The following is a 56,136-nucleotide window of genomic DNA, read 5'->3' on the forward strand; positions in this document are numbered from 1 at the left end:
TTGGATTTGAACTCCGTATGCGAGTTACTGATATCGACTAGTTTTGGTTGTAATTTACAGAGGCACATTATTTTTCTAGTGGCATTTAACGCCCGCAACAGGGGCGACCAATGCTGTGCACATTTTGTGCGAAACTGGGAGCGCAGCGACCCGCACAAAATGTGCATAGCGTTGGGCGTCCCGCGGAGGCCCGTAGGGCCGGAGCAAACTGCTTGCGTTTGTTAAGCGCTGCTCTCGCTCTAGAGTTTTTAAAATCCCCTAACTAGAGCGCCTAATTTTAACCGGGGGCTGAATTCCACTACGATAAAACAATTTAAATTCTTTTCCAAAACTAATTTCTTTCCACTTTATTTTTGTTTTGTTTATCGGAATTTCGAGCTTGAGAGAATGTACTAATTCGCCGCCTTTGCTATAGGAAAGATCAACGCTACAGATTGTGCCATGATATGAACTGGCTACTGCGAACTCACCTCCTCTAGTAGAGGGAAATACATTGAAATTTCCTGATTCTAGAACCTGAAATCCGCATTGACATATTATGTCTTCGCCTTCATATATCACGAAATTTGTGACGATTACCGATTCTTCATTCATGATGCTTAACATTTTAATAATGAGCGTGTGCATATATAGACACAGAGATTGGAGAATGATGTCTAGATATGCACACCCGTGTCTATATATAACCTAAATCTCCACGCTCCAGTCAATATCGGTACATAGTTCAACAAGGCCTTCTTCAATCCGGTGAGCAAGTCCGAGTTTTATCGCCTCGTCGCGGCGTGTAATCCAGGCTTGTATCTGTCGACTCCATTTGCCACCGGCATGTTTGATTGCGCGCCGCTGTTCGGTTTCTTCATAGCTAATTTTGAGCGCTACCGCTTCCGCTTGACGGACTGCGTTGGGGTAGTTTGAACTGACTCCCTCGGCAGACCGCGGTCTGGCATCAACAATGACCTCCACGGTCGTGTACACCGTAGTGCCGCAATCTGATGCACGGTAACGTACAGTGCACAAGCGCTCGCCATATCGTTCAAGAAATCTTTTGGCTCCGCGCTCGCTGGGACGCATTGTTTTTATTACTTTCATCACTCATTCCCTGAAATCATCGGCGAATTCCCTTTCGCCGTTCAAATTTTGTTACAGACCGAGCTTACTCCAGATTTCATCCACCCGCTGGGTTACCTGCGAATCTTTGACGATGGGTCTTCCCCACTCTCGGGTTGTTTCTCCTTCCCATTTGTTGGTGGCATCAAACCCGATTTTCGAGCCGAGTCCGGAAACCGGGGAAGCGAAGTCGAGATAGTCGATGGGTGTGTTTTCCACCATGACGGTATCGCGTGCAGGGTCCATACGCGTGGTCATTGCCCATATTACGTCCTTCCAGTCTCTGGCATTGACGTCGTCATCGGTGACGATGACAAACTTTGTGTACATAAATTGCCGTAGGAAAGACCACACGCCCATCATTACCCGCTTGGCGTGACCAGGATACTGTTTTTTCATGGTGACGACGGCCAGGCGGTAGGAGCAGCCTTCTGGGGGAAGATAGAAATCGACGATTTCGGGGAATTGTTTGCGCAGTATGGGAACAAAAACTTCGTTTAATGCCTCGCCCAGAACGGCGGGCTCGTCCGGTGGGCGACCGGTGTAGGTGCTGTGGTAAATAGGGTCTTTACGATGGGTGATTTTTTCCACCGTGAATACCGGGAAGCGGTCGACCTCGTTGTAGTAGCCGGTGTGATCACCATACGGACCTTCATCCGCCATGTCTTCCGGATAGATGAAGCCCTCCAGTACAAATTCGGCGCTTGCGGGCACATGCAAGTTGCTGAGCTTCGCTTCGGCGACTTCGGTTTTACTTCCGCGCAGGAGCCCGGCAAACGCGTATTCAGAGAGGGTATCCGGCACCGGCGTAACGGCACCGAGGATAGTGGCCGGATCGGCCCCAAGCGCCACGGCTATAGGAAAGGGTTCTCCTGGAAATTTTTGCTGCCAGTCACGGAAGTCCAGTGCGCCGCCGCGGTGCGAGAGCCAGCGCATAATCAAACGGTTTTTGCCGATCAGCTGCATTCGGTAGATACCGAGATTCTGGCGCTTCTTCTCGGGGCCACGGGTAATAACCAGAGGCCAGGTGACGAGCGGTGCGGCATCGCCGGGCCAGCAGGTCTGGATCGGCAGTCGGGTGAGATCTATGTCGTCGCAGTCCAGCTCTATCTCCTGGCACTCCGCCCTATTCACCACCTTCGGGCTCATATTCATGACCTGTTTGAAAACAGGCAGCTTTTCCCAGGCGTCCTTTAATCCTGCCGGTGGCTGGGGCTCCTTTAGAAAGGCGAGCAGCTCACCGACTTCTCTGAGCTCACTGACCGTGTCCCGCCCCATGCCGAGCGCAACACGCTCCGGGGTACCGAATAGATTGGCAAGTACCGGGGTGTCGTAGCCGGTGGGATTTTCAAATAGCAGCGCGGGGCCGCCAGCGCGCAATACACGGTCGGCGATTTCCGTCATCTCCAGATATGGGCTGACTGGATACTTGATGCGTTTCAGCAAGCCACGCTTCTCCAACAAATGGATAAAGTCGCGCAGGTCTTTGTATTTCATGTGTTACCGGTCGACGAGAAAATTTAGCGACCAAGTGTAAAACAGTCCGGATCAAATGGGGAAAATTGGAAGGCGGGAGCAAACAAACAGGAACGGCGCGCCGTACCGGGGAGGTATGGCGAAAGACGAAAAGGAGGAGTTAAACAACCCGCAGCACTCGCTGCGGGTTGTCGAGCATCTAAGTAGAAACTTAGAAGCGAGGACGACGTGGGCGGTCGCCGCCACGGTCTTCGCGCGGCTTGGCTTCGTTAACACGGATGTTACGGCCAGACAGCGGCTTGTCATTCATTTCTTCGATAGCCTTACGCGCTTCGTCGTCGTTAGGCATTTCTACGAAACCAAAACCTTTAGAACGGCCAGTTTCCCGGTCAGTGATTACAGTAGCCCGGGAGATTTCACCGAACGCACCGAAAGCTTGGTGCAGATCGTCAGAGGTTACGCCGTAGGCCAGATTTCCGATATAGATATTCACAAAAAAGTCTCACTAGAGGTAAGTGGGCTGTCGAGCATTCACAATTGGATAACCAGCTCCACCACGTTATCCACTTGAGATTGGTCTGGAATCAGCCGACTTCCCAGCCGCCTGTGACCAATTCGGTTGGCGTAAACATTGGTTATTTACGCCGCAATGCTGGCCTTTATATGCCTAACGCCCTGCTATTTCAACAGGAATCGGCGTAATTTCCCGCCTCATTCGTCGCATTGCAACATTTATCCAAACAATAGAAAAAAGGCCGACGCAAACCGTCAGCCCTTGTTCGTTGAAAAGTTATTTCCGTTTCATGGAAAGGAAGAACTCGTCGTTGGTTTTGAAGTCCTTCAATTTATCAATCAGGAATTCAGTGCCAGCAAGATCTTCCATATCGTGTAGCAACTTGCGCAGAATCCACACGCGCTGCAGCTCGCCTTCCGGCATTAGCAGTTCTTCACGGCGAGTACCGGAGCGGCGGACGTTGATGGCCGGATAGACGCGCTTCTCGGCAATCTTGCGATCCAACTGCAACTCCATGTTACCGGTACCTTTGAACTCCTCGAAGATAACTTCGTCCATTTTGGAACCGGTATCCACCAGAGCGGTGGCGATGATGGACAGACTGCCGCCTTCCTCGATGTTCCGTGCGGCACCAAAGAAGCGCTTCGGGCGCTCCAGCGCGTGCGCATCCACACCACCGGTCAATACCTTGCCGGAGCTCGGTACGGTGGTGTTGTAGGCCCGCGCCAGACGGGTGATGGAGTCCAGCAGGATCACTACGTCTTTCTTGTGCTCCACAAGGCGTTTGGCCTTCTCGATCACCATTTCCGCGACCTGTACGTGGCGGGCCGGCGGCTCGTCGAAGGTGGACGCGACCACTTCACCGCGCACGGAGCGCTGCATCTCGGTAACTTCTTCCGGGCGCTCGTCGATCAGCAGAACGATCAGGTGGCACTCCGGGTTGTTGCGGGTGATGGCCTGGGCCATGTTCTGCAACATGATGGTTTTACCGGCTTTAGGCGGCGCCACGATCAGGCCGCGCTGGCCTTTGCCGATAGGTGCGATCAGGTCGATGATGCGGCCGATAAGGTCTTCGGAGGAGCCATTTCCGCACTCGAGGGTGAGGCGTTCATTGGGAAACAGCGGCGTGAGGTTTTCGAACAGTATCTTGTTGCGGGCGTTTTCCGGCTTGTCGAAATTGATATCGCTGACTTTCAGCAGGGCAAAATAGCGCTCGCCTTCTTTGGGGGGGCGGATCTTGCCGGAAATGGAGTCGCCGGTGCGGAGGTTGAAGCGGCGAATCTGGCTGGGGGAAACATAGATATCATCGGGGCCGGCTAGGTAGGAGGAATCGGCTGACCGCAGGAAACCAAACCCATCCTGAAGAATTTCCAATACGCCTTCGCCGTATATGTCTTCGCCGCTTTTGGCGTGGCGCTTGAGGATATTGAAAATGATGTCCTGTTTGCGCGAACGGGCGAGGTTTTCCAACCCCATGCCTTTGGCAATTTCAATCAGTTCTTCAATGGGTTTTGTTTTTAATTCAGAAAGGTTCATACCAATTGCTTTATTAAGGTTTCTGCTATCCGTTGGCGCGGACGCGCCGGATGTTTCTGCGGGGGGAGTTGAAAGTTCGATGTTGATATTGCCCGTAAAGATCTGTCGACGGACTGGCTGACCGCACGCAATTCATCACTCTTCGGAAAACGGATTACCGCTCACCAGTGGCACGCTTGATTTGGCAAAGGCGCCAGGTAGGGGTCGTTCAACTTGAGGAGTTTGCGCCGGAGAGGCTGGATCGACAGCGGGGTTGGCGACTTGGCTCAGATCTGGACTGAACAGTTAACTTGATTACTAGGCAGTATAACGGCAGTTCCGCATCCTGCAAGGCCTATTTCACACGCCGGCAGCCTCTGTTATCGGGAACTTCCGCGCTGGAAACCCTCGCCAACGTCCTGGGGCGCACCAGGCGCCTCAGGACAGGGACTCGGACCCGGGGAATCAGATCTGGCTGTCGATGAACTCGGTCAGCTGTGCACGGGACAGAGCGCCGACCTTGGTGCCTTCCACATTGCCGCCCTTGAACAGCAGCAGGGTGGGAATACCGCGCACGTTGTACTTGGCCGCAGCTTCCTTGTTGGCATCCACGTCCACTTTGACAACTTTCAGTTTGTCGCCGTAGTGACCGGCCAGGTCTTCCAGAACCGGCGCAATCATCTTGCAGGGGCCGCACCACTGCGCCCAGAAGTCTACCAGTACAGGGCCTTCGGCCTTGAGTACTTCGGCTTCAAATTCTGCATCGGTAACGTTGACGATATTCGCGCTCATAGTGGTTTCCTGTGGTTCTGGTTCTTTGGGCCCAGCGGCTGCGCCGGCAGACATGATAAGTAGGGTCCGCGGGTCCCGCAAGGCAAATGCTTCCGCCATGATTGGCGTTTGAGCGTATATGCGGGCGCCTGGCCGCTTTTCAAGTACCGTTCAACAGCGCGCTCACTTCGCCCGCAGGAAGCGTTGCAGTATTTCGTCGATGTAGTCGTAACCAAAGGGGGTGGTAACGATGTCCGGGCCAATGGGGGCAACCAGCTCCATGGCCTGTAGCGACGCCCACTCCCGCGCCAATGCCGCCAGCGGCACGCCGGTATACGCCGGAAAGGTGTCGGCCGGGACCCCCGCCGTCAGTCTCAGGGAGTTCATCAGGAACTCCAGTGGCCGCTCTGCAGGAGCCACCTCGCTGACTTTCGGGGTGGGAAATTCGAGCCCGCCCTCTCCCATACCACAGCCCAGAGCCAGGTAGTCCCGCGGGGCGCGGGTACGCTGGGTTCGGATGATACGACCGCTTTCGGTCAGGGTGAACTTGCCGTGGGCGCCAGCACCGATGCCGATATAGTCGGCAAAAGACCAGTAATTCAGATTGTGCCGCGAGGCGAGGCCGGCACGGCTATAGGCGGAGACCTCGTAGCGGCTGTAACCCTGCTCGGCCAGATATGCGCGGCCCGCCTGCTGGATGGCCGCAATTTGCTCCGAGCCGGGCGTTACCGGCGGTGCGGAGTAAAAAGCGGTGTTGGGCTCAATGGTCAGCTGATACCAGGAAAGGTGTTCAACACCCAGCTCCACCGCGCGCTGCAGGTCCCGCAGTGCATCGGTCTCCGACTGTCCCGGCAAGCCGTGCATCAGGTCGATGTTGATATTGTGGAAACCGGCGCTGCGCGCCTGGGTGGCGGCCGTCACCGCCTCGGATCCACTGTGGATACGCCCCAGATTGCGCAGCTGCAGCGGGTCGAAACTCTGCACGCCGATAGAAAGGCGATTGACACCGGCGCTGCGATAGCCGGCAAACTTGGCCTGCTCAAAGGTGCCCGGATTGGCCTCCAGGGTAATTTCGATGCCCTCGTGAAAGCCCACCAGGGATTCCGCCAGATCCAGAATCCGTCCGATCGCGGCCGGCGAAAACAGGCTCGGCGTACCGCCGCCAAAAAAGATCGAGCCCAGTTTCCGCCCCTGCACCCAGGGCAGTTGGCTGCGTAAATCCCGCTCCAGCTGATCCACATAGTCCACTTCCGGCAACTGCCCCCCGTCGGGCTCCGTTCCCGTAGTATGGTGCGTCGCTATATGTTCGCCCGCGGCAAATTCGTGAGAATTGAAATCACAATACGGGCATTTGCGGACACACCAGGGGATATGCACGTAGAGACTGAGCGGCGGCAGCCGCAGCGGGAGCAAATCGTTGATCTCGGGCATAGGTCAGAACAACATCTTGCCGGCGTCGCCCACCGCCGGCTTTTCCGGCAACACCATCTCCTCGTGCCACAGTTGTTCGAATTTCCTTACTGCCTGGGCGCGGTGGCTGAGGCGGTTCTTCACCTCTCGCGGCAGCTGAGCAGAAGTCAACTTTTCCGAGGGAACATAGAACAGCGGGTCGTAACCGAAGCCCTGATCACCCGCGGGACTCTCCAGAATCATCCCTTGCCAGCGCGCGGTACACACCAGCGGCACCGGGTCTTCCGGGGTGCGCACAAAAGCCAGTGCACAATGAAAACTGGCGGTGCGACGATCCGCTGGCACATTTTCCAGAGCGTCCAAAAGTTTGCGATTGTTGTCGTCGTCGCTGGCGTCGGCACCGGCATAGCGCGCGGAGAATATTCCCGGAGCACCGTCGAGCGCATCAACCGCGAGTCCGGAATCATCCGCCAGCGCCGGCAAACCACTGGCGCGACTGGCGTGGCGTGCCTTGATCAACGCGTTCTCAATAAAACTGAGGCCGGTCTCGACCGCCTCCTCAGCAACGAACGCTGACTGCGGCAATACCGCAATCTGCCAGCCTGCAAACAGCTGGGAAAACTCTCTCAGTTTGCCCGCGTTGCCGCTGGCGAGAACGATCTTGTCCATGGGTGATTGACTACCGAAATGTGCCGACCGCGAGCATATGTGCCGCGGCAATACCGCCTACCGCAGCTCAGTTCTTGTGCAGTTGGCGGCGGAAGGTGAGCTCCTGGGTGCTGCCGTCCGGCAGTACCAGGTCAATATTGAATGTGAGAGTCTCTTCGTGTTCAAAACGGAAGGGCGCCAGGTAATACACGGCATCCTGATCGCGAATCTCCTGAAAATCCAGCGATCGGGACTGCTGGATGAGATTGGTGGCATTGCCAGAGACGCCAGCGCTCATGCCCTTCAAATCGCCCTTCTTGCTCACAGAAATATTGACGAATGCACGGTCCCGGGCGCGCACCAGATTGTACTGGCGGGCGATATCAGGGGAAATAAAATCGCTGTTGAACACCGAGTAGGTGACCCGGTAATCACCGAAGTCCTGGAAGTTTTCGATAATTTTGGCGCCCTGCGCCGCCGCTGCGGCCGCCCACAACAGCAGGGCTATGGAAATAAAAGCAGCAAACAGACGTTTCACAGCGTCCTCCTGAATATTTTCATATGTTGTCGTCGCCTCGCCGCCAGAGCGCTCTCAGTAAAAGCCTGCGATGACGCGCTTTACAACCTTCTTGTGGACAATATTAGCGAGTCAGATGGTAAATCGCCGTTTCACCGAACAGATTCGGTAAAAAATCTTTCAACATCGCGGAAACCGGCGACTCAGAAACCACCTGCCGGTGCAGTATCCGCCAGTGGTGGTCACGACAAAGTACTTCGAAATCCTTGAAAGTACAAAAGTGAATATTAGGTGTGTCGTACCATTCGTAAGGCAATAAGTCGGAGACCGGCATGCGCCCGGAAAACGCCAGATGCCAGCGCGCTCTCCACTGTCCGAAGTTGGGAAAAGTGATAATGCATTCCCGCCCTACCCGCAGCATTTCTTCCACCACCAGGTGGGGAAACCGCAGCGTCTGCAACGCCTGGGTCATGACAACGGTGTCGAAACTCTGGTCTGAAAAGTTGGCAAGCCCCTTGTCCAGGTTCTGTTCTACCACGCTCACGCCGCGCTCGACACACTTCTGGATCTGTTCCGGGTCGATCTCGAGGCCATAAGCGCTGACCCCTTTCTGCTGCGCGAGCCGCACCAACAGCTCGCCGTCACCACAACCGAGATCCAGCACCCGGGACTTGGGCGCAACCCAGTCGGCAATAATGTCGAGATCCTTGCGCGTCATACCGACACCTCCGCGCGAACTTCGCCGGCGACATTATTCATATATGCAGCAAATACCTTCTCATAGCGCTCATTGGGCAACAGAAAGGCGTCGTGCCCCATGGGCGACTCCACTTCCGCGTAGGTGACGGGAACATTGGCGTGCATTAGCGCATCGGCAATTTCCCGCGAGCGCTCCGGTGCAAAACGCCAGTCGGACGTGAACGACACCAACAGGAACTTGCAGCACGCGTGGGAAAATGCCTTTACCGGATCGTCATCGTACTCGCGCGCCAGGTCAAAATAATCCAGGGCGCGGGTCATCAGAATGTAAGTGTTCGGATCAAAACTGCCGGAAAAGGAATCACCCTGATAGCGCAAATAACTCTGCACCTGGAATTCCACCAGTTCCTCAACGCCCTGCTGGAAAGTGCCGGAGCGCAGTTCGCGCCCGAACTTCTTACCGAGGCCGTCGTCGGAAAGATAAGTGATATGCCCGATCATACGCGCCACCGCCAGGCCGTGGCGTGGCAGCGTGTTCGCCTCCAGATAACGCCCGTCGCAGAAGTCGGGATCGGACGTGATCGCCTGGCGGGCGGTCTCGTTGAACGCGATATTCTGCGCGGAGAGTTTCATCGCCGAGGCAATGACCACGCAGTGACGCAGCCGCTGTGGATACTCCAGCGACCAGCGCATCGCCTGCATACCGCCGAGACTGCCGCCCACCACCGCCGCCCACTGTTCAATACCCAAAAGATCCGCGAGCTGCGCCTGACTGTGCACCCAATCCCGTGCGCGCAGCGGCGGGAAGTCCGGGCCCCACGGTTTACCGCTGGCTGGATTGATGGACGCAGGGCCGGTGGAGCCGTGACAGCCGCCGAGATTGTTCAGCGCCACTACATAAAACTTGTCGGTGTCGATGGGCTTGCCTGGGCCGATATAGTGATCCCACCAGCCTGGACGCTTGTCGCTTTCACTGTGGTAACCCGCAGCATGGTGGTGGCCGGAAAGCGCATGACAGATCAGCACACCATTGCTTTTATCGGCATTCAGGGTGCCATAGGTTTCATACACCAGCGTGTATTCATCCAGAACGCGGCCGCAGGCCAGCTTGAACGGCCCGGGAAAGGTGTGACGTTTAGGCTCGACCAGACCGACCGACCCGGCGCTGAGACGATGGTGTTGGGATTTGGCTGTTTCCGATGGCACAGGAAGCTTCCGCAATACTGAGAGGAGCGCAGTGTACGGGAAAACACCCAGCGAATTAACCCCGTATCACACTGGCGGAGCCCAGTAAATTCGGGCAGTTTGCGGCGCCAACTCTGGGCCCGCCCCCTTCACCCGCAAAGAAAAAAAGCCGTACTATCTCCTCGACCACGGAAGGTTGGAGCACGAGGGTTCACGATGTTGTTTTACCAGGAGTTCGATACCCCGGTCGGCCAGGTAATCGTCGCTGCTGACCAATCGTCACTAGCCGCACTGCGTTTCGCGTCTGCCATAGATCAGAACAGAATCGAGCCCAGCTGGCAGCAACACGGGACACCGCTGCTGCTGCGCTGCCACGAACAGCTGCAACAGTACTTTCGCTGCGAGCGCCGCGAAATTGACCTGCCGTGCCGGCATGTTGGCACCGAGTTTCAGAAAATGGTGTGGCGCAAATTGCGGGATATCCCATTCGGCCAAACCTGGACGTACGGTCAACTGGCACACAGCCTCGGCCGGCCGGAGAGCGTTCGCGCAGTGGGGCAGGCCATCCGCGCCAACCCCCTGCCAATCATTCTGCCCTGTCATCGCGTAATCGGCAGCGACAACAGTATCAAGGGACATCCCGGCGGCGCCGCCGTGAAGGAAAGCCTGTTGAATTTTGAGGTCTTCGGATTTGGTTGAGCAAACCAGTCAGCCATACATCGCCGCGACCGATGCCCTCAGATCACTGCGGACGGTTGCGCCCCATGCGCTCGTGGGCCTGGGCGAACTGATCCGAGGCGAGAGCAGACATCGTTGACAGCTCCAGCCCCATACAATACGCGGCAATACACTCAGCGAACCGCATGACCTTGCCCGCTCCCGCACAGCCAAACATTTGCAGACATTCATTCTGCTGCGGCACCCCGGTCCCCCCACCAACCGTACCTACCACCAGACACGGAAGCGTGATACTCGCATATATACTCGAATCCGCCTGTAATTCAAGGTGAAAAATTCCCACAGAAGACTCATGCACACAGGCAATATCCTGGCCGGTAGCGATAAACACACCGGCAATAGAGTTAGCAATATTGATACAGCAACCCACACTCCCTGCAGCCGCTTCCGAAGACGAAAGCAAGCGAAAGTACTTGTCCAACGCCGCGGGCTCAACTTTCAACTCGTCACGTAAAACCTGTGCCGGCAATACGCACTCCGCGGTCACTCGGATGCCCCGCCCCCGTGACAAAGTTAAACCCGTGACGCGCTTGTCACCGGAATGCCCGGTCTCAATGGCAAAGCTCTTCAGCGGCATTAGAGTGCTCTGTGCGAGTTGTGCTCGAATGTATTGGCACGCCGACCAGGTGCACGCCGTCACCATGTTCTGGCCACTGGCATCGCCGCAGGTGTATTCAAACGTCAGATGCACAGTACGCCCGAGCACTGAGGGTTCCAGTGCAACCAGCTCCGCATGACGGGACGCTCTCAGCGCCTGTTCTCGAATTTCTGCGGTATGTTCCTCGACCCAGCGTACGCATCTTTGTGCAGCGGCCCACCTCCACCAGAGGTACTTTTGTTTTTTGCTGCAAAAACTGCAAGCACTCCTGTCGCGCCTGCTCCGAATACCTTCCCTTTGCAGGAACGCGTGACGCTTCATAATCAACGTCAGCAACCTTTACGTCGGCAGTAACTTCCACTGTTTAATCCTCCCTATTTGAACATTTGCGTAAGGCGACCGTCGCTCGGCGGAGCTCGACCAATCTGTTCAATAGCGGGAAATTTGTCACCCGATTTTCGATCGTTCGTCCGATATACCTAAGTAGTAAGCACTATGGAAATGAGATTTGCGTCCGATTTGGACCGGTAAATACAACATGCCGCTTTACCGGTAAATTACCTGCAACACGAAAAATTGGAGCGGTGGGGATGTCGAGCTTCAGCAACGATGCTGTTGCAGAGAATCTGGATAAAGTCATTCGCCGGGAATTTTCTTTGCCGACAAAAGACAGGCGGATTGCAACCAGGCCTTTTTTGGATTTTGCACCATCCTGCCGCAGCGCTGTTACCGCAGTCCAGAGCGCGCTGTCACAGAGGGCGGATAGCGGAGACGTGGAAACACGCATCCGGTTTCGCGAGTATGAGCTGTTGGACAGGATATCCCGGCTACTGGGCTACAGCAGAATCGATACTTCCGGCGTATTTGATCTCAGCCACGACCTGACCCAGTGGTACGGATTCCTGCTCGCCCACGGCAGTCATGAAATGGTCAGCCACCAAGGCCGCGACTCTCGCCTCATCATCTCCGGCAGATACTGCAGCTCTGTCGAGGCTTACCTTACGATGAGCTTGCTTTCCCGGCAAAGCCTTACGCGAATTCCCACCCGTACTGATGGAGAAACTGACGTCGACAGGGTGATGAACTACCTTGAGAGCTGCTTTCGCCGGGGGATTGCAATCGGCGGCATTTTGCTCAGCACAGGGCAGCTTTATACCGGCGCATCCGATCCGGTAGCGGCGATATTAGAGGAGACCGACCGCTTGCGGCAGCAGTATGGCGTGCTCAACCGACCGCATATACGTCTGGATATTCCGCTGCACTGGCCTCTATTGCTGTTCCGGAATTACGACTTTCGCCGCAATCCCCTGGTGCTACCAGAACGCGCTTCGACCGCTATCGAATCCATTCGCGGCGCACTGGCTGCCTGCGCGCAGAGCGACAGCTGCTCCATCAATCTCGGTCGCTGGGGATATTCCCCTCTGCCGCTTTCCCTGCTGATCGTCAAGAATTACAAGCAACTGCGCCTTCTGGTGCCCGACACGGTTACAACCCGACTGGAATCCAAGCCCGATTCCGGTTTTCCGCAGCGCGTTTCATCCCCGGCCAGCGCCACCAAGCTGTATAGCCTGGAGGGATTGGTCGCGTCTTTTACGGAGCTGGGAGAACACGGTCTGCAACACCTTGCCGCCGGGAGCATCGACCGCGCCTGTTACCTGAAAACCCGCTTGCAGGAATATGGCGACAACCATGTTCTGTTTCCGGGCGCCACCAGCCCGCTGGTAAGCTTCCGGCGCTATCCGACAAAGATGGGAAATGAAGCAGCGCATCATTTCAGGGAGGAAGTGCGAGCGCTACACAGTGGCAACAGTGCGCTGCTGCGGGCAAATACCATATGGCACTTCCAGCAGTTTTCGCGACGCAAGGAGAGGGGTTTGCGAACGGCGTGGCTGACGGCTGCCCACCTGATCGACGAGCGGGCGGAGAGGATGGAGCCGCTGGCGGCGGAAACAGCGGCCATGATGGACCCGCATATAACGCACGCGCACATCGACGCCTTTATCGAAACATTGCACAGGGAGACAGCATCCGGTGAACCGGTGCTGAACCAGAGCAAAGTTGCCGAAGCCGACAGCGAGTACAGTTAACTGTTGGCGGGGATCTTCATCGGCGTGACATTGGTGGCGCGCGGCGCCGGCGCAATTGGCTGCGGCGCGGCCTGAGTCTGCTTGAGCAGATCTTCCAGTGCACCGAGCGCGCTGTGGTTGCGCAACAACTCCTCCTCCAGCGCGCGCAGATCTGTGCGCTTGCTCTGGGTTTTCTGCTTCAACTCCGTCAGCTTGATTAGATGGCGGTTCAGCAGATGTTTTTGGTACTGCACATGCTGCTTCAGCGGCTCCAGCACCTGCTCCAGCCAACCGTCCACCGCGGAAATCATCTGGCTGTATACCCGCCCCACTTCATTGGCCAGTGTCGCTATAAAGCGCTCTGTGAGGCGGTTGCGACGGGCCAGCAACAGTTGCGGCGAGCGGCGCAGCTGGGCAGCCTGGCGATGCAGACCGCGCAGGGCAGCGCGGAAGCCGGCAACATCGAAATGATGTTCCGCGGGATTGATATTGCTCAGGCTGGAGCGCTCATAGATCGCGTCCACCAGCCGGTTGGCCTGATCCACCTCGCGCTCCAGGTTGGCCAACTGGTGCTCCACCCCACCCATGAACCCGTCAATCGCCCGCGCCAGTCCCAGCGGGGACCAGCGCTCGTTCAGCGCATGACGGGTCTCATCAATCAGTTGCTGCAGCTGCTGGCTGGACACCGGCGCCAGCAGCGAGGCGCGCTGGCGGGAGAGCATGCGCTGGCTGGATTTCAGCGTCAGCAGTTCCTGGTGACAGTACTTGTGCTGCTCCTTGGCCGTCTGATGCAATTGCTTCAGCTCCTCGACCTGATCCGGGCTGGTACCGGCGTGACGCTTCAGGTGCTCAAGGGTGGCGCGGCCACTATTCAGCCGGCGCTTCAGCAGGTCGCGGGTATCCGCCATCAGCATCAGTGCCTGGTGCAGCGAGCGGTGGTTGGCGACTTTCTGGCGGTGATCCAGCAGCCGTTGCACCAACAGCTGTTCAAAGTCCCCGAAGCGACTCTGCTGCAGCAGTATCGGATCGTGCTCGGCGCGTGCCAGCAGCGCTTTCTTGGCGGAAACGCCAACCACACTCTCCTGCGGCAGATCCAGCAGCTTGCTCACTTCCGCGCGCATCTTGCGCAGCATCTGCTCACAATCTTCGTCCGGGTCATCCCACAGAACGTCGATCTTGTTCAGCAACGCCATCACTGCGGTGCCGCGGTGCTCCTTGAGCGGCACCAGATGGGTTTCCCACATGTTCAGGTCGGTGCCGCTGACACCGGCATCGGCGGAGAGCAGGAAGGCCACCGCCTGGGCACCAGGCAGCGTAGACAGGGTCAGTTCGGGCTCGTTGCCCAGTGCATTCAATCCCGGGGTATCAATGATGCGCAGGCCCTGTGCCAGCAGCGGATGCGGCAGGGAAATCAGCGCGTAGCGCCAGGCGGGGATCTGCACCAGGTTGCCGTTGCCGTCCAGGTGGCGGCGGTCGAAACCGTAGCGGGCGGCCTCTTCCGGGGTCACCGCCTTGGTGGAGGCGACTTTCATCAGAGCATCGCGGGTGGCCTCGGCGTCGTCCGGGTCGAAGTCGAAATTCACCCACTTCTGTGGAATGCGGCGGAAGCTCTCAAGACTGGTATTGGTGGCAAGCGTCTCGATGGGCAGCAGGCGCACCGAGGCCTGCTCGGTGCCGTCGCAGAGGATTTCCGTGGGGCACATGGTGGTGCGCCCGGGGCGCGACGGCAGCAGACGCTTGCCGTAGGTGTGGGACAACAGCGCGTTGATCAGTTCGGTTTTCCCGCGGGAAAACTCCCCCACCAACGCCACGGTGAACTGGTCGTCCACCAGCAGCTGGCGTGCCTGCTGAACCACCTGACGGGCACCGGCAGAGTTGGGGAAGTGCTCTTCCAGCCAATGGCTGAAGCGGCTGAACTGGGTATCGAGGCCCTTTTTCCACCGGTCGTAATCGGCAATGTGCTGGCGCAAGGTCGCATCTTCCATGTTTAGTGTTCTTATTGTTACTGCTTCGGTGTATTCAAATCATTTTCCAGTATGCCGACGGCGAGCGAAAGCCCATAACTGGCGTTTCGCGAACTGGTTGGGGTTCTTGTGCCAGCCGACGGATACCTGAAACGCAGCGAGCGAATGGCCGGCGCTCCAGCGCCGCCGGCTGCCGCAAGGCGCTTGTGCACTCGTTCTCAGGAACTCCGTTAAAAGGGGATGTGCCAGAACAGGTTGTAAACCAGCTGCGGCATTGCGGCACTCTGGGCAAACCCCAAAAGCAGCTTGTCAGCTACCGTCAGCAGGATAAATACAAAGATCGGGCTGATGTCGATCACCCCCAGCGGCGGGATGATCTTGCGCACCGGCGCGTACACCGGCTCCAGCAACTGCCGCAGCAGAACCAATGCGGGGTTAGCGCTGTGAGGTGCGACCCAACTGACCACAATGGAAATCAGCATGCCTACAAACAGGATCGCGATCAGCGTCATCAGGCAGCCGAGCAAAGACCACAGCAGCGCCGACAGAGGGTTCAGCATACCGACACCGGCGAGAAACCCCGCCCCAAGAATCATTACCCAGCCCACCAGCAACGCGAGCACCAGTGAGGCCATATCCAGGCCGAAAAAGCCGGGGACGATCTTGCGCAGCGGACGCAACAGCGGGTTAGTAATCTTCACGATGCCCTGGGAAATGGGATTGTAAAAATCCGCCCGCGCCAGCTGCAGCATGAAGCGCAGCAGCACCGCAAACAGATACAGGATGCCGAGGGTGGCGAGAATGAATACGCCGATATTGCTGAAGGTGCTGACCATCAATAGTCCTTGTTCGCGGGCTGTTAAAAAAGGCCGGAATGACCTTTTTCAACAGCCTGTTAGTTATCCAGTTCTTGTGCCATTTCCGCCGCGCGCGCGGCGCAGTCGCCCATCGCCTGCGCAACCAGCTGCGGCAGGCCGCCCTCCTGAAAGCGCTTGATCGCGCGCTCGGTGGTGCCATTCGGCGACATAACGTTGCGCTTCAGTTGCGCGACGTCCACCTGGCTTGCCACCGCAAGTTTCGCCGCGCCCAGTGCGGTTTGCAAGGTTAGGCGCTCGGCGTCGGCGCGCTTCATGCCGGCCTTCTCCGCCGCGTCGATCATGGATTCCATAAACTGGAAATAGTAGGCGGGGCCGGAGCCGGACACCGCAATCACCTGATCGATACCGGATTCCTCCTCCACCCACAGGGCGATGCCCACCGCATCCGCCATCTGTGTGGCGACGGATCTGTGCTCACTGGTGACGCCTTCGCCCGCGTATAGGCCGGTCACGCCGGTGCCCACCAGCGCCGGGGTATTCGGCATGGCGCGAATGATCGGCACGCCGGCACCCAGCCAGCGCTGGTAGGCGGCGAGTGGAATACCCGCCGCCAGGGTAATCACCAGGGGTTTGCGAACGCTCACATCGGCCGCGATGGACTCGCACACATCCTTCATTCCCTGCGGCTTGACCGACAGCACGATGACGTCGGCGTCGCGAATGGCGATGTGGTTATCGGTACTGCCGCGCACACCAGTGCGCGCGACAAAGTCGCGCAGCTTCTGCTCATCGCGGCCGGTCGCCATGATGTTGTCCGCGGGGTATCCACTGGCCACCATGCCGCCGATCACCGCGCCGGCCATATTCCCCGCGCCGCCGATAAAAACCATTCTGTGTTGAGACATCGCTGACTCCTTGTGAATTCACGCTTTCAATACACCGCAGTACGCGGCCGCTATTTCCTGGCACCGAAGATGTCCGTGCCGATACGCACTATAGTGGCACCACTGAATATTGCCGCCTCCATATCCCCGGACATCCCCATGGACAGGGTATCCAGCGGCTGCTCCGGTAACTGTCGCTGCAACGCCTCCAGCAGCGCCGCCAACCGCCGGAACGGAACCCGCTGATCCTCGTTCTCTCCACGCGGCGCCGGAATCGCCATCAGCCCCCGCAGCCGCAGGTTTGGCAGCTCCGCCACCGCCGCCGCCAGTGCCGGCAGCGCCTCCGGGGCCACGCCGGATTTACTGTCTTCCCCGTCGATATTGACCTGCAGACAGACATTCAGAGGCGGCAGCGCGCCCGGGCGCTGTTCCGACAGGCGTCTCGCCACCTTGAGGCGGTCCACGGTGTGCAGCCAGTGAAAATGCGTCGCCACATCCCGGGTCTTGTTGGACTGCAGCGGGCCGATGAAATGCCACACGATATCCAGGTCAGTCAGCGCCTCCTGTTTCTCCAGCGCTTCCTGCAGATAATTCTCTCCGAAATGCCGCTGACCGGCGGCAAACGCCGCGCGCAGGTCCGCCGCCGGACGGGTTTTCGACACCGCCAGCAGGGTTACAGCATCCGTCTTGCGGTCACAAAACCGGCAGGCTGTGACGATCCGCTCAGTCACGGAATTGAGGTTTTCGGCGATAGACCCTTTGCGCATATACTGGGACCCAAATTTTGCTCGGCGGGCATTCTATGCGCTCACTGCGCCCGCGTCATATCGACAAGAGTAAGTTAAGAGAACAATAAAGGTAGCAGTATGGACATTACAGAACTCCTCGCCTTCAGCGCCAAGCAGAACGCCTCCGACTTGCACCTCTCCGCCGGCCTGCCGCCCATGATCCGGGTCGACGGCGACGTCCGCCGCATCAACCTGCCGCCCATGGAGCACAAGCAGGTGCACGGCCTGATCTACGAGATCATGAACGACAAGCAGCGCAAGGATTACGAAGAGTTCCTCGAGACCGACTTCTCCTTCGAAGTCCCCGGCGTCGCCCGCTTCCGGGTCAACGCCTTCAACCACAACCGCGGCGCCGGCGCCGTATTCCGGACCATTCCCTCCAAGGTGCTCACCATGGAAGACCTGGGAATGGGCCAAGTGTTCAAACAGATCTCCGACACCCCACGCGGCCTGGTCCTCGTCACCGGCCCTACCGGCTCCGGTAAGTCCACCACCCTCGCCGCGATGATCGACTACATCAACGACAACAAGTACGAACACATCCTCACCATCGAAGACCCGATCGAATTCGTACACGAATCGAAAAAGTGCCTGGTCAACCAGCGGGAAGTCCACCGCGACACCCACGGCTTCTCCGAAGCCCTGCGCTCCGCACTGCGTGAAGACCCGGACATCATCCTCGTCGGTGAGATGCGCGACCTCGAAACCATCCGCCTCGCCCTCACCGCCGCCGAAACCGGCCACCTCGTCTTCGGCACCCTGCACACCACCTCCGCCGCCAAAACCATCGACCGTGTGGTGGACGTATTCCCCGCGCAGGAAAAGTCCATGGTGCGCTCCATGCTCTCCGAATCCCTGCAGGCAGTAATCTCCCAGACCCTGCTCAAGCGCAACGGCGGCGGCCGCGTCGCCGCCCACGAAATCATGCGCGGCACCCCCGCCATCCGTAACCTCATCCGCGAAGACAAAATCGCGCAGATGTACTCCGCCATCCAGACCGGCGCCAGCGTCGGCATGCAGACCATGGACCAGTGCCTGCAGGATCTGGTGGAACGGCGCATTGTCAGCCGTGAAGTGGCGCGTGAGAAGGCGAAGATGCCGGAGAACTTCTGAGGAAGTTTTCCAGCGACGGAAAGACTGGATCCCGGCTCAAGGCCGGGATGACGAAAAGAAAAGTAGAGCAAGTCGAAAGTCATACGGCTTACGAAGTACAAAAACCTGAATTGAAGGCCGGGTGCCGGGTTCGGGTTTTCAGGATCGTCGGCAACAGGGAAGTTGCCGACGAAGCGTACAGGGATGTATTCACAGCGGTCCTGAAAACCCGAACCCGGTGCCCGGCCGCCACCGGACCTGCTAAAAAGGACCCCGGGCAATAGAACAACCCAAAGTGGTGCTAAAAAATGGAAATCGAACGACTCCTACAACTGGTGACTGAAAAAGGCGCATCCGACCTGTTCATCACCGCCGGTGTGCCCGCCTCCATCAAACTGCACGGCAAAATCGTCCCCGTCAGCACCACCGCGCTCACCCCGGAGAAAGCCCGTGAACTCGTCATCGGCATCATGAACGAGCGGCAGAAAAAAGAATTCATCGAAAGCAAAGAACTCAACTTCGCCATCTCCCTGCGCAACGTCGGCCGCTTCCGGGTGTCCGCCTTCTTCCAGCGCAACCTCGTCGGCATGGTCCTGCGCCGGATCGAAACCAAAATCCCCACCATTGACGGACTCGGCCTCCCCGAACAGCTCAAAGAACTGGCCATGACCAAGCGCGGCCTCATCATCTTCGTGGGCGCCACCGGCACCGGTAAATCCACCTCCCTCGCCTCCATGATCGGCCACCGCAACGAGCACTCCAAGGGTCACATCATCTCCATCGAAGACCCCATCGAATTCATTCACCAGCACCGCGGCTGCATCGTCACCCAGCGCGAAGTCGGCCTCGACACCGACTCCTTCGAAACCGCCCTGAAAAACACCCTGCGTCAGGCCCCCGACGTCATCCTCATCGGCGAGGTGCGCTCGCGCGAGACCATGGACCACGCCATCGCCTTCGCCGAAACCGGCCACCTGTGCCTGTGTACCCTGCACGCCAACAACGCCAACCAGGCGCTGGACCGCATCATCCACTTCTTCCCCGCCGACCGGCACCAGCAGCTGTGGATGGACCTGTCATTGAACCTGCGCGCCATGGTCGCCCAGCAGCTGGTACCGACACCGGACGGCGACGGTCGCCGCGCCTGTCTCGAGATCATGATCAACACCCCGCTGATGTCAGACCTGATCCGCAAGGGCGAAGTGCACAAAATGAAGGAACTCATGAAGCGCTCCGTGGAACAGGGCATGCAGACCTTCGACCAGGCCCTGTACGAACTCTACGACCGCGGCGAGATCACCTATGAAGACGCGCTGTCGCACGCCGACTCCGCCAACGACCTGCGCCTGATGATCAAGCTCAAGTCCGAGTCCGACGCCGAGTACCTCAACAGCGCCGCCGACGAACTGAGCCTCGCCAGCGATACCGATGGCAGCGGCGGCCCGCGCATTTACTGAAACATTTCCCTGTAGGAGCTTGCTTGCAAGCGAACAATGGCCATACCGCAAGCAGCCATCCCTGGGGCAGATTCCGGCCCGGCCATCCTTGGCCGGGCGCCCGAGAGAGCCGCGAGCAGCACTCGCTTTACACTCTCCCGGGCCCTGCAAGCAGGCTCCTACAAAGCGACACACAGGAACCTGCCATGAAATTTCTGGAACTGGAAGTCCGCACCGCCCTCGTCGTACACGGCTACGACGAGAACAATCGCGAAATTGTGGAAAAGGTCGATGAGCCGGAGTTCAAGACCAAATTGATTGCGCCAACCCGCATCCAGTCCATCAGCGAACAGTATCTGCTGGTGACAGGTTCCAACGGCCGCATCATGTACTGGGAATACCGCGGCAGCATGGACGAACTGCACGGGCGCCTGGCGGAGGCGGGGTTGATGTTGCCGTGAAACCGATTGCCCTGATCACCGGCGGCAGCCGCGGAATTGGCGCCGCTACCGCCAGACTACTGGCCGCAAAAGGCTACGACCTCTGCATAAGTTATCGACAAAGAGCAGTTGAAGCACAGAGCGTGCTGGAGACGTGTGGCGCCTTGGGAGCAAAGGCCATTGCAGTGCAGGCGGATATTTCCCGGGAAGAGGACGTGGAGCGGCTGTTTGTGGAAGTCGATCGGCGGTTGGGGATACTCACCGCGCTGGTCAACAACGCCGGCATGCTGATGGCGCAGACGCGGGTGGAACACATGACCGCCGAGCGTATCAACCGCATTCTGCGGACCAATATCACCGGAACCCTGCTCTGTTGCCGGGAGGCCATCCGGCGTATGTCCACCGGAAATGGTGGTCGCGGCGGCACCATCGTCAATGTATCCTCCGGTGCGGCGCGCAGCGGATCGCCCAACGAGTACATAGACTATGCCGCCAGCAAAGGCGCCGTCGATACACTGACCATCGGTCTCAGCAAGGAAGTTGCCAGCCAGGGCATCCGGGTCAACGCTGTGCGCCCGGGATTTATTGCCACCGAAATGCACGCCGACGGCGGCGAACCCGGCCGCTTGGCGCGGTTGGCACCGCGCATTCCACTGGCGCGCGGCGGACAACCCGAGGAAGTCGCATCGGCAATCGCCTGGCTGCTCGATGAAGCCACTTACTCCACCGGTACATTTGTCGATGTAACCGGCGGGCTCTGAACTGGAACTTTACAATGACGCTCATCAGTGCGCTGGCACTTTTCGGAACCATGGTCGTTCTCGCGGTGATTCCCGGCCCCGGAGTACTCGCGGTGGTCGCGCGTTCCGTCAGCGGTGGTGTGCTTCACGGGGTATTGACGTCAGTAGGTATCGTGCTCGGCGATTATGTGTTTATCGCTCTGTGCCTGTCAGGGCTCGCTTATATTGCGGACGCAATGGGCAGTGCCTTTGTCGTGTTGAAATTTCTCGGCGCTGCTTACTTGGTGTGGATGGGATTCAGCCTTATATGCGCCCGTCGCAAGACCAATACCCAGCCGGGTACGGAAATACAGAGTTCGCGCTATGGCAGCCTGCTACTCGGTCTTACCACCACTCTGGGCAACCCCAAGGCAATTCTGTTTTACCTGAGTTTCTTTCCGGCATTCCTGCCTATGCATGACATCGGTGTGATGGACGCTGTCACCATATTGGTGGTAACCGCCCTCGCTGTTGGCGGCGTTATGCTGATCTATGTATGGATCACCGTACGCGCCAAAAAAATATTGCAAAATAAACCCGAAAACCGCTCACTGAACCTGTTCGGCGGCAGTATTCTGATTGCCAGTGGAGTCTGGATGGCGGTACGCAGTAGCTGACCGGAAACCTGACCCAACCTCAGGCCATTTCCGACAGCAGTGATTTGATGCGCCCCAGAAGGCGTCGGGACACCGCCGGCTCCAGCGGAACACCGCGCAAGCTCACCCGATAACCGTCGCTGGTTTTTTGCAGGCCGGTGATGTAATCCTGAGCCACTATCGCGTTGCGGTGCACCCGTACAAAGCGCTCGCCGAATTCCGCTTCCAGCTCTTTAAGAGATTCGTCCAGCAGTGTCTCACCACCGCTGTGGTGGGCGATCACGTATTTATCTTCGGCAATAAAGCAGCGGATGTCGTCCACGTCCAATAACTGTACGCCGCGGCGACTTACCGCCTTGATCTGGCGGCGGCCGCTGGCGGGTGGCGGCTCTGATTGCGGCGTGTGCGTATGCAGTGCCTGGCGCTGCGGTTTGCTCAGTCTTCGCGCCTGGGCAATCGCCTGTGCCAGTTGCTCCACACTGACGGGCTTGAGCAGGTAACCCGATGGAGCAACCGCAAAGGCAGGGAGCGCAAACTCGTCGTGGGCGGTGCAGAAAATGATCGCGGGTGGATTGGGGCGGGCGGTGATCTGTGCGGCGAGTTGGAGCCCGTTTTCTCCGGGCATTTCGATATCCAGTAACAACAGGTCCGGGTCGAGTGAATCCAGCTGTTGTAACGCGCTTTCCCCATCGGCAGCTTCTCCCAGCAGTTGGCAACCATCAATAGTCTGCAACTGTCGGGCCAGTCTGGCCCGCGCCAGCGGTTCGTCGTCGACGATCAGCACCCCCAGCGGGCTTTCAGCGGCGCTCATCGGGCCACCTCTTTCATTGCTGGAGTGGTTGCTGGCTCAGTTATTCTGGCGTTCGTCGTGGAAGGCGTAGTGCTCAGCGGCAGCCGCAATTCCACGCGGTACTCTTTACCGTGTTCCCCGTCGCGCGCTTCCGCACTGAAGCGGAAGCGGTCGCCGTAAAACGCACTGAGACGCTGGCGAACATTTTCCATCGCCATGCCGTTGCCGGTGCTCACACCGGGAGTGTTTTCCGTCTCAGGTTTTGATTCGGAAACTGCAATAGGATTATGAATCGACAATAGCAGCTCGCGCGCGCTGCTGCCAATGACATTTTGACGACCGACATGATTCTGGCGAATCGCAATTTCTATTTTGCCACCGTGGCGCAGACGGGCCACGCCGTGCAGTACCGCATTTTCCAACAGTGGCTGCAGCAGCATGGAGGGCAGCTGCGCCTGCGCCGGCATCTCATCAATCTGCCACTCCTGTTGCAGACGGTCTCCAAGACGCAGGGACTCAATTTCGAGATAGCGCCGGGCCAGCGCAACTTCCTGCTCCAGAGGAACCAGCTTTGAGTCCGCGAGTGACGCGCGAAACAGTGCGGCCAGATCTTCCACCAGCTTTTCCGCACGCGGCGCGTCCACTGCGATGAGGCTGGCGAGACTGTTCATGCTGTTGAACAGGAAGTGCGGGCGAATACGCGACTGCAGTGCCTCGATACGCGCGCCCAGTTCCGCCTGCTGCTGGTTGTGCAGCTGCTGTTGCACATACGCATAGCGCAGCACCACACCCGCACATATCGCGCCGACGAGGAAGTTGGCCAGCAGGCCCCAGTCATCGATCGCCCTCCCCTCCATATCCGCTACCCACCAGTGCTGCGCCAGCAGCACCGCCAGCAATACCGCGAGCACGGTGGAATAGCTGAGCGCGGCGGCGACCTTGTGGGAGAGACGCGCGAGACGCGGGCGCAACCGGCACAGGATGGCGGCCGCGGGCAGGATCACCCACTGCACGGTGAGAGACACCAGCCCCAGGCGCTGCCAGTTGAACGGGTGGAGCCCGTCGGTGGCCAGTACCAGCACCAGCGCCAACAGCTCGCCCATCAGGACGAGAGAGGCCACACCGGTCACGCCGCACAGATCGGGGAGGAAATGCGGGGGGCTGGAGGATTCCGGGCACGCAGAATCTTTGCCTGCAGGGGCAATTTCGTGAACTTGCTGCGCTATAATGCCCGCCGCTTGCGCGGGCCGGGATGATGTCATAACACCTTATCTTTATTTTGGGCTCGCTCTGAGACGGTGAAGATACCGCCATCAAACGCGCAGTTCTACCACCGGGTCGACATCCCAATCCACACACACCAGAGGCAGCATGAGTAACGACAATTCCTCCGCAAACAGTGCACAGAACCCTGCAGCGAAGCTCTGGGGCGGCCGCTTCAGCGAGGCCACCGACGCCTTCGTGGAGCGCTTCACCGCCTCGGTGATGTTCGACCAGCGCATGGGCCTTGAGGATATCCAGGGTTCTCTGGCCCACGCGCAGATGCTGTCGGAAGTGGGTGTGCTCACCGCGGACGAATTCCAGCAGATCGCCGGCGGCCTCAACGCCATTGCCGAGGAGATCAAGGCCGGCGAATTCCCCTGGTCGGTGGAGCTCGAAGATGTGCATATGAACATCGAATCCCGACTCACCCAGCGCATCGGCGCTACCGGCAAGAAGCTGCACACCGGCCGCTCGCGCAACGACCAGGTGGCCACGGACATCCGCCTGTGGCTGCGCAACCGCATCGACCAGATCGCTTCCGAACTGACCCGCCTGCAAACCGGCCTGGTGGATCTCGCCGAGCAGAATGCCGACACCATCATGCCCGGCTTCACCCACTTGCAGAGTGCGCAGCCGGTCACCTTCGGCCATCACCTGCTGGCCTGGAACGAGATGCTGACCCGCGACTACGAGCGCCTCATGGACTGCCGCAAGCGCGTCAACCGCTCGCCGCTGGGCGCGGCGGCGCTGGCCGGCACCAGCTACCCGATCAACCGCGCCCGCACCGCCGAGCTGCTGGGCTTCGACGCGCCCACCGAGAACTCCCTGGACTCCGTCAGCGACCGCGACTTCGCCATCGAATTCTGCGCCTTCTCCGCGCTGCTGATGACGCACCTGTCCCGCGCCAGTGAGGAGCTGGTGCTGTGGACCTCCAGCCAATTCGATTTCATCGACCTGCCCGACCGCTTCTGCACCGGTTCCTCCATCATGCCGCAGAAGAAAAATCCGGACGTGCCGGAACTGGTGCGCGGCAAGACCGGCCGCGTCAACGGCCACCTGATCGCGCTGCTCACGCTGATGAAGAGCCAGCCGCTGGCCTATAACAAGGACAATCAGGAAGACAAGGAACCGCTGTTCGACGCCGCCGACACCGTGCTCGACTGCCTGCGCGCCTTCGCGGATATGGCGCCGGCGCTGAAGCCGAAAAAGGAGAATATGTACGCCGCCGCCGGCAAGGGTTTCTCCACCGCTACCGATCTTGCCGACTACCTGGTGCGCAAGGGCGTCGCCTTCCGCGATGCCCACGAGATCGTCGGCCATTCCGTGGCGTTTGCCATCGAACAGAACTGCGATCTGGCCGAGCTGAGCCTGGCGCAGCTGCAGCAGTTCTCCTCCGCGATCGGCGAGGATGTGTTTGACGTGCTCACCCTCGAAGGCTCCGTCGCCGCCCGCGACCACATCGGCGGCACCGCGCCGAACCAGGTGCGCGCGGCCTGTGCGCGCGCGCGCAAACTGCTCGGCGCACGCTGATCCGTAATTTCCTTGTAGGGCCCGTGAGAGCGTGGCGCGAGCACTGCTCGCTGCTCTCACGGGCGCCCGGCCAGGGATGGCCGGGTCGGGTTGCCCCATATGGCTGCTTGCGATAAAGCCGCTGTTCGCCTGCAAGCAGGCTCCTACAAGGTGTATTCCCCCCTCTCGTCATTATTCGCCACAATTCATCCCGCCCGGCGCCACTTTCCCACGTGCGTGACCCGCTAGACTCTCCGCGATCACAAGGAGAGAAGCCCCCATGCGCAAATACCTGTTGCTCGGCACTGCCGCTTTCGCCATCGCCGTCTACCTCAGCAACGCCTCGTGGCTCGCCGAAAAACCCAGCGGCAAACTCACCCTGATCGCCCACCGCGGTGTCTACCAGACATACAGCAAAGACAATCTCGGCCGCGACGACTGCACCGCAATCCGCGTTTACGCGCCCGAGCACGACTATCTGGAAAACACCCTCGCCTCCATGCAAGCGGCGTTCGACTACGGGGCAGATATTGTAGAGATCGACGTGCACCCCACCACCGATGGCGAGTTCGCCGTGTTTCATGACTGGACCCTCGACTGCCGCACCGAAGGCACCGGCACCACCCGCGACCATCCCATGAGCTACCTGAAAACCCTGGACATCGGCCACGGCTACACCCCGGACAACGGCGAAACCTATCCGTTTCGCGGCAAGGGCGTGGGACTGATGCCGACACTCGAAGAGGTATTCCGGGCATTCCCCGACAAGCAATTCCTGATCAACATCAAAAGCGGTCGCGTGAAGGAAGCCCACCTGCTGCACAAATACCTGCGCAAGCACAACTTGCCCACTCAGGGCCCGCTGCGGGTGTATGGCAACGAAAAAGTGATGGCGAGAATCCGCGAACTGCGTTCGGACGCCTGGGTCTTCAGCCGCGAGAGCGTCCAGCAGTGCACCTATCGCTACATCATGCTGGGCTGGACCGGCTACGTGCCGGAAGCCTGCCGCAACGGCGCCGTGGTTGCGCCGAACACCTGGCAGTGGGCACTGTGGGGCTGGCCGGACCGCTTTATGCAGCGCATGGATGACGCGGGATCGCTGGTGATGGAGCTGGATTTCGCAGGTCGCGGGCGCGGTATGCACGGGATCTACCAACCGCGAGAGCTGGATTTTTTACCGGCGGATTATCGCGGCGCGCTGTGGGTGGAGAAGATTGAGGTGATTGGGCCTTATGTGAAAACCAAATTCCCTTCAGAAAATTAGGATGGGACCACAATAGTTTTCGCGAAGGTGTCGATGCCGGGTAAGCCTTTGTGAGACCTTCACCGCCATGGATGGCGGTGCAGAGCCCCCAGGGATGGGTGCACGGCGTGTCTCACAAAGGCTTACCCGGTAGCGGCGCCGCCACCAAACCAACTACAGAGCTCCCCCCTTCGCCTGCAGGCAGGCTCCTACAGGGTGCAATCAATCAAAGGCCGAGGGAAACGGCTTCACCCTGCTGTTCGGTCAGTACACGATCCAGCAGGGTCGGCAGGTCTTCACCGGTGGTGGTGCACTTCCAACCGGGATTCTCGAATTTGAGGTGATAGCCCCCGGAGCGCGCCGCCACCCACAGTTCCTGCACCGCACTCTGGCGCGACAGAATCACCTGGGTACCGCTGTCTTCCAGGGTAATGGTGAGTACCGCATCCGCGCGCTCGTAATCCATATCCACATCACAATTGTCGAGCGCATCCTCGATCGCAATCAGGGTCTGTTCGATGGCGGCATTGTAGGCGGCCTGGGAAGCGGGCTGGCTCATGATCCGGTTACTTCTGTTACGGTGTTGTTCATACCAAGGGGTCGCTATACTAGCAGGCTTTTCCAGTCTTCTCGTCCCGCGGATGCGGTAGGTATTTCGAATGCGCACACGGCTGTTCCCTCTGATCGTCATGGCCTCCCTCACGACCCTGCTGGGTGGTTGCGGCCAGAAGGGCCCGCTCTATCTGCCCCAAGACCCGGCCGCGCCCGCTGCGAACGGAACCCACAGCCACGGCCAGCCAGCCGGTGCGCGAAAAGACGAGAGCAAAGACCAGAGTCAACCACCGTCCGAGCAACACACGGAAGCAGAAGCAGTAACCAAATGAGTGAATTCCACTACCAGCAGGGAAGCCTGTGGGCCGAGGGCGTCAGCCTCGAGCAGATCGCCGAGCAGTTCGGCACCCCCACCTACGTCTACAGCCGCGCCCACTTCGAGCGCCAGTACAAGGCCTATGCCGACGCCCTCGGCGATCACCCGGGCCTGATCTGCTACGCCATCAAGGCCAATAGCAACCTCGGCGTCCTGTCTGTGCTGGCGCAGTTGGGCGCGGGTTTCGACATCGTCTCCGCCGGCGAGCTGGAGCGCGTGCTGATGGCCGGCGGCGACCCAAGAAAGGTCGTGTTCTCCGGCGTCGGCAAAACCGCCGCGGAAATGCGCCGCGCACTGGAAGTGGGCGTGCACTGCTTCAACGTGGAATCGGAAGCGGAGCTCGAGCGCCTCGACGCGGTGGCCGGCGAGTTGGGACTGGTGGCCCCGGTCTCCCTGCGGGTAAACCCGGATGTGGACGCCAAGACCCACCCCTACATTTCCACCGGCCTCAAGGAAAACAAATTCGGCATCGCCATCGAACGCGCCCGCGATGTCTACCGCAAGGTGGCCGCCTCTGCAAACCTGAACGCCGTGGGCGTGGACTGCCACATCGGCTCCCAGCTCACCGACCTCGCCCCCTTCCTTGATGCCCTCGACCGATTGCTGGCGCTGATCGATGAGCTGGCGGAAGACGGCACCGCGCTCAAACACCTGGATCTCGGTGGCGGCCTCGGCGTGCGCTACCGCGGCGAGGAACCGCCGGAGGTCAGCGATTATCTCGGCGCGGTAAAAGAGAAACTCGCCGGGCGCGACCTGGCACTGGTGCTGGAACCCGGCCGCTCCATCTCCGCCAATGGCGGCGCACTGCTGACCCGGGTGGAGTACCTGAAGCGCACCGAAGGCCACAACTTCGCCATTGTCGACGCCGCCATGAACGACAACCTGCGCCCGGCGCTGTACCAGGCGTGGCAGGATATCGTCGCGGTGACGCCAGCCAACGGCGAGGCAGAGAGCTGGGACATCGTCGGCCCGGTGTGTGAAACCGGCGACTTCCTCGGCAAGCACCGCCCATTGGCGCTGGCGCAGGGCCAGCTGCTGGCGATGCTCTCTGCCGGCGCCTACGGTTTCACCATGAGCTCCAACTACAACTCCCGCACCCGCGCCGCGGAAGTGCTGGTGGACGGCGACAAGACCTATCTGGTGCGCGCGCGTGAGACCCTCGCGGATCTGGTGCGCGGCGAAACCACGGTGCCGGCGAAAGATTCCATGTAAACCGAGATGGCGGGCCGCGTTTACCGGCTCACCTTGCAACACTGGATTCCGGCCTGCGCCGGAATGACATACGACCCGTCGTCCCGGCGCCGGCCGGGACCCAGACCTGATGAGAAACAGCATGCGGCTCAAGTTCACCAAAATGCACGGCCTCGGCAACGATTTCGTGATGATCGACGGCATCACCCAGCGGGTAAAACTGACGTCGGACAAGGTCCGCCAGATCGCCGACCGCCACACCGGTATCGGCTGCGATCAGCTGCTGCTGGTGGAGGCCCCGCGAGACCCGGACGTGGATTTCCGCTACCGCATCTACAATGCCGACGGCAGTGAGGTGGAAAACTGCGGCAACGGTGCGCGCTGTTTCGCGCGCTTTGTGCGCGAGCGCCGCCTCACCAGCAAGGAGCAGATCCTGGTGGAGACCGCCGCTGGTGTCCTGCAGCTGAACGTGCAGGGCGCGGATCAGGTAAGCGTGGACATGGGCGCGCCGGTTCTGGAGCCGGCGAAGATTCCATTCCAGGCCGATATCCAGGCCGAGACCTACCCTCTGGAGGTGGATGGCGAAACCTACACCGTCGGCGCCGTGTCCATGGGCAATCCTCACGCAGTGCTGCTGGTGGAAGATGTCGACAGCGCACCGGTGGAGCGCCTCGGCGCCGCCATTGAGTGTCATCCACGCTTTCCCGCCCGCGTAAATGTGGGCTTTCTGCAGATCATCGACCGCGGGCACGCGCGCCTGCGGGTATTCGAGCGCGGCGTAGGCGAGACCCGCGCCTGCGGCACCGGCGCTTGCGCCGCCATGGTCTCTGCCCGCATCCGCGGCCTGGTGGATGAAGAACTGGAGATCACCCTGCCCGGCGGCACCCTGACAATCCACTGGCCCGGCCCCGGTGAGCCGGTTACCATGACCGGACCCGCGACCGCGGTATATCACGGACAGATAGTGGTTTAAGCCGGATAGAGGTTTAATCCAGAGAACACCGGACCAGCGACCGAGCAACGACACCGCAATGACCGAGAACAGCGACGCCCCCCTGATCGACAGCGCCGTCGAGGCCAACCTGGAAAAGCAGGAAGCCGCCAACAGCGAAAACCAGCGCAACAAGAAGCTGCTGGCGCGGCAGGTGGCGCGTTACCTGATGCAGAACCCCAGCTTCTTTGCGGAAAACCTCGAGCTGCTGGAGACGATCCAGATCCCGCGGGAATCCGGCAAGACCGTGTCGCTGATGACCCACCAGACCAACCTGCTGCGAGAGCGCAACATCGAGATGCGCCAGCGCCTCGACCAGTTGCTGCAAAACGCCCGCGACAACGATCAGCTGTTCATGCACAGCCGCCGCCTGATTCTGGCATTGCTGGAAGCGCGCACGGTGGCAGAAGCCGCGCGCGCGCTGCTGCAGAGCTTCCGCAACGATTTCAATGTGGAAGTGACCGCGCTCACCCTGTTCGGGCCGCTGCCGGGTTCCGGCAAGCAGCTGGGGGATGCGCGCAGCTGTTCCCGCGCCAGTGCGGAAACCGCCATCGGCTCCATCCTGCGCAACGGCCGCACCGTATGCGGCACCCTGCGCCCCACCGAGACAGGTTTTCTGTTTGGCAGTGACGCCGAGCGCGTCGCCTCCGCCGCAGTGGTGCCGCTCGCCAACCAGCTCGGCATACTCGCGGTGGGTTCCAGCGATCCAAACCACTACCGCTCCAGTCTCGGCACCCTGTTCCTGTCCTATATCGGCGAGATTCTCGAGCGCCTGCTGCCCGACCTGCTGGCGCGTAGCTGAGACCATTCGGCCCCGGCGCCGCTGTGCGCAAAACGAATTCCTGGCAACGCCGCCGGTGGCAAACTGGACCCCGGCCGGAGCCGGGGTGACGCGGTTGCAGTCCTACCGGCGGAGCCGGTATCCAGTATCACCCGTAACGCATGACTCTCAGATGGGCCGGCTGCCGTACTTCGGCTGCGGCTTGCGAGGTGGGTCCGCGGTGATGTCCGGTGCTATCTCATTGATAGCACCGCCGCTGGCGAGGAAAGCCTCGACTTCGGCACTCAGTTCACTGCGGGCCCGCTGGCGGGAGGTGATGGAGCGTTCTTCGCCGAATTCCTCGGAGTCCTTTGCCCGAACGCTGTATTGGTCGTCTTTCATGTCAATTACCCTGTAACTTGATACCCCTTGTTACAGAGGGAATACCCCTGCTGCCGCGGTTTCCTACTTACAGATACATCCGCAATTGCCCTTCCGTTTTACTCACCCTGAAACTGCAGGCGGCCGCGCCGTGCAATTTCTGCAAATAAAACCTAGCGGGCAGAAGAATTCCTGCGGCGAAATAGTTATAGGCAGTGTCCCAGCAGCCTGCCAGAAAAGGTTCCCATTATCGGTAGAGTTTTTTTGTACAGTTTTAAGGCAATTTATTGCTGTTGGTTATGCAAATTTGCACGCCAGAATTTTGACGACATTTGTTCTGGGCGATTATTTTTACATCGCGCCGCCGGCGGTCTCTCTATACGCGTTTTTCGGGCACAAAAAAGCCCTGCAATGCAGGGCTGGTAAACGATTTGCGCGGTTCTTTGATCAGACCGCTTCGCTGCCGGTTTCACCGGTGCGGATGCGGATGACTTCTTCGAGCGCAGTGATAAAGATTTTGCCGTCGCCGATCTTGCCGGTCTGGGCCGCCTTGGTAATCGCTTCCACGGCGCTGTCGACCATGCTGTCGTCCACCGCCAATTCCAGTTTCACCTTGGGCAGAAAGTCCACCACGTATTCCGCGCCACGGTACAGCTCGGTGTGACCTTTCTGACGGCCGAAGCCTTTCACTTCGGTCACGGTCATTCCCTGTACGCCAACCTCAGACAGCGCGGTGCGCACATCGTCCAGTTTGAATGGCTTCACGACAGCCGTAATCAGTTTCATTGACTTATCCCCTGATATTGTTTCTTTCGGGCACCGGCCCAACAGTGAAGCGGTGCCGGAAGATTCTTGCTGCTGCCGGGCCTGGTCACAGACCCGGCAGCGATATTATGAGCGCTTATTTGCTCATAAATTCCGGATAAGCTTCCATTCCGCACTCGACCAAGTCAACACCTTGCTGCTCTTCTTCCTCGGTCACACGGATACCGGTGATGAGCTTGAGGGCGAACCAGACGATTAAGGAGGCGACGAATACCCACGCGAAGATGGTGGCGGCACCGATCAGCTGGCCGCTGAGCGAGGAGCCATCGTTGGTAACCGGCACCAGCAGCAGGCCCAGCAGACCCACCACACCGTGCACGGAGATGGCGCCAACGGGGTCGTCGATCTTCAGCTTGTCCAGGGTGATGATGGAGAAGACCACCAGCACGCCGCCGATGGCGCCGAACAGGGTAGCCTGCAGGGCGGTCGGGGTGGAGGGCTCAGCGGTGATGGCCACCAGGCCAGCCAGCGCGCCGTTCAGCAGCATGGTCAGGTCGGCCTTGCCGAACAGGATGCGGCCGGTGATCAGCGCGGCAACGGCACCACCAGCGGCAGCGGCGTTGGTGTTCAGGAATACCATGGCCACGGAGTGCGCATTCGCGGCGTCGCCCAGTTTCAGCACGGAACCACCGTTAAATCCGAACCAGCCCATCCACAGGATGAAGGTACCCAGAGTGGCCAGCGGCAGGTTGGCACCGGGGATGGCGTAGATCTCGCCATTCGGACCGTATTTGCCTTTACGCGCACCCAGCAGCAGTACGCCGGCGAGAGCAGCGGCAGCACCGGCCATGTGTACGATGCCGGAGCCGGCGAAATCGGAGAAGCCCAGGTCACCCAGGTTGTACAGGCCGAACACTTCTTTGCCGCCCCAGGTCCAGGAACCTTCCAGCGGGTAGATAACACCGGTCATCACTACCGCGAACAGCAGGAAGCTCCACAGCTTCATGCGCTCGGCAACCGCACCGGAGACGATGGACATGGCAGTCGCCACAAACACCACCTGGAAGAAGAAGTCGGAAGCACCGGAGTAGACGGAGTCGCCTTCGAAACCGTTTTCCGCAGAGCTTGCCAGCACGCCTTCCAGATCGAAGGCTTCAATGCCGTTCAGCAGCCAGCCGCCATCGTACATAATGGCGTAACCGCTGATCAGATACATGATGCTGGCAATGGCAAATAGCGCCACGTTTTTTGTGAGAATTTCCGTAGTGTTCTTGGAACGCACCAGGCCCGCTTCCAGCATGGCAAAGCCTGCCGCCATCCACATGACCAGTGCACCGCACACGAGGAAATAAAATGTATCAATTGCGTACTGCAACTGAAAAATTTGATTTTCCATTTTTCGCTCCGTTTAACCCAAACTTTCCCGAGTTGCCCCGGCAGTTATTTCTATTGATCAAAGAATCGTTTTTTGGCAATCGTTATTGATTGTTAGATCGCTTCCGTGCCGGTTTCACCGGTGCGGATACGGATTGCCTGCTCAAGGTTTGCAACAAAGATCTTGCCATCGCCGATCTTGCCGCTTTGTGCCGCGCTGCCGATGGCTTCCAGCACAGCGTCTACCTGGCTGTCGTCAACGGCGATCTGCAACATGGTTTTGGGCAGAAAATCCACTACATACTCGGCTCCACGGTAGAGTTCGGTATGCCCTTTCTGCCGTCCAAATCCCTTCACTTCACTCACGGTGATACCTTTTACTCCGGCTTCCGCCAGGGCATCGCGCACCGCGTCGAGCTTGAATGGTTTGATAATTGCGGTTACCAGTTTCATGGTCTCCCCCTAAGATGAAAGCCCACTCCAAAGAGCGGGCCCGTTCGTTTTTCCGGTTACCAGCTGTAGGTTGCGCCAGCCAGAACCGTCGGCTCACACCAGTCGTAACCCCAGCACTCCTTTTCACTGGCATCGGTGCCGACCAGCGAGGCCGACAATGCCAGGCCGCCAAACTCCTTGCTGACCGAAACGGTGTAATCGATGTAGGAGTCTGTGTTCACATAAATTTCTTCGTCGAACAGGTTCAGACCAGCACTGATATCCAGCGCGATGTCGTTAGCCAGGCTGAAGGAATAGCCGGCATTCAGGTAATAGAATTCACCCGCCTGGTACCAGTAATCGTCGGAGTAGGCGAAGCCCAGGCTCAGGTCGCCAAGGCTCAGGCTGCCGTAGACTTCCTGGTAGTCCTCATCGCGATTGCTGCCGTGGTAGGCGTAGTAGATGTAACCTACGTCGTAGCCAATGCCGCCCGCGGTTTCGCCGGCATAACCGCCGTAGAAGTCCTGTTCAAACTCGGTTTCGTTGCTGCCGTAGGCAAAGTCCACCTGCGAGGCCCAAGTGCCCAGGTAAATGCCGTTGCCAAAATCCAGATCCACGCCGCCCTGAATCGCCGGACCGGTGTCAGACTGGGAAACACCGCGGAAGCGGTAGTCACTCACCACGCCGAGATTGGCGCTGGCACTGATACCGGCCTCCTGAGCCACCGCCGCGCTGCTGCCGATGGCGAACGCGAGAGCGCTTGCTGTAAATACCGCTGCAATCTTTTTATTCATATGGAATCGCACGTTGGTTCTCCTGGTTCTCTGTGTGAAATACTTGTTTTGAATTATTTTTTTGCGGTGGGGACATCACCTGGGAGTCGGTACACACCGCGCTCGTCCAGGCACTTCTCTCGGAAGACCTATCCCCTGCCTTCTTTGCCAGGACGATTCGTACCGGAGTACTTGCAGGGTTGGTGCCAACTCTTGAATTCCTTTTTTAAATCAGTGAGTTAGCCGTTTTTTTGGCGCTGGGCGTGCGGCTGGGGCCAGCCCGATGCGCAAAATAAGTGCGCACCAAAATTGAACCTGCACCCAGATGGCGCATTTGTGCGGTGACTTGTGGGGCTTGCGACCCAATAGTGGGCATGTGTTTCGCGGCTTGGTGGGAATTAGGGGCTGCGGTAATATTTGCCGCTGTTGAAGCTGGAATTTGTAGTGGAGAATTGCGCGTGGCCGCGGAAAAATTGCAACAGTTATTAAGCGAACTGCAACAACAAGGGGCAGTTGTCAGCGGCGACCTGCGCGATGCGCTCGAGGTGGCGCTGGGAAAACTGCCGCTGGTGAGCCAGCGCGAGTTCGATATCCAGGCCGCCAAACTGGCGCGGGCCGAGGAAAAGCTCGCCCATCTTGAACAGCAACTGAAAGCGCTTGAAGAGCAACTGGGAGACAAAAACTAATTGGTCAAAAAATCCGGAACCGCGCCGGAATTTCAGGGAAGACCATTGTTCAGGGAAAGAAAGTGAGCCTATCCATCACCTATGCACGCGCACAGCTGGGCATTCACGCGCCATTGGTCACCGTGGAAACCCATCTCGCCAACGGGCTGCCGGCATTCAATATTGTCGGATTGCCGGAGGCCGCGGTGCGCGAGAGCCGCGACCGGGTGCGCAGCGCCATCGTCAACAGTCATTTCGAGTTCCCGCAGCGGCGCATCACCGTCAACCTGGCTCCGGCGGACCTGCCCAAGGCCGGCGGTCGTTACGACCTCGCCATCGCAATCGGCGTCCTCGCGGCCTCCGGGCAGGTGCCCAGGGATACACTCGAGCAGTATGAATTTATCGGCGAGCTGGCCCTGTCCGGCAGCCTGCGCCCTATTCCCGGCGCCCTGCCCGCGGCCATGGCCTGTGGCGATTGCGACCGCACCCTGGTGATTTCCTCGGAGTCCGCCGCCGAGGCGGCACTGATCGGCACCCCCATCAAAGCCGCTTCTTCGCTGCTGCAGGTGTGCGCACAGCTGCACGGGCGCGAGCCGCTGCCGGATGCCGTAGGTGACGAGACGCAAGAGGAGGCACTGTGCGCAGATCTGGCGGATGTGCGCGGCCAACTGAAGGCGCGGCGCGCACTGGAAGTCGCCGCGGCCGGAAGTCACAACCTGTTGTTTTACGGTCCGCCGGGTACAGGAAAAACCATGTTGGCGAGTCGCCTTCCGGGTATCCTGCCGCCACTTACCGAGCGCGAGCTGATTGAGGTGGCCGCACTCTATTCCAGCGCCGGGCTCGCGCGCATTCGCCAGCGGCCATTTCGCGCACCGCACCACTCGGCCTCTCCCACAGCGCTGGTCGGCGGCGGCAGCGACCCACGCCCCGGAGAAATCAGCCTCGCCCACCGCGGCGTGCTGTTTCTCGACGAGATGCCGGAGTTCCCCCGCTCCGCGCTGGAGATCCTGCGCGAACCGCTGGAGAACGGCGAAGTGAGGATTTCCCGCGCCCGCGCCCAGGTCACCTTTCCCGCGGATTTCCAACTGGTGGCGGCGATGAACCCGTGCCCCTGTGGCTATCTCGGCGAAACCCGCTGCCGCTGCACCCCGGACCAGATACACCGCTACCGCAACAAACTCTCCGGCCCATTGCTTGATCGCATCGACATGCAGGTGGAAGTGGCCAGTATGAGCGCCGCACAACTGCAGGAGTCCCCGCCCGGGGAAAAGTCCGCGACCGTGCGCGAGCGGGTGCGCACCGCGCGGGAAATCCAGTTGCAGCGGCAGGGTAAAATAAACGGAGAACTGAAAGGCCACGAGCTGGATGAACATTGCGCTCTGGGCAAAACGGAAAGTGCATTGCTGCGCGCATCGGTGGAGAAACTCGGCCTGTCGGCACGCAGTTACCACCGGGTACTGAAAGTGGCGCGCACGCTCGCCGATTTGTGCGGACAGGAGAATATCGGCGTGTCGCAGATTGCCGAAGCGCTGGCGTACCGCAATCTCGACCGCAAACCGATAGCAACCGTTTAGCGCGGCACCCTGTAGGAGCTTGCTTGCAAGCGAACCGATCAGTGCTCCGGACCATTCGCCTGCAAGCAGGCTCCTACAACGTGGTTGTTAACCGATAAAGCACGTGTTCCTGCATCGGATGCCCCGACGGCAGTGCCGGGTGGAGAAAGTTTTCGCCCTGCTGCATACCCAGTTTTTCCATCACCGCGCGCGAGCGAAAATTTCCAGGAACGGTAAACGAGACGATCTCATTCAATCCCAATTCCTCAAACCCCACTTGCAGACACACGCGTGCCGCCTCGGTGGCATAGCCCTTGCCCCAGGCCCGCCTCGACAGACGCCAACCGATCTCCACGGACGGCGCAAACGGCATATCCTCGGTCACGTTTTTGATGCCGACAAAACCGATAAACTGCTGGTCCTCCAGCGTTTCCACCGCCCAGAATCCCCAGCCGTGCTGTTCGATATGCGCGATCTGGCGGTCGATTGCCGCATTGCTCTCGGCGCGGCTCAACAGTGCCGGAAAAAATTCCATCACGGCCGGGTCCGCATTCATCAACGCAAACGGTGTACGGTCGCTGTCCCGCCACTGGCGCAGTTGCAGGCGCTGCGTTGTTGGCTCGATGCGCATATCAGTGTTTGTCCTGCTTTTTTTCCTGACGCTGCTTTTCCAGCTGTTTGTCGAGCTGAAGCTGTGCCTGCACCGCATAGCTTTTGCAGTCCATTTCTGTTTCCTGTTTTGCTTCCTCGACATAGCGCCAGCCACTGGCGCCCGGGTGCGGTGTCAGCAACAGGTCGCAGGGGAGATCGCGTACCTTAGCGAAGGTAAAGCGGAAGTCGTTCAGCAGGTGCGGGTAGCGCGGGTTATCGAGCAACTGATATCCCGGCGCGGTAAGGCTGTCCACATAGGCGATGTCCACAACTTTGCCATCGCGCCTGTCCTGCCAGGTCCAGGCCATGCTGCCGGGAGTGTGGCCGGGAATAAAATGCACCTGAAACTGCACATTCCCCAGTTCGACAGTTTCGCCATCCAGAACATAGCGATCGACGTCCACTGGCGGAAACATCAACCCGTCGCCAAAGTGAATATCCCCTGCACCGCCGCTCGCCAGCAGCCGCCCGGACTCGGCATTACTCACCAGGCGCGCGCCAGAGATACGCCGTATTTCCGCCAGCGGGCCGGCGTGATCGGCGTGCGCGTGACTGTGGAAAATAAACTTGAGTTCCGAGGGCTCGATACCGAGTTTGCGCATATTCGCCAGCAGATGCTCTGCCGCCTGCGGCATGCCGCCGTCGATCAGCACCGCTCCGGCATCGGTTTTCACCAGCAGGGCGGTGAGTTCCTCAGTGCCGATCTGCCAGGTGTGCTCGGCAATCTGCAGCGGCACCACCGGCGTGCGCCAGGGTTCCGGCACCTCGTATGCCGTGAGCTGTGGCAGTGGCTGCTCCGTTGCGGCGGCGGTGATGGCCGTTGTGGCAGCGGCAACCGCGAGGAAAATTTGTTGCACAAGTGCACCGAAACCGTTTTTCACCTTAATGCTCCACTTCCAGTAATTTTTCCACCGGCGCAGTCATGTAGTGGCACTCATCCAACCAGTCAACGGTTTCCGGATAATCACACACTTCAAAACCCAGTTTTTCGTACAATGCCTTCGCCGCGGAATTATTTTTCAATACAAACAGCGAGCACTGCGTGAAATGCAGTGCCTCACGGCCCTGAGCCGCCAGTCCGCGCACGAGCTGCTTCCCCACGCCGCGCCCGCGCGCGGACGGCGCAACTATCAGCCGCCCAAGATGGCAGTGGTCGAGGCGGTTATAAAACTGTCCGAACGCCAGCAGTTCGCCCTGCGCATTCTCGAGTGCAAAACTTGGCAGCTCTTTCCAGCGACAGTCCTCGGAAAAGCTCTCAGAATCAAACGGGTAGCGAAAACCTGGGCCACCCCACTGGGTACACTGCTGCTGCGAACCAATCCAGCTCATCAGCTTCGGCAAGTGTTTTTGGTGAAACGGAACCAGTCGATTTCCGTACGTATCCATCGCTATACCTTGCGGGTTATCGGGTTAGTTTTTTCTGGCCTGTGCCAACCAGCGGTCCAGCTGATCGGCAAACGCCTTGCGCTCCTGCTGCCCCAGCGGCGGCGGGCCGCCGGTGTGGACGCCGCTGGAGCGCAGGGTTTCCATAAAATCGCGCATGTTCAGGCGCGCGCGGATATTCGCCTTGGAATATTTTTCGCCGCGGGGGTTGAGCGCGGTAGCGCCCTTGTCGATCACCTCCGACGCCAGTGGAATGTCCGCGGTGATGATCAGGTCTCCGCCCTCGCAGCGCTGTACGATTTCGTTGTCGGCAACATCGAAACCGGCGGTTACCTGCAGTGCGCGAATAAAGGGCGACGGCGGTACCCGCACGTACTGGTTGGCAACCAGCGTCAACTCAGTCTGGGTGCGCTCGGCGGCGCGGAACAGGATTTCCTTGATGACGGTGGGACAGGCGTCGGCATCGACCCAGATCTTCGGCATTAGCAGTCTTCCCGCGGTTGTTCATCCGGACGTTCATCAACAGGCGCGCCCTCGTCGCATTTCCTGCAGTCGAGCTTATGGCCGAGCATCCGCGCACGGCCCTCTGCGGTGGTGACCCAGAGGCGGTTCTGCCAGGGCGGATCGTGGCGCACGTGCTGGTTGTGGCCGCAGGCGAGCTGGGCCACCCAGTGGTTTTCGTCGTCGCGGTGATAACCGCTTATCGGTTGAAGCATCGTTGTTGAAGCATGGATATTGAAGCTTGCTCGATAGCAGCAAGAAAAAAGGCACCTCGTTGAGGTGCCTTTATAGACAAATCCGCCCTGGAGGTAAAAGTTATTCTGGTGTTTGCACCGCGCCTGTCACTTCGGCGCTCCGGTTCCGGCGCGGCAGGCTGCCGTTGATACAGATCAACAGGAATACCGCGGCGGCGAGCGCCGTCCACACGTCGAACATGGCGAGCATATAGCCGATCACCAGCGCGCAGACCATTTCCAGCGGTTTCTTCACCAGCGGCGCAGCCACCAGGATGCAGGCGAAGGCGGTGAGTGCAAGAGTGAGCATCAGGGCAATGGCCATGATGGGTTTGATCAGGCTGATCCAGGGCCAGCACAGGTAGATCAGCGGCAGGCCGAAGCCGTAGTAGGAGCCGATGCCGCTGTGCAGGTCCGCCATTTTGTCGCGACCGCGGCGCCAGGTCTGGATGATCACCGCGTGCACGCCGGTCCACAGCAGGCCCTGGTAGGGAAACAGCGGCGCGAGTACGGCAGAGATTCCATTGCGCGCGGCCACCGCCAGCTGGCTGCGGCCGAAGTCCGCGTCGATGGGGTCGTCACCGCGCGCTGGCTGCGCGCTGCGAATCATTTCCGAGCCGGTGACGAAGTCGCCGAACAGGATCACATAGGCCACAAATGCCAGCGGCAGCACGTCCACATACATAGACAGCGGCGGCCAGCCGATGCTGAAGGGGGAGACCTTGGCGAGGGTTTCCGTCACCGGCGGAATGAACAGACCCCAGCGGATATCGAAGTGGATCTCGCCGGCGATCACCCCCACCACCGCGGCGGCGACAAAACCCGGCAGCAGGCCGAGGCTGCACAGGCTGTCGAGCCACTTGTGGCGCGCGCGCAGCATCTGTACCGGCGCTGAGAAGGTAAACAGCAGCGCCACCACCAGCGCGGTAGTGGCGCTGACGGGATGGCTCTGGAACAGCGCGATATCTTTCACGAACACCCGGTCCAGCGCGGAGATCGCCGCACCGAAAATGATCCCCGCTTTCAGTGCCACCGGCAGCGCGCGCATCAGTCGCTGCGATAGTCCAGACAAGCTGAACACCGTGGCGATGGCGGCGAGCGACAGCGACAGCGCGGTCATCACCTGGAAGCGCTCCGGCCCCTCGGGGTAGCCGCCGACAATGAACGTGAGCACCAGCGGGAAGGCGGGCGTGAGCATCCCCGGTGCGAAAGGCTCGCCGAACAGCAGGAAAGACGCACACAGGATGGTGTTGGCCAGCAACAGCAGTGCCAGGGATTCCTCGAAGCTGAGGCCGAAGTAGCCGATCAGCACCGGTGCCATGATCAGGCTGGTGCCGCTCGCCACCACCACACCCTGCACGAACTGCGAGGGCACGAACTTTAAATGCAGGAAGGGTACGCGGAAGGTAAACGGGCCCCAGCGCCAGCCGCGTTGCGACGCACTGGCATCAAGGGAAGTATCGGTGGAGTTGCTCTGGTCCATCGCCTGCTGCTCTTTATTGTTATCCAGTGTTTCGAGCTTAGGCGCGGCCAGCGAGGGCGGCCATTATTTATCAGGTAATGATCCGGCGCGCAGCAATTGGCGGTACAGCAGCGGGTGATCTTCGGGTACCGCCGCCAGCTCCGCGTCACTCACCACCCGGCGGTTGTCGTCGCGGTAGATACGGCCGATCAGCAGGCGCGGTTGCACCAGTTGCGAGGTGGACGAGAGGGTATCGTTATACACAGTGAGATTGACGATGCCCTCGCCGGTGTTCAGTGCCAGCGGGTAATCGCTGGTGTGGATGAGGCGGCGCGCGAGCTGCGGCCAGTTGTCCGGCAGCGCCCCCGCGGCCTCCAGCCGCGCCAGCATGGCCCAGCCCTCCGGGGAGTCGCTCTGCAGGGTTTCCATGGTCAGGTACAGGGCCAGGCCGCAGGACAAGGCCGTGCCATTGTGCAGGTGTGGGCGCAGGCCATTGGGATTCATCACCAGCTCGTACATGTTGGGCGCCTCCAGCAGTGCCGGGTCCACACGCGGCAGGAAGAAGGCGAGCCAGGCCCGGTTGACCGAAATCACGCGGCCGAAGTTGTCCAGCGCAAATGCCGGCTCGGGCTCCGCGCGCGCCATGGCGTTCTGCATAGACTTATTCATCCACACCGCCAGTTCCGGGGTCTCAAACACCGATTGGTCGGCAGAGAAGCCCGCGGCAGTGAGCAGGTAGGCGCGGTCGCGGGCGCTCAGGCCGAAGCATTCCGCCAGGGCGCCGGCCACCAGTCGCGACGGCTGCGAGCGGCCGGTTTCCAGAAAACTGATATGGCGGGTGGAGACCCCGAGGTCTTCCGACAGCTGCTCCTGGGACAGACCCAAGGTCTTGCGCCAGAAATGCATCAGGCGCCCAAAGGCGCTTTCACTGCGGGATTGGTCCACCAGGGACAGCGGTGTACTGGTCTTCATGGTTCGGCCTGCTTTTTGTTATCTGAGCCTGCGCAGCAGGATTTCTCTCTGGCTGCTCGCTGGTAATTCTCTCGTCGCGTTGGTCAATATAAATCCAACCCCGGGCGCAGCCAACCCGGGGCGCGGCTGATAGAATCCGCACCTTCACGTTGTTTCAGTCGCTGCCAACTCCGCTGTACCCCTATGACCAAACTCAATCCGCGCCAGGCGGAAGCTGTCAAATACGTCGATGGACCCTGCCTGGTACTGGCCGGCGCCGGTTCCGGCAAGACCAGTGTGATTACGCGCAAAATCGCCTATCTGATCGAAGAGTGCGGCTATCAGGCGCGAAATATCGCGGCACTGACCTTCACCAACAAGGCCGCGCGGGAGATGAAAGAGCGCGTCGGCAAGCTGATCGTGGGCCCGGACGGCAAGAAGTCCAAGGCCTCCCACGGCCTCACCGTGTCCACCTTCCACAACCTGGGCCTGAACATCCTGCGCAAGGAGCACCGCGCCGCCGGCTTCAAACCCGGCTTCTCCATTTTCGACGCCGAGGACGCCCGCGGCCTGATCAAGGAGCTGATGCTGCGCGACGGCGATCTGGACACCGACCTGCTGGACCGGGTGCAGAACCAGATCTCCAACTGGAAGAACGACATGCTCACCCCGCGCAAGGCGCTGGAACTGGCGCAGAGTCCCGGGGAGCAGGCGATGGCGGTGGCCTACGGGCGCTACTGCGAGGCACTCAAGGCCTACAATTCCGTCGACTTCGACGACCTGATCCTGATCCCGGTGCAGCTGTTCGAATCCGATCCGGAGCTGCTGTACCGCTGGCAGCGCAAGATCCGCTACCTGCTGGTGGACGAGTACCAGGACACCAACAGCTCCCAGTACCTGATGGTGAAACTGCTGGTGGGCAGCCGCGGCGGCCTCACCGTGGTGGGCGACGACGACCAGTCCATCTACGCCTGGCGCGGCGCGCGCCCGGAGAACATGAGCCAGCTCAAACAGGACTACCCAAACCTGCGCCTGATCAAGCTCGAACAGAACTACCGCTCCACCAGCCGCATCCTCAAGGTGGCCAACCACCTGATCGCCCACAACCCGCACGAATTCGACAAGGCGCTGTGGTCCGACAAGGGCCTCGGCGACGAAATCCGCGTGCTCAAGACCACCAACGAGAACGAGGAAGCGGAGCGCGTCGCCAACGAGATCTTCCTGCAGAAGGCCCGCCGCGGCGCCAAGTTTATGGACTTCGCGGTGCTGTACCGCGGCAACCATCAGGCGCGACTTATCGAAATGAAGCTGCAGGAAAACCAAATTCCGTATCAAATGTCCGGCGGCACCAGCTTCTTCGCCCGCGCGGAGATCAAGGACGTGATGGCCTACCTGCGTCTGTTAGTAAACCCGGACGACGACAACGCCTTCCTGCGCATCATCAACACCCCGCGCCGCCAGATCGGCACCAGCAGCCTGGAGGCACTCGGCAACTACGCCAAGGGCCGCGAGGTGTCGATGCTGCAGGCGTGTACCGAGATCGGCTTCAAGGAGCACATCACCGAGCAGGGCTACGAGCGCCTGAACCGCTTCGCCCACTGGCTGCAGGGTGTCGCCCGCAATTGCGTCGACAACAACCCGGAAACCGCCCTGCGCGAAATGCTCGACGACATCGACTACGCCGGCTGGCTGTCGCAGAACGCCAGCAGCGAGAAGGTCGCCGAGAAACGCATGGAGAACGTCTACTGGCTGCTGGACAGCCTGATGAAAACCATGGAGGGCACCGACGACGAGCTGGAGCAGGATGTGCGCCTGGAACAGGCCATCTCCAAGCTGATCCTGCGCGATATGCTCGACCGCCAGGAGGAAGAGGAAGCCACCGACAAGGTCAGCCTGATGACCCTGCACGCGGCCAAAGGCCTGGAGTTCCCCCATGTATTCATGATCGGCATGGAGGAAAACCTGCTGCCGCACCGCAACAGCATCGAGGACGACAATATTCAGGAAGAGCGCCGCCTCACCTATGTGGGCATCACCCGCGCCCAGCGCACCCTGACCATGACCCTGGCGGGCAAGCGCAAGATGTTCGGCGAGAACCAGGACACCACCCCCAGCCGCTTCCTCGACGAACTGCCGCAGGAAGACTGCGTGTTCGAGGGATTTGGCAAGGCGACGCCGGAGCAGAACCAGGCCAAGGGGGCGGAGACGTTGGGGTCGCTGCTGAGTATGTTTGACTAAACGGCAGGGCCGAAGGCGCCGTGAATACCTGGAGCGGCCGGAACGCTGTTTAGCACAGCCGAAGGCCGCCCGAAGGGCGAGGTGATGCGGCACACCGACCATGGATGGCCCGAGTGACTATCTCCGCCATGCCGGACTCGATCCGGCATCCAGCCCCACTGGGCACCGGCCCGCGCCGGTGTGACGGGCGAGAGAGAAATCCAGCACAATCCAGAAACAAAAAAGGCCGCTCACTGAGCGGCCTTTTTATTCTCGACGGTAAGCGATCGCTTACTTGCTGTTTTCCACCATATGGTCAACGGCCGCTTTTACCTCGTCGTCGGAGCAGGTCATACACAGACCTTTCGCCGGCATCGCGTTGAAACCGTTCAGCGCGTGGGTGTAGAGCGTATCCATACCCTTGGCAATACGCGGACCCCAGGCGCCGGCGTCGCCGAACTTGGGTGCACCCGCCGCGCCGGTCGCGTGACAGGCGGCGCAGTGGCCGCTGTATACATCAGAACCGCTGCGGGCACCGCCGGAAGAGGCCGCTGCCGCGGGCGCTGCCGCCGCACACTCATCGCCCTTCATGCAGGTCTGACCAGCAGGCGCAATGCGCTCGGCGATCTGTTCATCCACAGACTGGGCCACAGCCATGGCCGCGCCAGCCGCTACGGCCAGGGCCGCCACGAAATTCAAAACTACTCTCATCCAATCCCCCTGAAGGCCCAAGCCGGCCCGTAGATTTCGGCGCAATCGCCACAAACCTCTGTCAAACAGCCGCGCATTATAAGCATAGCGCCGGCCCCTGCGAAGGCCTGTGCCACATCCGCTTGCCCCGGTGGGGGGAAATCGGGCAAGTCAGTGGGCGTTTGCGGCGTAGGGCATCTGGTCCCGATAGGTATCCCAGTCGTTCACCAGGGTATCCACCACGCGGCTGCCCACGCGGTAGGCGCTCTCCAGTGACAGCTGCAGGCCGGCGTAGTCCTCGCCCTCGCTGAGCAGGCTTTCCGCTGCGGTCATTCCCGGGTGCGGCACGGTAAAGTTGCTGGCGGTGCGCAGGACCATCAGGCGGTTGTAGTCCGCCCTGCCGGCGCGGTCGAGGTAGGCCAGGGATTGAGCGGTGCCGGTGTCCTCCATCGCCGAGGAAACAAAGCTGCCCTGCCCCTCGCTCCAGTAGTCCACCCACTGGTTCGCCCAGCGGTTCAGGTGGTCACCGTGCCAGAAAGTCATACCCGCCAGATTGTCGCCCTTCAGCACAAACGGTTTGCGCTGCGCGTTGGGGAAGTCGGTGAGCTTTTTGCGATTCTCGGCGATGGTCTCGTCATCCCCCAGATCGATATCCTTGGTAAGCTGAAATGCCCATTCGGTCAGCTGGCCGTTGATGCGGAACACCTCCCCCTGATTCGGCGGGCGTTTCTCCGGGTAGGGGCCCTTGCTGAACAGTGGAAAAATGCCGGTGGACCAGTCTTCCGGCAGTTCGCGACTGTCGATTTCGTGCATCAGATCGCCGTCCACCAGCCACTCCGCCCAGGCAGCGGAACCAATAGAGGCATCCGCCGGATCGAAACCGGAGATACCGGCCACCAGCCAATAGGCCTTGCGGAGATCAAAGCGCGGATCCAGGCCCAGCGCCATCACCGCCGAGGAGGATTTATTGGTACCCATGCCGGTCACCATACCCAGCACGCCGGTTTCCGGATTCAGGAACAGGTCGTGGTGGGATTGCGGGAACGGAAAGCGCTGACTCAACTTCTGGCGCTCCTTCCAGAGCTGGAATTCGCCGGCGGTATCCCCCTCGTCTTCACCGATTTCAAACATGTTCACCACCACGACTTTCACCGGAATCGGCAAAGACGATTGGCTACTCTGGTTTTCCGCGGGCGTTTCGGCCTTTTTTTCACAGCCTGCCAACACCAGCAGCGAAAACAGTGCAGAGGACAGCGTTCGTTTACAGAGCGAATGTTTCAACATCATTTTTCTCTCGGGTTCTCGTCAATAATTTCAATTGGCGGCCATGACCGGTGTGGAGAATTCACAGAGCTTGTAGTGCTTGCAGATAAAGCCGTGACTGCGCGGTACCACGTCATCGAGTGCTGCGGAGCCGTGGCGCTGGAAGCGCTTCTTGAACTGTTCCAGCCGAGTCTCATAGTCCTGTAACAGTGCGCGCTTGGTTTCGTCGTCGGCAAAACTGTGTTGCAGGGAGTTGCGGGCCAGGGAGGTCAATTCCTCCCACGACAGGTTGAACTCTTTGACGGCAACAAAATATTCATCGGTCATATTGGAATCCCACATGCCGCGGTCATCGGTGGACAGCGCCACCGGAATGCCCATGCGCAGGTATTCCGGGAAGGGGTGCTGGCTGTAGTCATCCACATAGTCCAGCAGCAGGTTACTGATCAGGTTGATCTCCACCAGATAGTCGCTGTTGCGCATCAGCAGCATGGTGTCCGGGTCGCTAATCAGGTTTACCCCATGGCCGATCCGCGAAGCGCCCAACAACAGCGTATCGCGCACATGGTGATTGGGTTCATCCACTTCGCCGGCGTGAATCGCCAGCGGGATGCCCGGAATATCCCGGCGCAACTTGCGCAGGGTGGGCAGGAAACGCAGCGGGTAGCCTTTGTCGTTGTCCTCGCGGCCGACCATGTTGATTCCCACAAACAGGTCGCGATTTTTATTCACAAAGCGGTAAATCCATTCCAGGTCTTCCTCGGCGTTGCCGATAAATCGCAACAGGTAATACTGCATGCGCGCAGTCACGCCGGTGGCTACGGCATCGGACTGCGCCAGCCGTTTGCGGAAAATATCCGCCACCTCGTCCGGGGTAAACGCGCTGCCGTCGGGGCGGGTATAAAAGCGGGTCCCTTCCATGGTCTCGAGATAGCTGAGACCCTCGCGGGCGAAGGCCTGCATATTTTTCACCAGCATCTCGGCATTGATGTACGGGTTGCGGCCGAGATCGTTGAGGCGCTGCCAGTGGGTCTGGAAAAATTCCTCGCGTCCCTCGTGCTTTTTATCCAGGCGCAGACTGTTCATCCAGGCAGTTTTTTCCCCTGGATCCAGCGCGTCGATTTTTTTGTACTCGCCTTTTTCGCAATCGGAAAGTGCTTGATAACTGGAGGCCTGCAGATTGCGGAAATACATAAGATAGGGGGCCATGCCGAACATGTCGTGGCCGTAGCCGGCGCAGTTGTCGATGCGCACGCGGGTGTAGTATTCGTAGCCGCCGTTCAGTTTTTTATTGGTGGCCAGCTGGTACCACCATTCGCTGAAGTTGGAGCCGGTCAGGTGATTGTGCAGGTCTCCACCCTTCGGCAATGCGTAGAGAAAACGGTAGAGATCGCGGTCGTCGGCGGAGGCCTTGAACGCCTCGAACCATTGTTCAGCCGCGCCGGCGGATGGACTCACAATGCCCGCCAGCAGGCTCGCGCAGATACCCAGTGTGCGGAAGATGGCAGGCTTGAATCGCTTGGCCATGGTAACGATAAAACTCCAGCTGCAGAAACAGGATTAACCCGGAAAACACGCCCAGAAAAGAGTGTACCGGGTGAATGTGGCAATTGAATGCGAATCAGAAATTCTTGCGGAATTCCACCCCGAGGACACGCGGGTCGTTGACGAAGCCGGTCAGATTATTGAAATCGATCTGACCCTTGATGTTTTCCTCGTCGGTAATGTTGCGCCCGAACAACGCCATCTCGTAATCGCCGACAAAGCTGGTGTACCCCAGGCGCAGCCCTCCCTCAAACTGGTTGTCAATGGTGTACTCCTCGGCGGTATACAGCGCCAGGTGAGTTTCCCCCTGATAGGCCCAGTCGGTGAACAGAAATATTTCACCTTCGCTGCCCACCGGCAGGCTGTAGCGCAGGGTAAAATTGAACACGCTCTCCGGCGCGGACTGGAAAGGATTGCCGTCGATCATGGCGAGGCCGTCAACCGGCACCGGATCGGTAACGGTACACTGGCCGGACCCACAGTAGGCTGTGGTAAGGCCGGCATCCTGGATTTCGGTATCCGCGAAGCCGGCACCGGCGGTAAGCAGCAGATTGTCCGTCGCCACCCACTCCAGATCTACCTCAAAGCCCTTGCCCACGCCCTTGTTCGCATTCAGCAGACGATTGAAGTTGCCGCCGCCACCAACGGCGGTCAACTGGATATCGTCAATCTGGTAGTAAAACACCGCGACATTGAGGCGCAGAGTATCTTCCAGCAGGTCCGCCTTGTAACCCACTTCAAAGGACGTGATGGTTTCCGAGTCGGCGATGGATGGGCTGCCCTCGAAAGCCACATCGCGTGCCTGGATGGACTGGGCGCGGAAGCCTTCCGCGATACGGCCATAGACACTGGATTCGTCATTGAGAACATAGTTCAGGCTGGCCTCCCAGCTCAGCTGGCCATCGTCGATCTCCACCGGCTCGTAGTCCTGGATACTGGCGGCATCGATGACCAGGGCAAACCCGTCGACGTTCTGCTCACCGACCACCAGCGACTTTTCGTCGTAGGTGTAGCGCAGGCCCAGGGTGCCGGTGAGCGCATCGCTGAAATCGTAGGAGGTCTGGCCGAACAGCGCCCAGGAGGTGTTGCCGTGACGGACGGTGGTAGCGCCGTAGAAACCATCGATGCTGGTCACATCCAGGTCGGAGTCGTAATAGAAACCACCCAGCTGCCACCGCAGCGGATCATTGGTATTGCTGGCGAGACGAATTTCCTGAGTGAGCTGGGAGACATCCGCCCGGTCTTCGGTAACCGCATCAAACGGAATAAAGCCGGGGCCGTCGCCTGCCACACCGCCGTCGATATCGCCTTTGCTGGAGCCGTCGGCACGCTCGTAGGCGGAGATACTGGTCAGCAGCACGTCGCCCAGGTCCCACTCCAGCTTCAGGGAGGAGCCGGCGCTTTGGTATTTCTGCGGGTTGTTGTCGCCGCTGTCGAAGTACACCGAATCGCGGTCGAAATTTTCGTTGAGTTCACCCTGGGCACCCTGTTCATAGATATTTGCGCGGAATACGCTGGCGGTGCCGTCGAGATCGCGCTGGTGCACATTCAGCAGCGCGGAGAAGTTGTCCGCCGGGGTCCACAGCAACTGCCCACGCGCAGCCAGTTCGGTAAAGCCGCCCATCGCATCGTCTTCACCGGTGTAGCTGTTATCGATCCAGTCGCCGCGCTCCTGCCGCAGTACCGAGATACGCCCTGCCAGTTTGTCTTCCACCAGCGCGCCGCCAAAGGCGCCCTCGATATTCGCGGTGCCCAGTTCCCCTGCCGCCACTTTCATATAGCCGTCGCCTTCCCAGGTGGGCCTGCGGCTATCGAACTTGATCACACCAGCGGTGGTATTGCGGCCGAACAGCGTACCCTGGGGACCGCGCACCACCTCCACCTGCTCTACATCGAAAATCGGGAAACTTTTCAGCACCACGTTTTCCTGCACCACGTCATCGAAGATGATCGAAACCGGTTGTGACGCGGCGAGATCGAAATCCGCGTTGCCCAGCCCGCGAATATAGAACCGTGGCGCGGCGCGGCCGTTGGAAGACTCGGCATAGAGATTCGGCACCAGCGCCGCCAGCGCGAGAATGTCGTCGCCCGCGGTAAACATGCTGTCAAAGCGCTCCCCGGACAGGGCGGCGACGGAAATCGGCACCTCCTGCAACCCCTCGACGCGGCGCTGGGCCGTCACGGTGACTTCTTCCAGTACCGCCGCTTTGCGTCTTGCCTCACCCTCGGCAGCGATGGCCACAGCGGGCAGGTTTGCGGCAATGGCGGTTGCGATAAGGGTGTGAGTGAAGGCCTTGCTCATTTGTCAGATTCCTTAGCACCGCACCCGCGGCTGACAGGTCTGCCGGCCAGTGGTCTTCGGTGGTCGTTATGGTTGCTGGTGTGTTTCCGTAAATCCTTGCACCATAAAGAGCAACGACCGTGCCAATCATTAACCGTCCGGTCAGGTTTTTCTCAGGAATCCTGACCGCCCATTTGCCTGCCGCAACCACACAGGATCACCCCGATTGCAATTTCACTGACATGTGCGATGGTGATTTCATCATTTTCGCGGCGGTTGCTGGTCAACAGCACCACTATCTGGCCGCGCCTTGGGTTTCCGCACCGTTTTAACTCAAAGATATTGCCCGTTCCGGGGTGCCCTCTATTTGTGCGGCTAAAATCCACTCCGGTACTGTCCTCCTGGCGCAGCAACAGGCCGCGCCGCCCGCAGTTCAGCCCCGAGCAGACCCCAAACGCCTCCACACGCGACGGCTAACCCCGCGACAGATGACGCCCGACTTGCGACGTATTCGACACTCCGCCGCCGGCACTCCGATCATCCCGCCACCTCCCACAAACAGCCGGATGGCCGGACACTGAAATCCGGCCTTTGCCCCGCCCCCCGGCTTCTGTATAATCCGCGTCCGCGCTGGCTGTCCCGCCGCGCGTTTTCCGCCCGTAGCTCAGCTGGATAGAGCGTTGCCCTCCGGAGGCAAAGGTCAGAGGTTCGAATCCTCTCGGGCGGGCCATATATAAAAAGGCCACCCAACGGGTGGCCTTTTTATATATCGTCCCTTGTCCGCGGGTTTCGACCAAATCCCAGGTTCGACTCGCGGGCGCAAAGCGCCGGAGAGCAGCGAGCCCAAAGGGCGAAGCTAATCCTCTCGGGCCACTAGGCAAAGGCCACCTCCGGGTGGCCTTTGCTGTTTATTGCGTTTATGTCCGTTTATGGCCCGCGTAGTATCACACCACCAAGCTCCGCGCCGGACTCAATCATCCCACGCCGGGGCAAACCCGGGATTCACCAGCCGCTCGCCCCGCTCCAGCGCATCTATTTGCCGCAGTTCTGCCGGCGTCAGCTGCAAAGACTGTGCAGCGAGATTGCTGGCCAGGTGCGTCCGGTTGGTTGACGAGGGAATAGTGACAATGCCCCGGGCCAGGCTCCAGGCAAGCACGACTTCCGCAATGCCGACTCGGTGGCTCCCGGCAATCTGTCCCAGAGTTTCATCATTGAGTACCTTGCCATAGGCCAGTGGCATATAGCCGGTGACGGCAATACCACGTTGGCGACAGCACTCAACCACTCGACGATTCTGGAAATAGGGATGTATTTCCACCTGATTGGTCGCGATTGCGCCCTCGCCCAGGACCGCGACCGCTTCCTCTACTTGTGTCGTGGTGAAGTTGGATACACCAATGGCCCGCGCGAGGCCGGATGTTTTTGTGTCCGCCAATCGCTTCAGATAGTCGGCCATCGGCGGCCCCTGCTCTCCCGCCGGCCAGTGAATCAGCAACAGGTCCACATAGTCGGTGTGCAGCTTTTGCAGGCTTTCACGCACACTGTCGAGAAAGCGATCCTCGCCGAGGTTTTCCAGCCACACCTTGGTGGTCAGGAAAATTTCCGCGCGCGGTATACCGCTGCCGGCAATCGCCCTGCCTACATCCGCTTCATTGCCGTATATCTGGGCGGTATCTATATGGCGGTATCCCAGTTCCAGTCCCATCCTGACCGATTGCTCGGCCTGTTCACCTTCGAGCCGGAAGGTGCCAAGTCCAAATTCGGGTATCTGTGCCATGGTTTTTTCTACTCCGTTCAAGCTGATTCAAATTCAGTCATCATTTTTAACGTGTTGTTATCGCAGTTGCTTATCCGCGATTACCACCAGCCGCCAACGCCGTGCGGTCTGCGTCACGGCGATCCAGCAGACCGGACAGGCGCGTCAGCGCCAGCGCGAGCAGCACGATCAACGCGCCGATCCAGGGGGTATCCATAAGCTGGCGATGCTCGATCACCGCACCGCCGAGCACGGCGCCGATGGCAATGCCAATATTGAACGCGGCGATATTCAGGCCCGATGCCACATCCACCGCCTGCGGTGCGTGTTTCTCGGCCAGCTGCACCACATACACCTGCAGCCCAGGCACGTTGCCAAACGCAAAGGCACCCCAGACCAGCACCGTCAGCACCGCCGCCAGCGGATAGCCCGCGGTGAAGGTAAACAGGGTGAGAATCGCGGCCAGTGCGGTGAAAATGATACTGAGCGCCGCCACCGGACCGCGGCGATCCGCCAGTTTGCCGCCCCAGATATTCCCCACCGCGACGGACACGCCGTACACCAGCATGATCAGCCCGACCGCCACCGGGGCGAAACCGCTGACCTGTTCAAGGATCGGCGCGAGGTAGGTGAATGCGGTAAATGTACCCCCGTAGCCGAGCGCGGTCATGGCATAAACCAGCAGCAGGCGCGGTTCGGTCAACACCGCCAGTTGCTGTTTGACGCTGGCCGGCGTGGATTGCCTGAGATTGGCCGGCACCAGCAGCGCACTGCCCACCAGCGCGATCAATCCCAGCGCAGACACGATCAGGAAAGTGGCGCGCCAGCCGAAGTGCTGCCCGATCCAGGTACCGAGCGGCACGCCGGTAACCAGCGCCACCGTGAGTCCGGTGAACATCAGAGCAATGGCACCGGCCTCTTTGTCTTTGCTCACCAGACTCGTGGCAATGGTAGAGCCGATGGCGAAAAACACGCCATGTGCCAGTCCGGTCACGACGCGCGCGGCAATCAGCGAACCATAGCCCGGGGCCAGCCAGGCCAGCAGATTACCCAGGGTAAACAGGCCCATTACGCTCAGCAGGACCGCCTTGCGGTTCCAGCGCCCGGTCAACGCCGTGAGCACAGGTGCGCCCACGGCGACACCAAGGGCATACAGACTGACCAGTAACCCCGCTGAAGGCAGGGACACCGCCAGGTCATGGGCGATGGTTGGCACAAGTCCGACTATCACGAATTCCGTTGTGCCAATGGCGAAGGCGCTGAGCGCCAGTGCCAGTAATGCAAGGGGCATATCAATCACTCCGCAGGTTTCTGTTGCGGCGGAGTATGGCGATGGCTACCTTTCACAAAAACAGTGGCAAACACAAAAGAATTTTGCAGATATGACAATAGTCTCGCGCACCGAAGACCTGGAAATCCTGCTGGCGGTTGTAGATACCGGCGGGTTCTCCGCCGCAGCCAGGTTGCTGGATATCCAGGTAGCCCGGGTATCTCGCGCGGTAACCCGCCTGGAGTCCGAGCTGGGAGCCACGCTGCTGAACCGCACCACGCGGCGGGTGGAGCTGACCGAGGAAGGACAGAGTTTCGTCGCGACCATTCGCGATGGCCTGCAGCTGTTGGCCTCCGCCGAGGAAAATCTGCGTGTGCAACATCGCCGCCCCGCTGGCCGTTTGCGGGTAGACGCCGCCACGCCGTTCCTGCTGCACCAGCTGGTGCCGCTGGTACCGGCATTTCGCGCGGCCTACCCGGAAATCCGGCTGGAGCTAATTGCCAACGAACAGATCATCGATCTGATCGAACGGCGCACCGATCTGGCTATTCGCATTGGTACGCTGGAAGATTCCAATCTGCACGCGCGCTTGCTGGGGCGCAGCCCGTTACACCTGGTCGCGAGCCCGGCGTATCTCGAGCAAGCGGGCACGCCGCTGCACATCGCAGATCTCGAGCAGCATACGTTGATCGGATTTGCCGACGCCGCGCACCTCAACATTCTGCCGTTTCGCCAACCGCAGCCATTTCAGCCACAAATCGCGTCCAGCAGCGGGGAAGCCATACGGCAACTGGCACTCGCCGGTCAGGGCATCGCCCTGCTGTCGAATTTCATGGTTCGCCAGGACATTGCGCATGGGCATCTGGTCAGTGTGCTTGGCGAAGCGCTGCAGAGCCCGAACCCGCGCGAGCCGGTGCAGGCGGTTTACTATCGAAGCGGTGCCGTTTCGCCGCGGATTGCGGCCTTTCTCGAATTCCTCGGTGGGCGGTTGCAACTTTGAGCCGGCCCGCCGCCCTCACTCATGCGGGTCCGCAGCAGCGTATGAACCACTATATGAACCACTAGTCGTGCATGCGGAAAGCTGTGCGCTCAACGCGCTATCGCCATAGGCTCCGCACAACCTGCACATCGTTCCTTCCCAAGCGAGAGGCGGCGCCAGTCGAGCGTTTCCGCCTCGAAAACTTGCAGGGTATCCAGGCTGCCAAGTGGCAGGCCCGCCAATAACTTGATCGCTTCAAGTGACTGAGCACTACCGACAATTCCCAGTGCAGGTCCAATAACACCTGATGTCTCACAGTTATCCACTCGTTCCTGTTCAGTATCCGGAAAAAAACAGGTGTAGCATGGTGAACCCTTTCGACGAAAATCAAAGCTTACCAACTGACCCGAAAAGCCCTGCACTGAGGCCATGATCACGGGTACCGCCATCTCCCTGCAGACCCGATTAATACTCTGGCGAATTCGCTGGTTATCGGTACAGTCCAGTACCAGATCCACGCGAGACGCGTGTTCTGAAAGCCAGGCCTCGCTTGCCTTTTTTACATAAGGCAGTATCCGGATATGTGGGTTCACGGCCCCCAATTGCTGGGCGGCAACCAGCGCCTTAGGCTTGTGAATGTGGTTTGATTTGTACAGGATCTGGCGCTGTAAATTCGACAGCGCCAACGTATCTCCATCGACCAGATGCAGTTCACCAATACCTGCTGAAGCGAGATATAGCGCGGCCGGACAACCCAGGCCTCCCAGCCCCACTACCATCACCCGGGCACTGGCAAGCTTCTCTTGGGCCGCTTCGCCCATTTGCGGCAACATGATCTGGCGACTGTAGCGGATACGATCTTTATGACTGATCACGTAGTTTTCCCATCGAAAATTCACATTGCTATCGGGCCCACTTTTCCAGCTCCCGTCGGTCGCTGTCGCGGGCGGCCACCCAGGTGTCGCCGGTCTCGCCGGATTCCAGCTTCCAGAAGGGGGCCTCCGTCTTGAGGCGATCCATAATGTATTGGCAGGCAGCGAACGCCGCCTGGCGGTGGGGGCTGGTTACTCCCACGAATACGATATCCTCCTCCACGGCCATGGCGCCGACACGGTGCAGCAGGCGCACCCGGCCCAGTTCCCAGCGGGTGCGTGCGTCACTGACGATGCGCTGCAGGCTTTTTTCGGTCATGCCCGGATAGTGTTCCAGCGCCAGGCCGCTGACACCGACCCCGGCATTGAAGTCGCGCACCGAACCAACAAACAGGGCGCTGGCTCCGTCGCTGCGGTTGTTCGCGCGCAGTGCCGCATACTCATCGCCCACCGCAAAGGGCGCCGTGCGGACGTCAATAAAATCCATCGCCTCTCAACCTCCGGTGACCGGCGGGAAAAATGCGACTTCATCGCCATCGGTAATCCGGGTAGTCGCCGCGGCGATCTCCTGGTTGACCGCCGCCTGAATATCGGCAGCTTGCAGCGGCGCCTGCCAGTCAGGGAACAGCTCACCGAGACGGTTGCGCAACTCGGCCACGCTGCCGGAAAAATCTTCCAAACAGTGCTCGGCCGTGCCCAGGCGCGCGCGCAGGCTGGCAAAAAACAGAACCTTAACCATGTGTCACCTCATCACAGTGCCAGTGCCCCCGTTTGCCGCCGGATTTTTCCACCAGGCGGGTGGGGCCGATCTCCATTGCCGGGTCCACGGCCTTGCACATGTCGTAGACGGTCAGTGCCGCCACCGCGGCGGCAGTCAGTGCTTCCATTTCCACCCCGGTACGGCCGGCAAGGCGACAGTAGCTAAAAATGTGCACGCAGTGCTTCTCGGGCAACAATTCAAATTCCACGTCCACTTTGGTCAGTGCCAGCGGGTGGCACAGCGGAATCAGCTCAGAGGTTTTCTTCGCCGCCTGGATACCGGCAATGCGCGCCACTGACAGTGCATCGCCTTTCCTGTTGCTGCCGGTCACCAGCAGCTCGAACGCTTCGGCACTCATGTGCACGGCACTTTCGGCGCGGGCACTGCGTTCGCTTATGGCTTTATCCGTGACGTCCACCATGTTTGCCTCACCGCGCTCGTTGAGATGGGTCAACCGGCTCATCCCATCACTCCCGGGATTCGCAGGCTGGCTGCGCCGCGCGGATATGCGGCACGAAATTACAGGGGCGGTGACGCGAGTCCAGCTGCTGGAGCAGGATGCCTTCCCAGGCAGTGCGACAGGCGCCGGTAGAGCCGGGCATACAGCAGATCAGGGTGTGGTTGGCCAACCCGGCGAGTGCGCGCGATTGCACCGTGGAACTG

Annotated in this window: 59 protein-coding genes and 1 tRNA gene (1 of these 60 only partly in view); 19 read left to right on the forward strand and 41 right to left on the reverse strand. The window is 59.8% G+C overall.

The window, feature by feature from the left end:
- Positions 1-687: 687 nt before the first annotated feature.
- The 10 genes from FDY93_RS17655 to metX all read right to left on the reverse strand — a co-directional run bounded on the left by FDY93_RS17655 (position 688) and on the right by metX (position 9,863).
- Positions 688-1,089 (reverse strand): hypothetical protein, encoded by a 402-nt coding sequence (locus FDY93_RS17655; RefSeq protein ID WP_138237078.1) that lies wholly within the window; start codon positions 1,087-1,089, stop codon positions 688-690.
- 51 nt (positions 1,090-1,140) lie between these two features.
- Entirely contained in the window at positions 1,141-2,604 is a 1,464-nt protein-coding gene (gene ubiD / locus FDY93_RS17660) for a 4-hydroxy-3-polyprenylbenzoate decarboxylase (protein WP_138237079.1), read from the reverse strand.
- Positions 2,605-2,794: 190 nt separating this feature from the next.
- Positions 2,795-3,076, reverse strand: a complete 282-nt coding sequence (locus tag FDY93_RS17665; RefSeq protein WP_105102742.1) for an RNA recognition motif domain-containing protein — start codon at positions 3,074-3,076, stop codon at positions 2,795-2,797.
- 297 nt (positions 3,077-3,373) lie between these two features.
- Positions 3,374-4,633, reverse strand: a complete 1,260-nt coding sequence (gene rho, locus FDY93_RS17670; protein WP_138237080.1) for a transcription termination factor Rho — start codon at positions 4,631-4,633, stop codon at positions 3,374-3,376.
- Positions 4,634-5,077: 444 nt separating this feature from the next.
- Positions 5,078-5,404, reverse strand: a complete 327-nt coding sequence (gene trxA / locus FDY93_RS17675) for a thioredoxin TrxA (RefSeq protein ID WP_138237081.1) — start codon at positions 5,402-5,404, stop codon at positions 5,078-5,080.
- A 162-nt stretch (positions 5,405-5,566) separates the two neighbouring features.
- Positions 5,567-6,814 (reverse strand): radical SAM family heme chaperone HemW, encoded by a 1,248-nt coding sequence (gene hemW, locus FDY93_RS17680; protein WP_138237082.1) that lies wholly within the window; start codon positions 6,812-6,814, stop codon positions 5,567-5,569.
- Positions 6,815-6,817: 3 nt separating this feature from the next.
- Entirely contained in the window at positions 6,818-7,462 is a 645-nt protein-coding gene (gene rdgB / locus FDY93_RS17685; RefSeq protein ID WP_138237083.1) for an RdgB/HAM1 family non-canonical purine NTP pyrophosphatase, read from the reverse strand.
- Between the two features lie 67 nt (positions 7,463-7,529).
- Complete coding sequence (locus tag FDY93_RS17690) at positions 7,530-7,979, reverse strand: DUF4426 domain-containing protein (RefSeq protein WP_138237084.1); 450 nt, start codon at positions 7,977-7,979, stop codon at positions 7,530-7,532.
- Between the two features lie 103 nt (positions 7,980-8,082).
- Positions 8,083-8,676, reverse strand: a complete 594-nt coding sequence (gene metW, locus FDY93_RS17695) for a methionine biosynthesis protein MetW (RefSeq protein ID WP_138237085.1) — start codon at positions 8,674-8,676, stop codon at positions 8,083-8,085.
- Positions 8,673-9,863, reverse strand: a complete 1,191-nt coding sequence (gene metX / locus FDY93_RS17700) for a homoserine O-succinyltransferase MetX (protein ID WP_138237086.1) — start codon at positions 9,861-9,863, stop codon at positions 8,673-8,675. Before metX ends, metW begins: the two co-directional genes overlap by 4 nt.
- 195 nt (positions 9,864-10,058) lie before the next feature.
- Between metX and FDY93_RS17705 the strand changes: the two genes are divergently transcribed.
- A complete protein-coding gene (locus tag FDY93_RS17705; RefSeq protein ID WP_138237087.1) occupies positions 10,059-10,541 on the forward strand; it encodes a methylated-DNA--[protein]-cysteine S-methyltransferase in 483 nt (160 codons plus the stop codon).
- Between the two features lie 43 nt (positions 10,542-10,584).
- Here the strand turns inward: FDY93_RS17705 and FDY93_RS17710 are convergent, their stop codons facing one another.
- Complete coding sequence (locus FDY93_RS17710; RefSeq protein WP_246068640.1) at positions 10,585-11,499, reverse strand: hypothetical protein; 915 nt, start codon at positions 11,497-11,499, stop codon at positions 10,585-10,587.
- Between the two features lie 65 nt (positions 11,500-11,564).
- Here FDY93_RS17710 and FDY93_RS17715 point away from each other — a divergent pair, with 65 nt between their 5' ends.
- Entirely contained in the window at positions 11,565-13,265 is a 1,701-nt protein-coding gene (locus FDY93_RS17715) for a hypothetical protein (RefSeq protein ID WP_138237089.1), read from the forward strand.
- On the opposite strand, the gene FDY93_RS17720 is transcribed toward FDY93_RS17715, so the two are convergent.
- The 4 genes from FDY93_RS17720 to FDY93_RS17735 all read right to left on the reverse strand — a co-directional run bounded on the left by FDY93_RS17720 (position 13,262) and on the right by FDY93_RS17735 (position 17,677).
- On the reverse strand, positions 13,262-15,229 hold the full coding sequence (locus FDY93_RS17720) for a dynamin family protein (RefSeq protein ID WP_138237090.1): 1,968 nt from the start codon (positions 15,227-15,229) through the stop codon (positions 13,262-13,264). The two genes, FDY93_RS17715 and FDY93_RS17720, sit on opposite strands and share 4 nt — an antisense overlap.
- Positions 15,230-15,438: 209 nt before the next feature.
- Positions 15,439-16,044 (reverse strand): YggT family protein, encoded by a 606-nt coding sequence (locus FDY93_RS17725; protein ID WP_138237091.1) that lies wholly within the window; start codon positions 16,042-16,044, stop codon positions 15,439-15,441.
- A 59-nt stretch (positions 16,045-16,103) separates the two neighbouring features.
- Positions 16,104-16,931, reverse strand: coding sequence for a pyrroline-5-carboxylate reductase (gene proC, locus FDY93_RS17730; RefSeq protein ID WP_240914004.1), 828 nt, complete (start codon positions 16,929-16,931; stop codon positions 16,104-16,106).
- Positions 16,932-16,981: 50 nt separating this feature from the next.
- Positions 16,982-17,677: a YggS family pyridoxal phosphate-dependent enzyme gene (locus tag FDY93_RS17735; protein ID WP_138237092.1), complete on the reverse strand. Its 696-nt coding sequence runs from the start codon at positions 17,675-17,677 to the stop codon at positions 16,982-16,984.
- A gap of 99 nt (positions 17,678-17,776) precedes the next feature.
- Here FDY93_RS17735 and FDY93_RS17740 point away from each other — a divergent pair, with 99 nt between their 5' ends.
- From FDY93_RS17740 to FDY93_RS17760, 5 genes are all read left to right on the forward strand, one after another.
- On the forward strand, positions 17,777-18,811 hold the full coding sequence (locus FDY93_RS17740; RefSeq protein ID WP_138237093.1) for a type IV pilus twitching motility protein PilT: 1,035 nt from the start codon (positions 17,777-17,779) through the stop codon (positions 18,809-18,811).
- 287 nt (positions 18,812-19,098) lie between these two features.
- Positions 19,099-20,247 carry a PilT/PilU family type 4a pilus ATPase gene (locus FDY93_RS17745; RefSeq protein WP_138237094.1) on the forward strand — a complete coding sequence of 383 codons (1,149 nt, stop codon included), beginning with the start codon at positions 19,099-19,101 and terminating at the stop codon, positions 20,245-20,247.
- A gap of 185 nt (positions 20,248-20,432) precedes the next feature.
- Positions 20,433-20,687, forward strand: coding sequence for a hypothetical protein (locus FDY93_RS17750; protein WP_138237095.1), 255 nt, complete (start codon positions 20,433-20,435; stop codon positions 20,685-20,687).
- Complete coding sequence (locus FDY93_RS17755; protein ID WP_138237096.1) at positions 20,684-21,427, forward strand: SDR family oxidoreductase; 744 nt, start codon at positions 20,684-20,686, stop codon at positions 21,425-21,427. The genes FDY93_RS17750 and FDY93_RS17755 overlap by 4 nt, the downstream gene beginning before the upstream one ends.
- A 14-nt stretch (positions 21,428-21,441) precedes the next feature.
- A complete protein-coding gene (locus FDY93_RS17760; protein ID WP_138237097.1) occupies positions 21,442-22,062 on the forward strand; it encodes a LysE family translocator in 621 nt (206 codons plus the stop codon).
- 19 nt (positions 22,063-22,081) lie between these two features.
- Here FDY93_RS17760 and FDY93_RS17765 read toward each other — a convergent pair whose 3' ends face one another.
- Together FDY93_RS17765 and FDY93_RS17770 are read right to left on the reverse strand one after the other, a co-directional pair.
- Complete coding sequence (locus FDY93_RS17765; RefSeq protein WP_138237098.1) at positions 22,082-22,852, reverse strand: LytR/AlgR family response regulator transcription factor; 771 nt, start codon at positions 22,850-22,852, stop codon at positions 22,082-22,084.
- On the reverse strand, positions 22,849-24,093 hold the full coding sequence (locus FDY93_RS17770) for a sensor histidine kinase (RefSeq protein ID WP_138237099.1): 1,245 nt from the start codon (positions 24,091-24,093) through the stop codon (positions 22,849-22,851). The genes FDY93_RS17765 and FDY93_RS17770 overlap by 4 nt, the downstream gene beginning before the upstream one ends.
- Positions 24,094-24,202: 109 nt before the next feature.
- On the opposite strand from FDY93_RS17770, the gene argH reads away from it, so the two are divergent.
- On the forward strand, positions 24,203-25,624 hold the full coding sequence (gene argH, locus FDY93_RS17775; protein ID WP_138237100.1) for an argininosuccinate lyase: 1,422 nt from the start codon (positions 24,203-24,205) through the stop codon (positions 25,622-25,624).
- 259 nt (positions 25,625-25,883) lie between these two features.
- Positions 25,884-26,867, forward strand: a complete 984-nt coding sequence (locus FDY93_RS17780; RefSeq protein ID WP_138237101.1) for a glycerophosphodiester phosphodiesterase family protein — start codon at positions 25,884-25,886, stop codon at positions 26,865-26,867.
- Between the two features lie 205 nt (positions 26,868-27,072).
- Here FDY93_RS17780 and cyaY read toward each other — a convergent pair whose 3' ends face one another.
- Positions 27,073-27,405 (reverse strand): iron donor protein CyaY, encoded by a 333-nt coding sequence (cyaY, locus tag FDY93_RS17785; RefSeq protein WP_138237102.1) that lies wholly within the window; start codon positions 27,403-27,405, stop codon positions 27,073-27,075.
- A gap of 100 nt (positions 27,406-27,505) precedes the next feature.
- Between cyaY and lptM the strand changes: the two genes are divergently transcribed.
- From lptM to FDY93_RS17805, 4 genes are all read left to right on the forward strand, one after another.
- Positions 27,506-27,730 carry an LPS translocon maturation chaperone LptM gene (lptM, locus tag FDY93_RS17790; RefSeq protein WP_138237103.1) on the forward strand — a complete coding sequence of 75 codons (225 nt, stop codon included), beginning with the start codon at positions 27,506-27,508 and terminating at the stop codon, positions 27,728-27,730.
- Complete coding sequence (gene lysA, locus FDY93_RS17795; protein WP_138237104.1) at positions 27,727-28,986, forward strand: diaminopimelate decarboxylase; 1,260 nt, start codon at positions 27,727-27,729, stop codon at positions 28,984-28,986. The genes lptM and lysA overlap by 4 nt, the downstream gene beginning before the upstream one ends.
- Before the next feature lie 121 nt (positions 28,987-29,107).
- Positions 29,108-29,938 (forward strand): diaminopimelate epimerase, encoded by an 831-nt coding sequence (gene dapF / locus FDY93_RS17800; protein ID WP_138237163.1) that lies wholly within the window; start codon positions 29,108-29,110, stop codon positions 29,936-29,938.
- Between the two features lie 58 nt (positions 29,939-29,996).
- The gene (locus FDY93_RS17805; protein WP_138237105.1) at positions 29,997-30,758 is read left to right on the forward strand and encodes a DUF484 family protein; all 762 of its coding nucleotides are present in this window, start codon (positions 29,997-29,999) and stop codon (positions 30,756-30,758) included.
- Positions 30,759-30,905: 147 nt separating this feature from the next.
- Here FDY93_RS17805 and FDY93_RS17810 read toward each other — a convergent pair whose 3' ends face one another.
- The 5 genes from FDY93_RS17810 to FDY93_RS17830 all read right to left on the reverse strand — a co-directional run bounded on the left by FDY93_RS17810 (position 30,906) and on the right by FDY93_RS17830 (position 34,462).
- Positions 30,906-31,118, reverse strand: a complete 213-nt coding sequence (locus tag FDY93_RS17810) for a hypothetical protein (RefSeq protein WP_138237106.1) — start codon at positions 31,116-31,118, stop codon at positions 30,906-30,908.
- A gap of 426 nt (positions 31,119-31,544) precedes the next feature.
- Complete coding sequence (locus FDY93_RS17815; protein WP_043319767.1) at positions 31,545-31,883, reverse strand: P-II family nitrogen regulator; 339 nt, start codon at positions 31,881-31,883, stop codon at positions 31,545-31,547.
- Between the two features lie 115 nt (positions 31,884-31,998).
- Positions 31,999-33,258 (reverse strand): ammonium transporter, encoded by a 1,260-nt coding sequence (locus FDY93_RS17820; RefSeq protein ID WP_138237107.1) that lies wholly within the window; start codon positions 33,256-33,258, stop codon positions 31,999-32,001.
- Positions 33,259-33,350: 92 nt separating this feature from the next.
- Positions 33,351-33,689: a P-II family nitrogen regulator gene (locus FDY93_RS17825; RefSeq protein ID WP_138237108.1), complete on the reverse strand. Its 339-nt coding sequence runs from the start codon at positions 33,687-33,689 to the stop codon at positions 33,351-33,353.
- A 56-nt stretch (positions 33,690-33,745) separates the two neighbouring features.
- Positions 33,746-34,462: a TorF family putative porin gene (locus tag FDY93_RS17830; RefSeq protein ID WP_138237109.1), complete on the reverse strand. Its 717-nt coding sequence runs from the start codon at positions 34,460-34,462 to the stop codon at positions 33,746-33,748.
- 437 nt (positions 34,463-34,899) lie between these two features.
- Here FDY93_RS17830 and FDY93_RS17835 point away from each other — a divergent pair, with 437 nt between their 5' ends.
- Together FDY93_RS17835 and FDY93_RS17840 are read left to right on the forward strand one after the other, a co-directional pair.
- The gene (locus tag FDY93_RS17835) at positions 34,900-35,127 is read left to right on the forward strand and encodes an accessory factor UbiK family protein (RefSeq protein ID WP_138237164.1); all 228 of its coding nucleotides are present in this window, start codon (positions 34,900-34,902) and stop codon (positions 35,125-35,127) included.
- Between the two features lie 62 nt (positions 35,128-35,189).
- Entirely contained in the window at positions 35,190-36,680 is a 1,491-nt protein-coding gene (locus FDY93_RS17840) for a YifB family Mg chelatase-like AAA ATPase (RefSeq protein WP_138237110.1), read from the forward strand.
- A 73-nt stretch (positions 36,681-36,753) separates the two neighbouring features.
- Here the strand turns inward: FDY93_RS17840 and FDY93_RS17845 are convergent, their stop codons facing one another.
- From FDY93_RS17845 to FDY93_RS17875, 7 genes are all read right to left on the reverse strand, one after another.
- Positions 36,754-37,290, reverse strand: coding sequence for a GNAT family N-acetyltransferase (locus FDY93_RS17845; RefSeq protein ID WP_138237111.1), 537 nt, complete (start codon positions 37,288-37,290; stop codon positions 36,754-36,756).
- Between the two features lies 1 nt (position 37,291).
- The gene (gene bla / locus FDY93_RS17850) at positions 37,292-38,167 is read right to left on the reverse strand and encodes a subclass B3 metallo-beta-lactamase (RefSeq protein ID WP_138237165.1); all 876 of its coding nucleotides are present in this window, start codon (positions 38,165-38,167) and stop codon (positions 37,292-37,294) included.
- 25 nt (positions 38,168-38,192) lie between these two features.
- Entirely contained in the window at positions 38,193-38,696 is a 504-nt protein-coding gene (locus FDY93_RS17855; RefSeq protein ID WP_138237112.1) for a GNAT family N-acetyltransferase, read from the reverse strand.
- A 24-nt stretch (positions 38,697-38,720) separates the two neighbouring features.
- On the reverse strand, positions 38,721-39,176 hold the full coding sequence (locus tag FDY93_RS17860; RefSeq protein WP_138237113.1) for a YaiI/YqxD family protein: 456 nt from the start codon (positions 39,174-39,176) through the stop codon (positions 38,721-38,723).
- Entirely contained in the window at positions 39,176-39,409 is a 234-nt protein-coding gene (locus tag FDY93_RS17865) for a DUF3565 domain-containing protein (RefSeq protein ID WP_138237114.1), read from the reverse strand. The genes FDY93_RS17860 and FDY93_RS17865 overlap by 1 nt, the downstream gene beginning before the upstream one ends.
- Before the next feature lie 100 nt (positions 39,410-39,509).
- Positions 39,510-40,910, reverse strand: coding sequence for a hypothetical protein (locus FDY93_RS17870; protein ID WP_138237115.1), 1,401 nt, complete (start codon positions 40,908-40,910; stop codon positions 39,510-39,512).
- Positions 40,911-40,973: 63 nt separating this feature from the next.
- Positions 40,974-41,861, reverse strand: a complete 888-nt coding sequence (locus FDY93_RS17875) for a helix-turn-helix domain-containing protein (protein WP_138237116.1) — start codon at positions 41,859-41,861, stop codon at positions 40,974-40,976.
- 183 nt (positions 41,862-42,044) lie between these two features.
- Between FDY93_RS17875 and rep the strand changes: the two genes are divergently transcribed.
- Positions 42,045-44,078 (forward strand): DNA helicase Rep, encoded by a 2,034-nt coding sequence (gene rep, locus FDY93_RS17880; protein ID WP_138237117.1) that lies wholly within the window; start codon positions 42,045-42,047, stop codon positions 44,076-44,078.
- Positions 44,079-44,348: 270 nt separating this feature from the next.
- On the opposite strand, the gene FDY93_RS17885 is transcribed toward rep, so the two are convergent.
- The 4 genes from FDY93_RS17885 to FDY93_RS17900 all read right to left on the reverse strand — a co-directional run bounded on the left by FDY93_RS17885 (position 44,349) and on the right by FDY93_RS17900 (position 49,857).
- Entirely contained in the window at positions 44,349-44,768 is a 420-nt protein-coding gene (locus FDY93_RS17885) for a c-type cytochrome (protein ID WP_138237118.1), read from the reverse strand.
- Between the two features lie 150 nt (positions 44,769-44,918).
- Entirely contained in the window at positions 44,919-46,031 is a 1,113-nt protein-coding gene (locus tag FDY93_RS17890; RefSeq protein WP_138237166.1) for a purine nucleoside permease, read from the reverse strand.
- A gap of 30 nt (positions 46,032-46,061) precedes the next feature.
- Positions 46,062-47,537: an adenosine deaminase family protein gene (locus FDY93_RS17895; protein WP_138237119.1), complete on the reverse strand. Its 1,476-nt coding sequence runs from the start codon at positions 47,535-47,537 to the stop codon at positions 46,062-46,064.
- 94 nt (positions 47,538-47,631) lie between these two features.
- A complete protein-coding gene (locus FDY93_RS17900) occupies positions 47,632-49,857 on the reverse strand; it encodes a TonB-dependent receptor (RefSeq protein ID WP_138237120.1) in 2,226 nt (741 codons plus the stop codon).
- A 119-nt stretch (positions 49,858-49,976) separates the two neighbouring features.
- Between FDY93_RS17900 and FDY93_RS17905 the strand changes: the two genes are divergently transcribed.
- Positions 49,977-50,168: a hypothetical protein gene (locus FDY93_RS17905; protein WP_138237121.1), complete on the forward strand. Its 192-nt coding sequence runs from the start codon at positions 49,977-49,979 to the stop codon at positions 50,166-50,168.
- Positions 50,169-50,489: 321 nt separating this feature from the next.
- Positions 50,490-50,566 (forward strand) — tRNA-Arg (locus FDY93_RS17910).
- Positions 50,567-50,806: 240 nt separating this feature from the next.
- On the opposite strand, the gene dkgB is transcribed toward FDY93_RS17910, so the two are convergent.
- Positions 50,807-51,613: a 2,5-didehydrogluconate reductase DkgB gene (gene dkgB, locus FDY93_RS17915; protein ID WP_138237122.1), complete on the reverse strand. Its 807-nt coding sequence runs from the start codon at positions 51,611-51,613 to the stop codon at positions 50,807-50,809.
- 70 nt (positions 51,614-51,683) lie between these two features.
- Positions 51,684-52,883 carry an MFS transporter gene (locus FDY93_RS17920; RefSeq protein WP_138237123.1) on the reverse strand — a complete coding sequence of 400 codons (1,200 nt, stop codon included), beginning with the start codon at positions 52,881-52,883 and terminating at the stop codon, positions 51,684-51,686.
- A gap of 91 nt (positions 52,884-52,974) precedes the next feature.
- On the opposite strand from FDY93_RS17920, the gene FDY93_RS17925 reads away from it, so the two are divergent.
- Positions 52,975-53,862, forward strand: a complete 888-nt coding sequence (locus FDY93_RS17925) for a LysR family transcriptional regulator (protein ID WP_138237124.1) — start codon at positions 52,975-52,977, stop codon at positions 53,860-53,862.
- Between the two features lie 89 nt (positions 53,863-53,951).
- On the opposite strand, the gene FDY93_RS17930 is transcribed toward FDY93_RS17925, so the two are convergent.
- The 5 genes in view from FDY93_RS17930 to moaB are tightly spaced (at most 28 nt apart) and all read right to left on the reverse strand, a layout consistent with a single transcriptional unit that may run on beyond the window.
- Complete coding sequence (locus tag FDY93_RS17930) at positions 53,952-54,716, reverse strand: HesA/MoeB/ThiF family protein (RefSeq protein WP_138237125.1); 765 nt, start codon at positions 54,714-54,716, stop codon at positions 53,952-53,954.
- Positions 54,717-54,744: 28 nt separating this feature from the next.
- On the reverse strand, positions 54,745-55,200 hold the full coding sequence (moaE, locus tag FDY93_RS17935) for a molybdopterin synthase catalytic subunit MoaE (RefSeq protein WP_138237126.1): 456 nt from the start codon (positions 55,198-55,200) through the stop codon (positions 54,745-54,747).
- A 6-nt stretch (positions 55,201-55,206) separates the two neighbouring features.
- Positions 55,207-55,452, reverse strand: a complete 246-nt coding sequence (locus FDY93_RS17940) for a MoaD/ThiS family protein (RefSeq protein ID WP_138237127.1) — start codon at positions 55,450-55,452, stop codon at positions 55,207-55,209.
- Positions 55,445-55,936, reverse strand: a complete 492-nt coding sequence (gene moaC, locus FDY93_RS17945) for a cyclic pyranopterin monophosphate synthase MoaC (protein WP_138237128.1) — start codon at positions 55,934-55,936, stop codon at positions 55,445-55,447. Before moaC ends, FDY93_RS17940 begins: the two co-directional genes overlap by 8 nt.
- A 4-nt stretch (positions 55,937-55,940) precedes the next feature.
- Positions 55,941-56,136, reverse strand: the final stretch of a protein-coding gene (moaB, locus tag FDY93_RS17950; RefSeq protein WP_138237129.1) for a molybdenum cofactor biosynthesis protein B. Its footprint extends 347 nt past the window's final position; 196 of the gene's 543 nt are visible here — the last part of the coding sequence; its start codon lies beyond the right edge, outside the window — the gene reads right to left on this strand; the stop codon is at positions 55,941-55,943.

The sequence above is a fragment of the Microbulbifer harenosus genome (genome assembly GCF_005771435.1).
GTDB classification, from domain to species: domain Bacteria; phylum Pseudomonadota; class Gammaproteobacteria; order Pseudomonadales; family Cellvibrionaceae; genus Microbulbifer; species Microbulbifer harenosus.

Bases quoted from the DNA above. Each gene is read 5' to 3' on its own strand.
- FDY93_RS17655 (WP_138237078.1), bottom strand. From the start codon at position 1,089: ATGAAAGTAATAAAAACAATGCGTCCCAGCGAGCGCGGAGCCAAAAGA.
- ubiD (WP_138237079.1), bottom strand. From the start codon at position 2,604: ATGAAATACAAAGACCTGCGCGACTTTATCCATTTGTTGGAGAAGCGT.
- rho (WP_138237080.1), bottom strand. From the start codon at position 4,633: ATGAACCTTTCTGAATTAAAAACAAAACCCATTGAAGAACTGATTGAA.
- trxA (WP_138237081.1), bottom strand. From the start codon at position 5,404: ATGAGCGCGAATATCGTCAACGTTACCGATGCAGAATTTGAAGCCGAA.
- hemW (WP_138237082.1), bottom strand. From the start codon at position 6,814: ATGCCCGAGATCAACGATTTGCTCCCGCTGCGGCTGCCGCCGCTCAGT.
- rdgB (WP_138237083.1), bottom strand. From the start codon at position 7,462: ATGGACAAGATCGTTCTCGCCAGCGGCAACGCGGGCAAACTGAGAGAG.
- metW (WP_138237085.1), bottom strand. From the start codon at position 8,676: ATGACGCGCAAGGATCTCGACATTATTGCCGACTGGGTTGCGCCCAAG.
- FDY93_RS17705 (WP_138237087.1), top strand. From the start codon at position 10,059: ATGTTGTTTTACCAGGAGTTCGATACCCCGGTCGGCCAGGTAATCGTC.
- FDY93_RS17710 (WP_246068640.1), bottom strand. From the start codon at position 11,499: ATGAAGCGTCACGCGTTCCTGCAAAGGGAAGGTATTCGGAGCAGGCGC.
- FDY93_RS17720 (WP_138237090.1), bottom strand. From the start codon at position 15,229: ATGGAAGATGCGACCTTGCGCCAGCACATTGCCGATTACGACCGGTGG.
- FDY93_RS17725 (WP_138237091.1), bottom strand. From the start codon at position 16,044: ATGGTCAGCACCTTCAGCAATATCGGCGTATTCATTCTCGCCACCCTC.
- proC (WP_240914004.1), bottom strand. From the start codon at position 16,931: ATGTCTCAACACAGAATGGTTTTTATCGGCGGCGCGGGGAATATGGCC.
- FDY93_RS17735 (WP_138237092.1), bottom strand. From the start codon at position 17,677: ATGCGCAAAGGGTCTATCGCCGAAAACCTCAATTCCGTGACTGAGCGG.
- FDY93_RS17740 (WP_138237093.1), top strand. From the start codon at position 17,777: ATGGACATTACAGAACTCCTCGCCTTCAGCGCCAAGCAGAACGCCTCC.
- FDY93_RS17745 (WP_138237094.1), top strand. From the start codon at position 19,099: ATGGAAATCGAACGACTCCTACAACTGGTGACTGAAAAAGGCGCATCC.
- FDY93_RS17750 (WP_138237095.1), top strand. From the start codon at position 20,433: ATGAAATTTCTGGAACTGGAAGTCCGCACCGCCCTCGTCGTACACGGC.
- FDY93_RS17760 (WP_138237097.1), top strand. From the start codon at position 21,442: ATGACGCTCATCAGTGCGCTGGCACTTTTCGGAACCATGGTCGTTCTC.
- FDY93_RS17765 (WP_138237098.1), bottom strand. From the start codon at position 22,852: ATGAGCGCCGCTGAAAGCCCGCTGGGGGTGCTGATCGTCGACGACGAA.
- FDY93_RS17770 (WP_138237099.1), bottom strand. From the start codon at position 24,093: ATGACATCATCCCGGCCCGCGCAAGCGGCGGGCATTATAGCGCAGCAA.
- argH (WP_138237100.1), top strand. From the start codon at position 24,203: ATGAGTAACGACAATTCCTCCGCAAACAGTGCACAGAACCCTGCAGCG.
- FDY93_RS17780 (WP_138237101.1), top strand. From the start codon at position 25,884: ATGCGCAAATACCTGTTGCTCGGCACTGCCGCTTTCGCCATCGCCGTC.
- cyaY (WP_138237102.1), bottom strand. From the start codon at position 27,405: ATGAGCCAGCCCGCTTCCCAGGCCGCCTACAATGCCGCCATCGAACAG.
- lptM (WP_138237103.1), top strand. From the start codon at position 27,506: ATGCGCACACGGCTGTTCCCTCTGATCGTCATGGCCTCCCTCACGACC.
- lysA (WP_138237104.1), top strand. From the start codon at position 27,727: ATGAGTGAATTCCACTACCAGCAGGGAAGCCTGTGGGCCGAGGGCGTC.
- dapF (WP_138237163.1), top strand. From the start codon at position 29,108: ATGCGGCTCAAGTTCACCAAAATGCACGGCCTCGGCAACGATTTCGTG.
- FDY93_RS17805 (WP_138237105.1), top strand. From the start codon at position 29,997: ATGACCGAGAACAGCGACGCCCCCCTGATCGACAGCGCCGTCGAGGCC.
- FDY93_RS17810 (WP_138237106.1), bottom strand. From the start codon at position 31,118: ATGAAAGACGACCAATACAGCGTTCGGGCAAAGGACTCCGAGGAATTC.
- FDY93_RS17815 (WP_043319767.1), bottom strand. From the start codon at position 31,883: ATGAAACTGATTACGGCTGTCGTGAAGCCATTCAAACTGGACGATGTG.
- FDY93_RS17820 (WP_138237107.1), bottom strand. From the start codon at position 33,258: ATGGAAAATCAAATTTTTCAGTTGCAGTACGCAATTGATACATTTTAT.
- FDY93_RS17825 (WP_138237108.1), bottom strand. From the start codon at position 33,689: ATGAAACTGGTAACCGCAATTATCAAACCATTCAAGCTCGACGCGGTG.
- FDY93_RS17830 (WP_138237109.1), bottom strand. From the start codon at position 34,462: ATGAATAAAAAGATTGCAGCGGTATTTACAGCAAGCGCTCTCGCGTTC.
- FDY93_RS17845 (WP_138237111.1), bottom strand. From the start codon at position 37,290: ATGCGCATCGAGCCAACAACGCAGCGCCTGCAACTGCGCCAGTGGCGG.
- FDY93_RS17855 (WP_138237112.1), bottom strand. From the start codon at position 38,696: ATGGATACGTACGGAAATCGACTGGTTCCGTTTCACCAAAAACACTTG.
- FDY93_RS17860 (WP_138237113.1), bottom strand. From the start codon at position 39,176: ATGCCGAAGATCTGGGTCGATGCCGACGCCTGTCCCACCGTCATCAAG.
- FDY93_RS17865 (WP_138237114.1), bottom strand. From the start codon at position 39,409: ATGCTTCAACCGATAAGCGGTTATCACCGCGACGACGAAAACCACTGG.
- FDY93_RS17870 (WP_138237115.1), bottom strand. From the start codon at position 40,910: ATGGACCAGAGCAACTCCACCGATACTTCCCTTGATGCCAGTGCGTCG.
- FDY93_RS17875 (WP_138237116.1), bottom strand. From the start codon at position 41,861: ATGAAGACCAGTACACCGCTGTCCCTGGTGGACCAATCCCGCAGTGAA.
- rep (WP_138237117.1), top strand. From the start codon at position 42,045: ATGACCAAACTCAATCCGCGCCAGGCGGAAGCTGTCAAATACGTCGAT.
- FDY93_RS17885 (WP_138237118.1), bottom strand. From the start codon at position 44,768: ATGAGAGTAGTTTTGAATTTCGTGGCGGCCCTGGCCGTAGCGGCTGGC.
- FDY93_RS17890 (WP_138237166.1), bottom strand. From the start codon at position 46,031: ATGTTGAAACATTCGCTCTGTAAACGAACGCTGTCCTCTGCACTGTTT.
- FDY93_RS17895 (WP_138237119.1), bottom strand. From the start codon at position 47,537: ATGGCCAAGCGATTCAAGCCTGCCATCTTCCGCACACTGGGTATCTGC.
- FDY93_RS17900 (WP_138237120.1), bottom strand. From the start codon at position 49,857: ATGAGCAAGGCCTTCACTCACACCCTTATCGCAACCGCCATTGCCGCA.
- dkgB (WP_138237122.1), bottom strand. From the start codon at position 51,613: ATGGCACAGATACCCGAATTTGGACTTGGCACCTTCCGGCTCGAAGGT.
- FDY93_RS17920 (WP_138237123.1), bottom strand. From the start codon at position 52,883: ATGCCCCTTGCATTACTGGCACTGGCGCTCAGCGCCTTCGCCATTGGC.
- FDY93_RS17925 (WP_138237124.1), top strand. From the start codon at position 52,975: ATGACAATAGTCTCGCGCACCGAAGACCTGGAAATCCTGCTGGCGGTT.
- moaE (WP_138237126.1), bottom strand. From the start codon at position 55,200: ATGGATTTTATTGACGTCCGCACGGCGCCCTTTGCGGTGGGCGATGAG.
- FDY93_RS17940 (WP_138237127.1), bottom strand. From the start codon at position 55,452: ATGGTTAAGGTTCTGTTTTTTGCCAGCCTGCGCGCGCGCCTGGGCACG.
- moaC (WP_138237128.1), bottom strand. From the start codon at position 55,936: ATGAGCCGGTTGACCCATCTCAACGAGCGCGGTGAGGCAAACATGGTG.